47 protein-coding genes and 1 riboswitch (1 of these 48 cut by a window edge) are annotated in these 57,671 nt (G+C 54.6%); of the genes, 12 read left to right on the top strand and 35 right to left on the bottom strand.

What is annotated here, in order from left to right:
- A protein-coding gene (locus ACFSX3_RS09650; RefSeq protein WP_209986481.1) for an FUSC family protein crosses the window boundary here: on the top strand, nt 1–25 show its 3' end. The gene continues 1,079 nt to the left of window position 1, outside the view; only the last 25 of its 1,104 coding nucleotides appear in the window; its start codon lies beyond the left edge, outside the window; the stop codon is at nt 23–25.
- Nucleotides 26–328: 303 nt separating this feature from the next.
- Here the strand turns inward: ACFSX3_RS09650 and atzF are convergent, their stop codons facing one another.
- From atzF to biuH, 8 genes are read right to left on the bottom strand one after another with little or no spacing between them, the layout of a single operon-like run.
- Nucleotides 329–2,173: an allophanate hydrolase gene (atzF, locus tag ACFSX3_RS09645; RefSeq protein WP_209986483.1), complete on the bottom strand. Its 1,845-nt coding sequence runs from the start codon at nt 2,171–2,173 to the stop codon at nt 329–331.
- A gap of 6 nt (nt 2,174–2,179) precedes the next feature.
- Nucleotides 2,180–3,817 carry a PucR family transcriptional regulator gene (locus ACFSX3_RS09640; RefSeq protein ID WP_209986486.1) on the bottom strand — a complete coding sequence of 546 codons (1,638 nt, stop codon included), beginning with the start codon at nt 3,815–3,817 and terminating at the stop codon, nt 2,180–2,182.
- 16 nt (nt 3,818–3,833) lie between these two features.
- A complete protein-coding gene (locus ACFSX3_RS09635; protein WP_209986489.1) occupies nt 3,834–4,262 on the bottom strand; it encodes a cupin domain-containing protein in 429 nt (142 codons plus the stop codon).
- Nucleotides 4,263–4,309: 47 nt separating this feature from the next.
- Nucleotides 4,310–5,380, bottom strand: a complete 1,071-nt coding sequence (gene atzD, locus ACFSX3_RS09630; protein ID WP_209986492.1) for a cyanuric acid amidohydrolase — start codon at nt 5,378–5,380, stop codon at nt 4,310–4,312.
- Nucleotides 5,377–6,129 carry an ABC transporter permease gene (locus ACFSX3_RS09625; protein ID WP_209986493.1) on the bottom strand — a complete coding sequence of 251 codons (753 nt, stop codon included), beginning with the start codon at nt 6,127–6,129 and terminating at the stop codon, nt 5,377–5,379. Before ACFSX3_RS09625 ends, atzD begins: the two co-directional genes overlap by 4 nt.
- Complete coding sequence (locus tag ACFSX3_RS09620; RefSeq protein ID WP_209986496.1) at nt 6,126–6,935, bottom strand: ABC transporter ATP-binding protein; 810 nt, start codon at nt 6,933–6,935, stop codon at nt 6,126–6,128. The genes ACFSX3_RS09625 and ACFSX3_RS09620 overlap by 4 nt, the downstream gene beginning before the upstream one ends.
- Nucleotides 6,936–6,949: 14 nt before the next feature.
- Nucleotides 6,950–7,963, bottom strand: coding sequence for an ABC transporter substrate-binding protein (locus ACFSX3_RS09615; RefSeq protein ID WP_209986499.1), 1,014 nt, complete (start codon nt 7,961–7,963; stop codon nt 6,950–6,952).
- Nucleotides 7,964–7,988: 25 nt separating this feature from the next.
- The gene (gene biuH, locus ACFSX3_RS09610) at nt 7,989–8,672 is read right to left on the bottom strand and encodes a biuret amidohydrolase (RefSeq protein WP_209986502.1); all 684 of its coding nucleotides are present in this window, start codon (nt 8,670–8,672) and stop codon (nt 7,989–7,991) included.
- Between the two features lie 517 nt (nt 8,673–9,189).
- A riboswitch (cyclic di-GMP riboswitch) is annotated at nt 9,190–9,282 on the top strand.
- A gap of 105 nt (nt 9,283–9,387) precedes the next feature.
- On the opposite strand from biuH, the gene ACFSX3_RS09605 reads away from it, so the two are divergent.
- Complete coding sequence (locus tag ACFSX3_RS09605) at nt 9,388–11,007, top strand: flagellar assembly protein A (protein ID WP_379254511.1); 1,620 nt, start codon at nt 9,388–9,390, stop codon at nt 11,005–11,007.
- Nucleotides 11,008–11,037: 30 nt separating this feature from the next.
- Nucleotides 11,038–12,012, top strand: a complete 975-nt coding sequence (locus ACFSX3_RS09600) for an aldo/keto reductase (protein WP_209986508.1) — start codon at nt 11,038–11,040, stop codon at nt 12,010–12,012.
- 89 nt (nt 12,013–12,101) lie between these two features.
- On the opposite strand, the gene hcp is transcribed toward ACFSX3_RS09600, so the two are convergent.
- Nucleotides 12,102–13,754, bottom strand: a complete 1,653-nt coding sequence (gene hcp / locus ACFSX3_RS09595) for a hydroxylamine reductase (protein WP_209986511.1) — start codon at nt 13,752–13,754, stop codon at nt 12,102–12,104.
- Between the two features lie 131 nt (nt 13,755–13,885).
- On the opposite strand from hcp, the gene ACFSX3_RS09590 reads away from it, so the two are divergent.
- Together ACFSX3_RS09590 and ACFSX3_RS09585 are read left to right on the top strand one after the other, a co-directional pair.
- Nucleotides 13,886–14,590 carry a Crp/Fnr family transcriptional regulator gene (locus ACFSX3_RS09590; protein ID WP_209986515.1) on the top strand — a complete coding sequence of 235 codons (705 nt, stop codon included), beginning with the start codon at nt 13,886–13,888 and terminating at the stop codon, nt 14,588–14,590.
- Between the two features lie 30 nt (nt 14,591–14,620).
- Nucleotides 14,621–16,012, top strand: coding sequence for an aldehyde dehydrogenase (locus ACFSX3_RS09585; RefSeq protein WP_209986519.1), 1,392 nt, complete (start codon nt 14,621–14,623; stop codon nt 16,010–16,012).
- 471 nt (nt 16,013–16,483) lie between these two features.
- On the opposite strand, the gene ACFSX3_RS09580 is transcribed toward ACFSX3_RS09585, so the two are convergent.
- The 3 genes from ACFSX3_RS09580 to ACFSX3_RS09570 form a co-directional block, all read right to left on the bottom strand.
- A complete protein-coding gene (locus ACFSX3_RS09580; protein WP_379258539.1) occupies nt 16,484–16,831 on the bottom strand; it encodes a DUF6713 family protein in 348 nt (115 codons plus the stop codon).
- A 193-nt stretch (nt 16,832–17,024) separates the two neighbouring features.
- Entirely contained in the window at nt 17,025–19,979 is a 2,955-nt protein-coding gene (locus ACFSX3_RS09575; protein WP_209986522.1) for an ABC transporter substrate binding protein, read from the bottom strand.
- 208 nt (nt 19,980–20,187) lie between these two features.
- A complete protein-coding gene (locus ACFSX3_RS09570; RefSeq protein WP_209986525.1) occupies nt 20,188–21,189 on the bottom strand; it encodes an ABC transporter substrate-binding protein in 1,002 nt (333 codons plus the stop codon).
- Nucleotides 21,190–21,393: 204 nt separating this feature from the next.
- Between ACFSX3_RS09570 and ACFSX3_RS09565 the strand changes: the two genes are divergently transcribed.
- Complete coding sequence (locus ACFSX3_RS09565) at nt 21,394–22,974, top strand: helix-turn-helix domain-containing protein (RefSeq protein ID WP_209986527.1); 1,581 nt, start codon at nt 21,394–21,396, stop codon at nt 22,972–22,974.
- Between the two features lie 170 nt (nt 22,975–23,144).
- Here the strand turns inward: ACFSX3_RS09565 and ACFSX3_RS09560 are convergent, their stop codons facing one another.
- The 6 genes from ACFSX3_RS09560 to ACFSX3_RS09535 form a co-directional block, all read right to left on the bottom strand.
- Complete coding sequence (locus tag ACFSX3_RS09560; RefSeq protein WP_209986544.1) at nt 23,145–24,203, bottom strand: NAD(P)/FAD-dependent oxidoreductase; 1,059 nt, start codon at nt 24,201–24,203, stop codon at nt 23,145–23,147.
- A gap of 738 nt (nt 24,204–24,941) precedes the next feature.
- Nucleotides 24,942–27,977: a beta-phosphoglucomutase gene (gene pgmB, locus ACFSX3_RS09555; RefSeq protein ID WP_209986546.1), complete on the bottom strand. Its 3,036-nt coding sequence runs from the start codon at nt 27,975–27,977 to the stop codon at nt 24,942–24,944.
- Between the two features lie 19 nt (nt 27,978–27,996).
- Nucleotides 27,997–29,088 carry a carbohydrate ABC transporter permease gene (locus tag ACFSX3_RS09550; RefSeq protein WP_209986551.1) on the bottom strand — a complete coding sequence of 364 codons (1,092 nt, stop codon included), beginning with the start codon at nt 29,086–29,088 and terminating at the stop codon, nt 27,997–27,999.
- Nucleotides 29,088–30,203 carry a carbohydrate ABC transporter permease gene (locus tag ACFSX3_RS09545; protein ID WP_209986553.1) on the bottom strand — a complete coding sequence of 372 codons (1,116 nt, stop codon included), beginning with the start codon at nt 30,201–30,203 and terminating at the stop codon, nt 29,088–29,090. The genes ACFSX3_RS09550 and ACFSX3_RS09545 overlap by 1 nt, the downstream gene beginning before the upstream one ends.
- A 137-nt stretch (nt 30,204–30,340) precedes the next feature.
- A complete protein-coding gene (locus tag ACFSX3_RS09540; protein WP_209986555.1) occupies nt 30,341–31,774 on the bottom strand; it encodes an ABC transporter substrate-binding protein in 1,434 nt (477 codons plus the stop codon).
- A 356-nt stretch (nt 31,775–32,130) separates the two neighbouring features.
- Nucleotides 32,131–33,135 carry a LacI family DNA-binding transcriptional regulator gene (locus tag ACFSX3_RS09535; RefSeq protein ID WP_209986559.1) on the bottom strand — a complete coding sequence of 335 codons (1,005 nt, stop codon included), beginning with the start codon at nt 33,133–33,135 and terminating at the stop codon, nt 32,131–32,133.
- A gap of 380 nt (nt 33,136–33,515) precedes the next feature.
- Between ACFSX3_RS09535 and ACFSX3_RS09530 the strand changes: the two genes are divergently transcribed.
- From ACFSX3_RS09530 to pepT, 4 genes are all read left to right on the top strand, one after another.
- Entirely contained in the window at nt 33,516–34,526 is a 1,011-nt protein-coding gene (locus ACFSX3_RS09530) for an LLM class flavin-dependent oxidoreductase (RefSeq protein ID WP_209986561.1), read from the top strand.
- 520 nt (nt 34,527–35,046) lie between these two features.
- Complete coding sequence (locus tag ACFSX3_RS09525; RefSeq protein ID WP_209986564.1) at nt 35,047–36,015, top strand: hypothetical protein; 969 nt, start codon at nt 35,047–35,049, stop codon at nt 36,013–36,015.
- 28 nt (nt 36,016–36,043) lie between these two features.
- Nucleotides 36,044–36,703 (top strand): sortase, encoded by a 660-nt coding sequence (locus ACFSX3_RS09520; protein ID WP_209986567.1) that lies wholly within the window; start codon nt 36,044–36,046, stop codon nt 36,701–36,703.
- Nucleotides 36,704–36,827: 124 nt separating this feature from the next.
- Nucleotides 36,828–38,060 (top strand): peptidase T, encoded by a 1,233-nt coding sequence (gene pepT, locus ACFSX3_RS09515; RefSeq protein ID WP_209986570.1) that lies wholly within the window; start codon nt 36,828–36,830, stop codon nt 38,058–38,060.
- 103 nt (nt 38,061–38,163) lie between these two features.
- On the opposite strand, the gene ACFSX3_RS09510 is transcribed toward pepT, so the two are convergent.
- The 4 genes from ACFSX3_RS09510 to hxlA form a co-directional block, all read right to left on the bottom strand.
- The gene (locus tag ACFSX3_RS09510; protein WP_209986573.1) at nt 38,164–39,300 is read right to left on the bottom strand and encodes an NADH-dependent flavin oxidoreductase; all 1,137 of its coding nucleotides are present in this window, start codon (nt 39,298–39,300) and stop codon (nt 38,164–38,166) included.
- Nucleotides 39,301–39,392: 92 nt separating this feature from the next.
- Nucleotides 39,393–39,767, bottom strand: a complete 375-nt coding sequence (locus ACFSX3_RS09505) for a winged helix-turn-helix transcriptional regulator (RefSeq protein ID WP_209986577.1) — start codon at nt 39,765–39,767, stop codon at nt 39,393–39,395.
- Nucleotides 39,768–39,910: 143 nt separating this feature from the next.
- A complete protein-coding gene (gene hxlB / locus ACFSX3_RS09500; protein ID WP_209986580.1) occupies nt 39,911–40,468 on the bottom strand; it encodes a 6-phospho-3-hexuloisomerase in 558 nt (185 codons plus the stop codon).
- Nucleotides 40,469–40,474: 6 nt separating this feature from the next.
- Nucleotides 40,475–41,107 carry a 3-hexulose-6-phosphate synthase gene (hxlA, locus tag ACFSX3_RS09495; RefSeq protein WP_209986584.1) on the bottom strand — a complete coding sequence of 211 codons (633 nt, stop codon included), beginning with the start codon at nt 41,105–41,107 and terminating at the stop codon, nt 40,475–40,477.
- Nucleotides 41,108–41,352: 245 nt separating this feature from the next.
- Between hxlA and ACFSX3_RS09490 the strand changes: the two genes are divergently transcribed.
- Complete coding sequence (locus ACFSX3_RS09490; protein WP_209987478.1) at nt 41,353–42,741, top strand: MATE family efflux transporter; 1,389 nt, start codon at nt 41,353–41,355, stop codon at nt 42,739–42,741.
- 94 nt (nt 42,742–42,835) lie between these two features.
- Here the strand turns inward: ACFSX3_RS09490 and ACFSX3_RS09485 are convergent, their stop codons facing one another.
- The 10 genes from ACFSX3_RS09485 to ACFSX3_RS09440 form a co-directional block, all read right to left on the bottom strand.
- Entirely contained in the window at nt 42,836–44,161 is a 1,326-nt protein-coding gene (locus ACFSX3_RS09485) for an extracellular solute-binding protein (protein ID WP_209986587.1), read from the bottom strand.
- A 123-nt stretch (nt 44,162–44,284) separates the two neighbouring features.
- A complete protein-coding gene (locus ACFSX3_RS09480; RefSeq protein WP_209986590.1) occupies nt 44,285–45,085 on the bottom strand; it encodes a response regulator transcription factor in 801 nt (266 codons plus the stop codon).
- Entirely contained in the window at nt 45,048–46,844 is a 1,797-nt protein-coding gene (locus ACFSX3_RS09475) for a cache domain-containing sensor histidine kinase (protein WP_209986592.1), read from the bottom strand. Before ACFSX3_RS09475 ends, ACFSX3_RS09480 begins: the two co-directional genes overlap by 38 nt.
- 191 nt (nt 46,845–47,035) lie before the next feature.
- Nucleotides 47,036–47,278 carry a hypothetical protein gene (locus tag ACFSX3_RS09470; protein ID WP_209986596.1) on the bottom strand — a complete coding sequence of 81 codons (243 nt, stop codon included), beginning with the start codon at nt 47,276–47,278 and terminating at the stop codon, nt 47,036–47,038.
- 160 nt (nt 47,279–47,438) lie between these two features.
- Entirely contained in the window at nt 47,439–47,669 is a 231-nt protein-coding gene (locus tag ACFSX3_RS09465) for a cold-shock protein (RefSeq protein WP_209986599.1), read from the bottom strand.
- Between the two features lie 130 nt (nt 47,670–47,799).
- Nucleotides 47,800–48,000, bottom strand: coding sequence for a cold-shock protein (locus ACFSX3_RS09460; RefSeq protein WP_019914790.1), 201 nt, complete (start codon nt 47,998–48,000; stop codon nt 47,800–47,802).
- 282 nt (nt 48,001–48,282) lie between these two features.
- Nucleotides 48,283–48,561 carry a hypothetical protein gene (locus ACFSX3_RS09455; protein WP_209986602.1) on the bottom strand — a complete coding sequence of 93 codons (279 nt, stop codon included), beginning with the start codon at nt 48,559–48,561 and terminating at the stop codon, nt 48,283–48,285.
- A gap of 69 nt (nt 48,562–48,630) precedes the next feature.
- Entirely contained in the window at nt 48,631–49,737 is a 1,107-nt protein-coding gene (locus tag ACFSX3_RS09450) for an MBL fold metallo-hydrolase (RefSeq protein ID WP_209986604.1), read from the bottom strand.
- A gap of 35 nt (nt 49,738–49,772) precedes the next feature.
- Nucleotides 49,773–51,086 (bottom strand): DUF3999 family protein, encoded by a 1,314-nt coding sequence (locus tag ACFSX3_RS09445; RefSeq protein WP_209986606.1) that lies wholly within the window; start codon nt 51,084–51,086, stop codon nt 49,773–49,775.
- Nucleotides 51,052–53,622, bottom strand: coding sequence for a DUF2339 domain-containing protein (locus ACFSX3_RS09440; protein WP_209986610.1), 2,571 nt, complete (start codon nt 53,620–53,622; stop codon nt 51,052–51,054). Before ACFSX3_RS09440 ends, ACFSX3_RS09445 begins: the two co-directional genes overlap by 35 nt.
- Before the next feature lie 183 nt (nt 53,623–53,805).
- On the opposite strand from ACFSX3_RS09440, the gene ACFSX3_RS09435 reads away from it, so the two are divergent.
- Nucleotides 53,806–54,996, top strand: coding sequence for a polysaccharide deacetylase family protein (locus ACFSX3_RS09435; RefSeq protein WP_209986612.1), 1,191 nt, complete (start codon nt 53,806–53,808; stop codon nt 54,994–54,996).
- 82 nt (nt 54,997–55,078) lie between these two features.
- Here ACFSX3_RS09435 and ACFSX3_RS09430 read toward each other — a convergent pair whose 3' ends face one another.
- The 3 genes from ACFSX3_RS09430 to ACFSX3_RS09420 all read right to left on the bottom strand — a co-directional run.
- Nucleotides 55,079–56,653, bottom strand: a complete 1,575-nt coding sequence (locus tag ACFSX3_RS09430; RefSeq protein ID WP_209986614.1) for a sensor domain-containing diguanylate cyclase — start codon at nt 56,651–56,653, stop codon at nt 55,079–55,081.
- Between the two features lie 153 nt (nt 56,654–56,806).
- Nucleotides 56,807–57,055 (bottom strand): type B 50S ribosomal protein L31, encoded by a 249-nt coding sequence (locus tag ACFSX3_RS09425; protein WP_209986617.1) that lies wholly within the window; start codon nt 57,053–57,055, stop codon nt 56,807–56,809.
- Between the two features lie 164 nt (nt 57,056–57,219).
- Nucleotides 57,220–57,671, bottom strand: a 452-nt coding sequence (locus ACFSX3_RS09420; protein WP_379312820.1) for an SDR family oxidoreductase, incomplete at its 5' end; no start/stop codon positions are given.

Here is a 57,671-nt window from a genome sequence, read left to right as displayed (position 1 = left end):
AAAAGGACTCTTCCACAAGCTATAAGCTTGGGAGGGTCCTTTTTTGTATTCTATCAAGGTCAGTCACTCCGCACCCATCCGACTCTCAAGCTCCCCACAGAAGCGGTTGGATAAAGTACATCTAATCCGCCGAATTCTATGGAATCCCTTAAAAGCGAGCAAAATAAGTGTTGTTTATCCATCTGCTCTTCCCATAGGAGGTATTCCACCAGCAGCAAATGGAGAAAATCCAACTAATTACTACATGTATCCCGGTGACGCAAAATGGGATATCCAAATCTCACCTGCGTACATTGCCGCACTCAGAGCTAAATGCCTAAAACGGTAGTTAATCTGCGGGCAGATATCTCCAGCCCCCGTAAGCCGTAACGTTCTCGGCTCCGGCGGCGGCATAGCCTTCGCAGATGAAGCCGGTCACTTCCCGGCCGTCCGCAAGTATCACCCGCCCCAGGCCCAGCGGGGCAGGAATGAGCGACGCGAACGACCCCAGCGATGCCAACGGCATCTGCCACAGCTCCAGCTTAATACTGCTTCCCCCTGCCGCCTGTCTCAGCAGGCCCGGCTTAGCCGGCACGGTAGGGAGCTTAACCAGCTCATAGCATGCAGCAGTCCGCGCTTCCTGCCAAAAGCGCGCGCCATGCTCCAGCATCTGCTTCTCCAGCGGGAAGCCGCGCATGTGCAGCCCGCAGACCGCCAGGGTAACCATGCTGGACGCTGGTAGTTCGGCACCAGCAGCAGCACCAGTACCTCCAGCCTCACCAGCTTCAGCCCCAGCAGAACTCCCCGCACTCTCACCAAGACCATCCTCCCGCCCCGGAGAATCCCCCTCCGCCAGAAGCTCCCCGGCTCCGGCAAGCAGATGCTCACTGTCCGCCAGAGCGAACAGCGTAATGCCGAATGGCAGGTTCCCCGCCGCTTCCCCGGCAGGGATCGCTACCGCCGACAGATCGAGCAGGTTGCAGTGATTGGTGTAGCGGCCCATTTCGGAGTTGGCCCCTACCGGGTTCGCCGCCACCTGCTCCCGGGTCCAGGTTCCGCCGCAGGTCGGCAGGACCAGCACCGCGTCCCGCAGCAGCAGCTCCGCTGCCCGCTTATACTGCTGCAAGCGGTGCATGGCCTGGAACAGGCTCGAAGCGGTGTGGCGCTCCGCTGCCCCGGAGGAGAGAATCGACTCCGTCACCGGCAGCACAGCTTCACGGTGACTCTCTACGAATCCGGCCAGATCCGCCCAGCGCTCGGCTACCCAGGGACCGTCGTACAGGATGGCTGCCGCTTCGGAGAACAACGTACAGTCCACCCGTTCAACCGGCAGCCCCAGCCCCTGTACGACGGCTTCGGCCCGTTCCCAGGACCGGCGGTATTCGTCCGCATGGGGTCCATAGAAGTCCAGCGGCGCTTCCGGCAGCAGCAGCTTCCCGGGCAGAGCGGTAGCCTCCCGCTTCACGGAACGCGACCACGGATCGGCTGCATCGAAGCCGCGTGCTGCGCGGTCTACCGTAAGTGCATCCTCCAGATTGTGCGCGAATACAGTGACACAATCTAGGCTGGCACACGCCGGCACTACGCCGCGCACCGGCCAGGCGCCTAGGCTGGGCTTGTAGCCGACCAGCCCGTTCAGCGCAGCCGGCACACGGCCCGAGCCTGCGGTATCGGTGCCCAGGCTGAACACCGCCTGGCCCCGGGCTACGGCAACCGCCGAACCGGCGCTGGAGCCGCCGCTGATGTATTCGGGACGCAGGGCATTATGCGTCTCGCCGTAAGGGCTGCGCACACCGACGAGTCCGGTGGCGAACTGGTCCAGATTGCTTTTGCCGACAGGGATCGCCCCCGCAGCCACCAATCTCGCCACAACTGCTGCATCCGCGTCCGGCTGATAAGCGAATTCAGGACATGCCGCCGTCGTGGGCAGCCCCTTCACATCGATGTTATCCTTCACCGCGAACGGAATGCCCCACAAGGGATGCTCCTGCGGATTCAGCTCTTTGAGCGCTGCCAGGAAGGGAGCGATCTGCGCCGCGGCGGGCGGTTCAATCCAGATGTTCATCTCCTTGTCCCGCTCAGCACGGCGGATGATCTCCCGGATGACCTCCTCCGGGTCCAGCGTGCCGTTCAAATACTGCCCCCGCAGCCAACCGGCAGTCAGCTTGGCGGGCCATTCTGTTGTTGCTGTCATCAGGCTTCATCTCCTTCTCTGCGTATCGGTGCCGGACCTGCGGCCCTTGCCCATCTCATGCAGCTTCAGCGCGAGCTGCAGCTCCAGCATATCGTCACCGTCATCCTGGCTTAATCCCAGCAGCTCACAGGCCCGGTCGATCCGGTAGGTGACCGTATTATAATGAGTGAACAGCTCGCCGGAGGTCCGCTTCACGTTGCGGTTGCACTTGAAGTACAGCTGGAGCGTCTGGAGCAGCGAAGCGTTATGCTTGCGGTCATACTCCAGCAGCGGGGCAATATACTGATCCCTGTACTCGCTGATTTCCTCCAGCTCAGGCAGATGGTACAGCAGCCGGAAGACACCCAGCTTCCGGTAATCGACATAAGACCCGCTGTAACCGCTGATTTGGCGGATACGGGCGATTTTGCGGGAGGATTCATAGCTGAACCGCACCTGATCGGGGCCATCCGCAAGATCGCCAATACAGAAGGCGCAAGTCTCACTGACAAACACCCGGTTCATCTCGGCCAGCAAACGCCCCAGCGTCTCCTCCAGCGGAAGCTCCGGCTGCTCCGGCACGGTCAGGACCAACTCCCCTTCAAGGATGGTGAGCTTCACATGCTGAAGGTCTGCCCGGGCACGTACCCGCTTCACTACCTGCTGCAGCTGCTTAAGCTCCGGCTTATCCTCCAGCCACCCTGCGGTTACAGCACGCAGCGGGCGCTCCGGGAGCGGACAGCCGCAGGCCGCGCCGCGCAGCTTCAGATCCTCGGCAGCAGCAATCCGGCCGCTGATCCAGTCCTGCAGGAACTGGTCCACATACTTCAGCTCCACCTCGCGGCGGGCCCCTGCGTTGATCATCTCCAGCCCGACCAGCACACCAACCCGGTCAATCGTTAACTGATCCACTACCGACAGCTCGCTGTTCCACTCCAGCAGCACCAGCAGACATTGGTCTGCTCCCTTGTCATTGACAGCCGAGACATAAGCCCGGATACGCCGTTCTCCAACTGTGAGGAATGTAATGCCGAGACTGCCTTCCTGGCGAAGCTGTATCCAGGCCGGAAGCTGCTCTTCTAACTTCAGCGCTTCCGCCTGCGGAGAACAGAAGACCTGATCGGTATCATCCAGCAGGACGACCGGATTATGCAGCATCCCGTCCAGGGTCAGCAGGAAATCCTCAATCCCGTCGCCATGGAGCAGCTGCTTCGACAGCTTCTGGAACCGGCTCTGGAGCTGCGATAGCTCCCGCGCCTCCTGCACCAGCACCCGCTCCATAATGTCGCGGACCACATCGGAGAAGGAGGTGGAGGCGGGCAGCTCGAAGATCGGGAAGCCCAGCTGATCCGCGAGTTCCAGCGCCCTCGGCGGAATCTCATCGATATAACGTTTGGTTTTGATCCCGAGCGCGGACACCCCCTTCTGGTTCAGCTGGGGAATAATCTCCGCGATCAGCTCCGGCCGGTTATGAAAGGGGAAGCCGCTCGTAATCAGGAACTCCCCCGGACGCACCCAGTCAATGACATCGGGAACCTCCATTACATTGACCCGGTTAATATAACGCCCAAGGCCGCCGGCTCCGGCCAGCAGGACCGCTTCCTTCAGGTCGGGAATCAGCAGAATATCGCTGCAGGTCAAACCGGTAATTACATTGCTGCCCATGGCTCCGCCGCCTTTACTATAGCTTGGAAGAATAGATATCCTCGATTAGTGTAGTGCCGAAGAAGCTGTTGGACGGCACCTCCGCCTCCGCCGGTACAAAAATACTGATCTGCTCCGAAGGAGAATCCCCTGTATTCCTGACAGAATGGACTACGCCCGCAGGCACATGGAACGTATCTCCGGCCCGATAGCTGTGCCACTCCCCGTCACATAGCAGCTTGACCTCTCCTACGGTAATATGAATGATTTCGACTACATCATGATAATGCGGCAAGACTTGGCCACCGATCCCCAGCTTCTCCCACAGAATCGAGCTCATCCGGATACCCAGGCGGTCCGCTTCCTTTGCCGAGACAATCTCCCGGTGATACAGCTCTATGTGATTCGGCATAAGCTCCCATGTCATATCTGCTGCTGCCAGCACTTTCGTTTCCTGTGTATGCATATTCGATTCCCCCATGATGGATAAAATGTAGTTGTATCCCAACTCTGCTACTTACGGCGGAACACAGCCGCCACCGGCCCTCCGCCCTTTGGCCCCTGATGCTCGCCTCCGCCGGAGACGTAGATCATCGGGTCGCCGCCGACATAGGCCAGCACACCCCCGACTACAGCCCGCGCATGGCGGGTATGATTGATATCCGAGTCATCCAGCATGATATGGCGGCGTCCGCGGATGACACCATCGGGATCGGCTTCTGCCTTGGCCAGCACCTGCACCAGCTCTTCACCGGGATAACGGTCCAGCAGGCCCTGAAGCGCAGCGCCATCCACAGCATCCTGCATGACGGCATGGTCGATGTGGTACGGGCCGTCCGCAGACAACGAATTCCCGAACACAATCACTTCGCAGCAGGACAACTCACTGCCCGCCGAAGTGGAGGCTACCGCGCTGAATTGAGTCCAGTCCGTGCAGATCTCTTCTTCCTGCAAGGCCGCACGGTCCACCTCACCCAGCGCTACCCCGGCACCAAGTGCAGAGGCCCCTCTGGAATATCCCATCGATTTATAAGTATCCTCTGTGATGAGCGATACCTCACGGCTATGCGCGTCATAGATCTGCTCAGCGGTAAGCAGCGGACACTTGATTTGTACAAAATGTACATCTCCTGGTGAGGTAATGCCCGCCTCCATAACCGCACGGGCTACAGCATCCGCCACGGCGTCTACCTGAGGGAGCCGTCCCAGCTCCTCCGGCCGGAAGCTCCGGGTTCTTGCCACACCAATGGCGAGCGACTTCAGGCCATCAGCAACCACCCCCGGCTCCCCCCGTCCGCTGCGGCTGATGACCGTGAAGTGCGGGCTGAGCACCCCTTCCGTACCGCCGGACATCACATAAGAGATGCCGGCAGCTCCTCCTTTTGCCGCTTCAGCAAAGAATCCTTTCAGCGCCATAACCGCATAACCCCGCGTAAAATCATTCACACAGCCGTTGCCCTCCGTCTTCCCCAGCACCGCGACCACTTCCTCCGGCCGGAACAGGCCTGCTTCCACCGCTGCGCTTAATCCCGACATATCATGCGGCGCGCCTGCCGGGATGCGGATTACCGAGCAGTTCATCATAGATCATCGCTCCTTGTCCAGAAAATAACCCGTTTCTCCAGCAGCCCGATACCCCAGAACAACAGCAGGCCGCACAGCGCCGAAGCAATAATGGCCGAGAACATCACCGGCGTATCCATATGATAGGAAGAGACCAGCACTACATAACCGAGTCCCTTATTGGCACCGACGAATTCGCCGACGATGGCTCCGACAATGGCAAGCGAGGTGGATATTTTGAGGGCAGAGAAGATATAAGGCAGACTTGTCGGCAGCCGCAGCTTCCAGAAGATTTCGCTCTTCGTCCCTTTATAGGTCGAGAACAGCTCCCAGGCTTCGTATTCAATGGCCTTAAGACCTTTAACACTGTTCACCAGAATCGGGAAAAAGCAGATCAGCATCGAAGCGATTACCTTCGAGGTATACCCGGTTCCCAGCCAAACGACCAGCAGCGGGGCCAGCGCCACCAGCGGCGTAGTCTTAAGGGCGATGGCAAGCGGGAACATTCCCTTCTCAATCGGTTTGGAATGTACGAAAATCACTGCGGTAGCCAGGCCGAGGATATTGGCGAGAATGAACCCGGTCAGGGCTTCGCCCAGCGTAACCAGCGTATGCGACCAGAGCGAGCCATTAATAGCCGAGACTACCTGCGTAGGCGCAGGCAGCAGATACATAGGAACCGACAGGAGACGTACAGCCAGCTCCCATAGCAGCAGGAAGCCGAGCGCAAACGTGACCGGGTACAGGGTGTCTTTGATTTTGACCGTCATAGATGCTTCACCCGCTTTCTCAGTTCCTTGACAATCCGGTGGAATTCCGGCAATTCTTCCATACCTGCCTCACGCGGGGAAGGCAGCGTCACCGGAATGATATCCGTCACACCGGCGGGCCGGGGAGACATCATCACGACCCGGTCTGACAGCAGCGCGGATTCATGGATCGAATGGGTGACCATCACAATGCTGCTTAGACTGGTCTCCGGGCTCTCCCACAGCCGCAGCAGCTCAAAATTCAGCTTCTCGCGTGTCAGCTCATCCAGCGCGCCGAACGGTTCGTCCATCAGCAGCACCGTCGGATCGGCCGCCAGAGCCCGGGCAATCGCTGCCCGCTGCTGCATCCCGCCACTGAGCTGATGCGGGAAGTGGTTCAGATAATCCTGAAGGCCGACCAGGCGCAGGGCACTTTCCGCTTTTTCGCGTGCCTCGGATTTGCTGAATTTCTTCTTCTCGCCCAGTTCAAGCGGCAGCATTACATTCTGCAGCGCACTGAGCCACGGCATCAGGACCGGCTTCTGAAAGACCATGCCCAGGGACAGATCCGGGGAAGCATACGCCACCTCTCCACCGGCTTCCGGGCTTAACAGCCGCAGCATCAGCCGGAGTGTTGTGGATTTCCCGCAGCCGCTCGGTCCGAGAATCGAAATGAACTCATTGCGGTATACATCAAGGCTGACCTGATCCAGCACAGGCACGTTGCCGAAGGAAAGAGAGCAATTGCGCAGGGAGAGCATGGTTTCCCGGGTACCGGGATGCTGCGCGGCGGCAGAATCCAGCTGTTCTTTGATCGCTGTTGTCATTATCGGGTCCCTCCTTATTTCAAAAACTCGTTGGTGAACAATCCGCCTAGGTCCTGTTCCTTTTTCACAAAGCCCAGCTCGACCAGATTCTTCTGCAGCGTCTCCCAGGACGCCTCGTCCATCGATCCCAGCGGGAGCTTCTCCGGATCAAGCAGCGGAATGCTGGCCTTCATCATATTGACCTCATGCTTCAGATCCAGCTTCTCGCCATATTTCAGACCGAATTCCGCCGCCTCCTCCGGATGCTTGACCGCATAATCCCAGCCCTGCATAGAGGCCTGCACGAAGCTTGCGACCATCTCCGGGTCCTTCTTGATGACAGACTCCGTAGTGAACAAAGTATCGGCATAGAAATTGATGCCATAGTCGTTCGGGTCGATAATATTCACTTCCTTGCCCTGCTCCTCTACAGCCAGCACTTCATTAATAACATATCCGGGCCAGGCCTTAACCTGACCGGTTAACAGCGGACTCAGATCATATTTGACCGGCATTTCTTCGATTCGCGAAGGGTCGATGCCCGCGCTTTTCTCCATGGCCCGGAAGGTCAGCTCTTCGTTGCCGCCCAGCTTTATGCCCACCTTTTGCCCGGCCAGATCCTCCATCGTCTTAATCCCGGACTCTTTGAGCGTGAACATGACGAACGGGGTTTTGCGGTAGATTGCGGACAACGCTTTGACCGGGACGCCTTTCTCTCTGGCGATAACGACCTGGTCGGCACCGGTAACTCCGAACTCCTCACTGCCGGAAGCTACCATCTGCACAGCCGGGAAATCCGAACCCCCCGGACGGATCTCAACATCCAGCCCCGCTTCTTTATAGAAGCCTTTTTCCACTGCGGTATAAAAGCCGGCAAACTGCGCCTGGTGAATCCACTTCAGCCGGAGCACCACCTTTTTCAGCTCGCCTGAGCCTTCCGCTCCCTGGCCTTCGGCCTTCCCGGCTTCCGTATGGTTACCGCAGGCAGTCAGGAGCAGCATTAGCGAGGTTAACAGCATCAGCGCTTTCGTTCTGGACTTGTTCCACATGGTTATTCCCCCGTTTATGAATGATTTAGTATTGCTCCAGCGCACGCAGCACCGCTTGTGAATCACTTACACTGCCGAACACCCCGCCCTGCATTTGAACCATACTCAGCGCCGCCAGGTGATTCGCTTCATCCGTTGCTCCCGTGCAATCCGCAAGGATCAGACACTCGTACCCGCGGTCATTGGCCTCCCGCATCGTGGTGTGTACACAGACATCGGTAGTAATACCGGTCAGAATCAGATGGGTAATTCCTTTATTCTTCAGGATCAGGTCCAGGTCCGTTGCATAAAAGCTGCCTTTGCCCGGCTTGTCTATAATGTACTCTCCGCGGGCAGGCGCCAGCTCCTCAATGATCTGCCAGCCGCGCTCCCCCCGCACGAGGATTCGTCCCGCCGGTCCTTCGGAGCCGATCTCGGCCCCGATCTGGCGGCTGCGCCACCTTTTGTTCGCCGGCAGATCCGACAGATCCGGCTTATGCCCCTCGCGGGTATGGATCACGGTGAACCCTTCGATGTCCCGGATACGTGCCAGCAGCCGCTGAATGGGCTGAATCGCTCTTGCCGTTAATGAGAGGTCATAACCCATTCTCTCGACGTAACCGCCCTTGCCGCAAAAATCCGTCTGCATGTCGATAATCATCAGCGCTGTCTTCGCCGGGTCAACTGCCCCGTCATAAGGCCAGATGTAAGGTGTTGCTGCAATCTGCATGATTTATGCTCCTCTCCTGATGTCGCTATCTCCATTAATGTTATTTTAGTTAACATTAATTCGCGTTTCCTTGGTATGAGTTAGATTATATTACAATGAATTTGGGATGTCTTCGGTTTTATTACGAAATAATATACTGAATGTTTGTGTTTATTTACATATCTAACATATACATTACACAAAAACACAAAGCTTGGTCGTCGCTGCCGTAAACATTTGGCCGTCCGCTGCTTTTTTCTTTTTCCACCTGCCGGGCGCAGAGGACAGTTCCCCCTTTTCTTGTTCTCATGGCTTCCATAAGATGTAAGCGCTGGGAAACCAGTTTTTTTGTCGAAATAGAGCTGCATATTTCGAGTTTTTTGATAAATAGGCATAATATAGTTGAAAAATAGCTCTTTAAGTACTAGAATTAAGCTTGTTTGCAGAAGTTAATGCCACGCAAGAACTATTTATGACTCTTTTTGTCGATTACAGTCGACTACAAATAACCACCTCTACAGGATGTATATCATTGATCTATTTCTAAAGGCAAACTTCCCGAAAGGGCAGGACGCAAAGCCATGGGCCTAAGAACGCCAAATCCCGCGTTTAAGGTCGCCAGGCTGCCAATAGAGACCACTTAAGCCGGCTGTTCACGGGAAGTCCTCCCGGGCTTGATGATGTTCTTTTTCTGTACGAATTGCCATTGATCATACGAAAAAGTGAGGTTACAACCATGCCGCAGCATTATATCGAACCAAGCCGATATGAATTCGTAGAGTCCCTGATGCTCGAACGTAAAGGGCTCCTGGATTCATTCTCTGTGGAGGGCCGAGCTTCTGACGGGACACATGGAGATAAGAATGGAATTATCCTCGTGCAGGACAACCAGATATTCATTACGCCTCCGCTGCCCGGAGGCGCTCCCGCCCGGATTTCTGCGATCCACCCTGTTGTCCTGAAGATCAACTGGAAGACCGTTACAGAACCAACCGAGGTGACGAAGGCGGATTATATCACCTGGGAGATCTGCGAGAAGCCGCAATACGAAATTACCGTATCGCCTGACAAGCTCAAGGTCCACTTCACTCTATACCGTGCAGAGAAGTACGCCTGGAATCTGGTCAACTGTCCCGCTGCTTTCGAGGCGGTCGTCCGTGCCCAGCCCAACCCGGCGATGCTGCTGTCCACGCTCACTATAGAACAGATTATCGCCTCACTGGACAACCGTTTTATTCTGCGCAACCTGAACATTCCCGCCCTGTACGCGGAGCTGGAGAACCCTACATATCTTCCCGTATGCATCGCTGAAGGAAGAGCCCCGCTGCCCGGCAAGGAAGCACGGCTGGAATTCCTGCTGCCTGAGCATACACTAGAGGGGAACCGGATGTTTCAGGGACAGGGAGCCCCGGGTCAGAAGCCTGCGGAACCCTTGGAGTATCTCCGTTTCCCGGGAGCCCCCTTTACCTTCGCAGGCGAAGTCTTCGCCCGCAAACTGCCGCCGGAAGAGGGCATTCCCGGCTTCGACACAGACGGCAGAGTCCTGCCCCCTCCCCCTCCGCAGGATGTCTACTTCGCTGCCGGTAACCATGCCAAGCTCCTCCCCTGTGGTAATATCGTGGCCCGGCATACCGGCAGACCCCGCATCTGCGGAGGAAACGGCAGCGTCCGGATATGTGATTTCCCTCCGGTCCGTCTGCTGACCAGGGAGACGGCGGATACTGCGGGCGATGTTATGTTTGCAGGCGACGTCATTGTACCGGGAGATCTGGAAGGACCTGTACGTATCGAAGCCCTGGGTAATGTGTACGTCTATGGAGATATACGCCAATCCACAATTATAGCTACCGGCAGTATTTATGTTAGCGGCCAGGTCACCGGCAGCGGCCTGTACGCCGGACACGCGGGGGTACAGCAGCATCGTCTGCACAGCCTCGCAAGCCTGCTGCGGACTGAGGCGGACGGACTGCGTGAGGCAGCGCGCCAGCTGGCCAAGAACGTGGAATCTCGCCAGCAATCCGTGAAATACGGCCTGGTGGTCATGCTGCTGCTGGAGGGTAAATACAGCCACCTCGAAAGCCTGATCCGCGATCTCCAGGCTGCGCTGAGCCGTATGAACGGGGCGTTCGGCTCCGGCACGGACCAGCTCTGGCAGATGCTTGAGGTATTCGCCCATCCGGGACAATTCACCGGGTACATCACAGACAGTGTCCTAAGCCTCTTCTCCAGGCTGCTCCTCAAGCTGGGCGAGGAGATTGAGCTGCTCCAGGAGGAGCATGCGGTGATTAATCTTGCCCGGTCGCAGGAGAGCCGCCTGGAGTCTGGCGGCAAGCTGCTTGTGCGTGATTCCTGCTAAGACTACTACTATATAAGGAGAAGTGAGAGCGTGCGATATAACCGTCTGGGCAATAGCGGCCTGCAGGTATCTGCTCTGGGTCTTGGAACCAATTCATTCGGCAAACGCGCAGATCAGGAGACCTCGGTCCGCATTCTGCACACCGCTATGGATCAGGGCATCAATTTCATCGATACCGCCAATATCTATGCCGGCTCTGAATCGGAGCGGATCATCGGCCTTGCGCTTGAAGGCAGACGCCAGAGCGCAGTGCTGGCGACCAAAGCCGGATTGCCGAAGCATGAGGGACCCGGCGGCAGCGGCTCTTCGCGCCATCATCTGATGCAGGAGCTGGAGGGCAGCCTGCGCCGCCTGAAGACAGACTATGTGGATCTGTATCAGATCCACACCTTCGACCCCTACACACCGCTGGAGGAAACACTGCGCACGCTGGATGATCTGATCTCCGCAGGCAAGGTGCGGTATATCGGAGCCTCCAATTATGCCGCCTGGGAGCTGATGAAAGCGCTCGGGATCAGTGAAGCCCGTAACTGGGCGAAATACATCTCCATCCAGTGCAGCTATTCGCTGGCTGACCGCACGCCCGAAGCCGAGCTGCTTCCGCTCTGCCTGGATCAGGGCCTGGGCATCATCCCGTACTTCCCTCTGGCGGGCGGCATCCTTACCGGCAAATATGCCGGAAGCAGCAGCGCCCCTGCCGGCTCCAGAGCAGAGACTGATCCGAACTTCCGCCGCTTCCTTACCCCGGAGCGCATCTCGCTCGGGGAGCAGGTTCAGGCCATTGCGGAGGGGCAGGGCACCTCACCTGCGGCTCTATCCCTGGCCTGGCTGATGAACCGGCCCGCCGTCTCCACGGTGATTGTCGGCGCGACTACAGTAGAGCAGGTAGAGCATAATCTGCAGAGTCTCTCTGCTTCGCCGGATGCGGGGATACTTGAGCAGCTCGACCAGGCCAGCGCCGCCTTCCGCACCGGCGAGCCGTTTGCGGTCTACCGGCTGCCGTAAGCGCTGACGTTCATATCCATATACAAACAAAGCGAGCCTCCGTATACGGAGACTCGCTTTTGTGTATTTTGGCTAATGATGAATTTGTATTATACCGCAGCGATGAACCGTTCCATGTCTTCCTGTACGGTAGTAATGCCGCCGATGCCGAAGGTATCTACCAGTACCTTGGCTACATTAGGCGACAGGAAGGCCGGAAGTGTAGGGCCCAGGTGAATGTTCTTCACGCCCAGATGCAGCAGCGCCAGCAGTACAATCACCGCTTTTTGCTCATACCAGGCAATGTTATAGGAGATCGGAAGATCGTTGATATCCGCAAGACCAAAGACTTCCTTCAGCTTAAGCGCTATAACCACAAGAGAATAGGAGTCATTGCACTGGCCGGCATCAAGCACGCGGGGAATTCCGCCGATATCGCCAAGCGCCAGCTTGTTATATTTGTATTTGGCACAGCCTGCGGTCAGGATCACCGTGTCACTCGGCAGCTCTGCCGCGAAGTCGGTGTAATAATTCCGGCTCTTCATCCGTCCGTCGCAGCCGGCCATGACGAAGAATTGCTTGATGGCGCCGCTCTCTACTGCTCCAACCACCTGATCCGCCAAATTCATTACAGCCGCATGGGCGAAGCCGCCGATGATCTCGCCTGTCTCAATCTCCACTGGAGCGCTGCAGCTCTTAGCCTGCTCGATCAGAGCTGAGAAATTCTTCTCTCCGTCCGCGCCTGCCGCGATATGCTGAATTCCCGGATAACCGGTATTGCCGGTAGTGTACAGCCGGTCCTTGTAGCTGTCCTTCGGCGGCACGATGCAGTTCGTGGTCATCAGAATCGGACCGTTGAAGCTGGCAAACTCCTCATTCTGCTTCCACCATGCATTGCCGTAGTTGCCTACGAAGTGGCTATACTTTTTGAAGGCCGGATAGTAGTGGGCCGGCAGCATCTCACTGTGCGTATACACATCTACTCCGGTACCCTCGGTCTGCTTCAGCAGCGCCTCCATGTCCTTGAGGTCATGACCGCTGATCAGAATACCAGGGTTCGTGCCTACTCCAATATTGACTTTGGTGATCTCCGGATTACCGTAGGCTGCGGTGTTAGCGCGGTCCAGCAGCGCCATCACATCCACGCCGAACTTGCCGCATTCCAGCACCAGAGCCGTCAGCTCACCGCCGCTCAGATTGTTATCCAGCGCAGCTGCCAAGCCTTTTTCCATAAAAGCATGTGCTCCTGCTTCGTAGAAGCCCAGTACCGCGGCATGCTCCATGTAGGCAGCCATTCCCTTCAGGCCATAGGTCAGCAGCTCGCGCAAGGAGCGGATATCCTCATGCTCCGTAGCAAGCACCCCCACCGTGGCCGCCTTGTCCATCAGCTCTTCATCCGTCACTGCATTCCAGATCGCCGCGTCATGCTCCGACAAATAGGCCATCACTCCGGCATCAGCCACTCTGCTGCGCCACAGATCCCGCAGGGCCAGCCCTTCCCGGATCTTCGCAGTAAAGTATTCCGGCACAAAGTTGGCATTGGTAATCGTAGCGAACAAGCTCTCTATGATAAATTTCTCCGACACCGCATCAGTAATCCCCAGCTCACGCCCGCTGCGCGCGAAGATGGCAATACCCTTAAGTGTATACACCAACAGATCCTGCAGATTCGCTACCTCACTGGTCTTGCCGCACACCCCCTGAATCGTACAACCCGTCCCCTTAGCTGCCTCCTGACACTGGAAACAAAACATTTCGCTCATTACCTGATCACTCCTTATCATTAATGGAATCGCTCTGTGCCTCGCCTTTACAGTTACCAATAATTGTAGTAGACTTTCGTCTATCAATCGGTAACGAATGTTACCAATCACTACACATCGGGAGGAAAAGTATGAGACCGGAGCCTGCTTCGCTGCAAGCCTGCCTGCTATTTCGCGGAAAATCCGCAGATGAGATCGAACAGCTGCTGCATACATTGGCTTACGCGGTCAGCTCCTACCATAAGAATGCGATTATTCTGGCAGAGGGTGATCGGGCAGAACGGCTTGGAATTCTGCTCTCCGGCCGCATCGAGGTGCAGAAGACACACCCCACCGGCAGCAGTGTGACCATCGCACATCTGAAGGAAGGCCAGACCATCGGGGAAGCCGTATTGTTCCGCAGGAATAACACCGTGCCCGCTACGGTTACAGCCACAGGCCCCTGCAAGGTAATGTTCATCAGCAAGCAGGAGCTGCTGAGATTATTCGCGGCCGACACCGATATCCTCACCCGCTTCATCGAGAATCTGTCCGAACGGCTGGTGCTCGTGAACCGGAAGATTGAGAACCTGTCTGCCGGGCCGCTGCGCCGCCGTATCGTAGACTTCCTGCTGGAGCAGGGAGAGCAGCAGGAATCCGATATCCTGAAGCTCCCGTTCAGCCGGAAGGAATGGGCCGAGCATATGAATACCGCCCGCCCTTCCTTGTCGCGGGAGCTGGGCTTCCTGCGCGATCAGGGCTGGATCGAATTCAAGGGCAATGAAATCACCCTGCTGAACCGGAGCCGGATGCAGGATTACATCCAGACTCTGCCCTCTTCGGCAGGCAACTTATAGAGACCGCAAATGACCAAGGAGGGTACAAGCATGTCACCGTTCACTGCACAACAGATCGACCAGCTGCTGGCTGAGCACAGACAATGGTTCGCCAGCGGAGTCACGAGAACCCCCGGCTTCCGGCTGGAGCAGCTTCAGAAGCTGAAGGAGGCCATCTCACGCAATGAAGCCCGGATTATTACAGCACTGAACCAGGATCTGCACAAAAGCGAGTTCGAGGCTTATGCGACAGAAATCGGATTCACGCTGGACAGCATCGGCTATATGATGAAACATCTAAGGCGCTGGATGAAGCCGGTCAGGGTAGGTTCCCCGCTGCATCTGTTCCCGGCCAGGAGCAGAATTATCGCCGAGCCTTATGGGACGGTGCTAATTATCGGGCCGTTCAACTACCCGTTCCAGCTGCTGATTGAACCGCTGATCGGCGCCATCGCCGCCGGGAACTGCGCCGTACTGAAGCCCTCCGAGAGTACACCGGCTACCTCCGCTGTCATCGAGGATATGATCCGAGAGACCTTTGATCCCGCCTATATCAGGGTAGTACAGGGCGAGAAGGAAACGACGAATCTGCTGATTCATGCCGCGTTCGATTATATTTTTTTCACCGGAAGTGTGCCTGTAGGCAGAATTGTCATGGAAGCGGCGGCGAAGAACCTGGTGCCCGTCACCCTTGAACTGGGCGGCAAAAGCCCCGTAATCGTAGACCGGAGCGCCGACCTGGAGACCGCCGCGAAGCGGATTGTCTGGGGGAAGCTGATCAATGTGGGGCAGACCTGTATTGCGCCTGATTATCTGCTGGTCCACAGCGAGGTGGCAGCGGAGCTGATTGAGCGGATGAAGCGCTGCGTCACCGATTTCTATGGCACCGACATCAGGCATAACACAGACTACGGACGGATCGTGAATGAACGCCAGCTGCGGCGGATCGGGGCTATGCTGGAGCGGGACCGTGAGAAGCTGATTCTCGGCGGGACCGTGATCCCGGAGGAGCTGTATATCGAGCCGTCCCTAATCTATCCGGCGGATTGGAGTGACGCTTCGATGGAGGATGAAATCTTCGGCCCGGTGCTGCCGATTATGGAGTACAACCAGCTTGAAGAGGTCATTCAGAGCATCAATGCCCGTCCGAAGCCGCTCGCCCTCTATCTGTTCACCCGCGATAAGCAGGTGGAGCAGCAAGTGATGACCGAGGTGTCCTTCGGCGGCGGCTGCATTAACGATACCATCTCTCATGTAGCCAGCACCCGGCTGCCTTTCGGCGGTGTCGGGAATTCCGGGATCGGCGGCTACCACGGCAAATACAGCTTCGATCTCTTCTCCCATCACAAAAGCATTGTTAAGCGAAGCACAAGGCTAGATTTCGGAATTGTCTACCCGCCCTATGGCAGCAAGGTCAAGCTGGCGCGGAAGCTGCTGAAGTAGCGCGGAGTGAGACGGATAGCGCCATTGTCACTTGAATTTTCCGCATGAACACATGGCATCTCGGGCTTCAAGTTGCAACAATTACAACACTTTCACTGATGCAGCGTGTATTTAACCAATTAGCAGCGGCTGTGCCGTCCTTTTAAAGGACGGTGCCGTTGGATTTGCTCATTTAGTCCGCGTCCGGGGAATTCAGGTGCACTATTGCTCCTCATTGGCTCATCTAGCCCGCGTCCAGTCAATTCAAGTGCACTAATGCTCCTCATTGGCTCATTTAGCCCGCGTCCGGGGAATTCAGGTGCACTATTGCTCCTCATTGGCCCATCTAGCCCGCGTCCAGGTAATTCAGGTGCACTATTGCTCCTCATCACTCTCCTTCAACCACACTCGGCAGAATCAGAGGTCCCTTTGTTCTGAGCACAACTTCCCTCAAAATAAGAAAGCCACCTAATCAATAGGTGGCTGATGCTGCTACCAATACAGTAACCCAACAAGATGCAACAAACCCAATAAGCCCATTGGATATATAATTAATCTAGAGAATAGGTTCTTAAAATTATTACTTGGATGCTTCTCAAAGAAAAAATGAGCGATCGAGTGAAGAATTAAAAACATATCTATTATTATGAAGGATAACAGATGTTGACTTATCAAGGAAAACAGTAAAAAGGCATACAGCGGCAGATGCAAAATTGTAAATACTTTGAAGGCACGTTCATCTGTCAACTCTCTCAGGAAGATAAACATTCTCCATTCTTTGGCTCGGATTGCATCCATTTCGTGCACAAGCAGGAGAGCAAAATTAATCGAAAAAATCATTAGTAGAATTGATGACAAACCTACACCTCACTTATTGATATACTCAGGAGTTAATCACATCCTAAATAGATAGTTACGTTTCGAGACACGGAAGGGTTCCATGTGAACTACATAATCCCACTTCTTCTCCATGTTGCCGTATTACTCTGCGAGAAAACCCGGACTTATCCGGTTCACAGCTTAACCTCACCCCTCAACCCGCAATTCGCCCCGCCACCCAGCCCGCGACCTCTTTCTCCGGAATAGGCTTGCTGATATAGTAGCCCTGAATCTTGTCACAGCGGGTCCGCTCCAGAAAGGCAAGCTGTTCCAGGGTCTCCACCCCTTCAGCGGTAACGTTCAGTCCCATATCATGGCCGATGGTGACGATGGAGCTGGCCAGCGACATATTGTTCGGGGTATCGATGCTGTCGATGAAGGACTTGTCGATCTTCAGGGTAGTAATCGGGAGCTGCTTCAGATAGCTGAGTGAGGAATAGCCCGTTCCGAAGTCATCCAGCGCAATGCCAATGCCCCTCTTCTTGAGCGCTTCCAGCTTAGAGCTGATCGCCTCGAAGGATTCCATGAAGATCGACTCGGTAATCTCCAGCTCCAGATATTCCGGCGCAAGCCCGGTATCCTCCAGCACGCTCAGCACCATCTCCGTGAAGTCGTCCAGCATCAGCTGAATGACGGAGATATTAACCGAGATATGATAGCCCTCATAGCCCTGATTATGCAGATCCTTGGTGAACCGGCAGGCGGCGCGCAGCACCCACTCACCTATGGGAACGATCAGGCGGCAATCCTCGGCAATTTTGATGAAGGATAAGGGGGAGACGAAGCCGAGCACCGGGTTGTTCCAGCGGATCAGCGCCTCGAAGCCCCATATCTCACCGGAGCCGGTATCCACCAGCGGCTGGTAATGCAGCGACAGCTCATTATTGGATATGGCGCTTCTTAAGTGATTCTCAATAATCATCCGTTCGTCAAAATACTGCTGCATCTCCTGCCCGTAGATCATATAGCTGCCCTTGCCTGCTTCTTTCGCCTTATACATGGCAATGTCGGCATTCTTCAGGAGCTCCTCCGCATTCTTCCCGTTCTCCGGGTATTGGGCAATTCCGATACTGGCCGAGATATGCACCACACTCGCATGAAGCTGGAACGGTTCCTTGAAGCCCTGTACCAGGGAATCCGCATAGCGGAGCACCTCACCCGCCTCAGCTACATCCTTGAACAGAATCACAAACTCATCGCCGCCGAAGCGAAAATGCTTACTGCGGCCGTCAGAGCGGCTAAGCAGCCGTTCACCAACCTGCACCAGCAGCTCATCCCCAAAGGTATGGCCCATGGAATCATTAATGTACTTGAAGTTATCGATATCCAGGAAGAACAGCGCCGCATGGCCGCCGGAATGCTCCTTAATGAATCTTTGTAGTTCTTCGGACAATGACAGCCGGTTCGGCAGACCGCTGAGTACATCGTTATAGGCCAGCAGCCGGTATTTCTCCTCACTGGTCTGCAGCAGCGTCTGATTCTCTACCACCTTGTTGTACTGCTCCAGCAACTCATCCTGCAGGGCAGTCAGCTCCTCATAGGTCGATTCCAGTTCCTGATAGCTCGTCTGCAGCTTGCTCTCATAACCCTTGCGGTCCGTTACATCCACCATCGACCCGGCAAACCGGATATATCCGCCGCCCGCATTACGCAGCACCTTGCCCCGCGCCTGAAACCACTTGTATTCGCCTGCCTTGCTCCGCATCCGGTATTCAGCGTAGTAGTAAGAAGAACGACCCTCCAGATGCTGGATGCGCAGCCGGTTCTCCTGCTCGGCATCCTCCGGATGGAGGATATCCCGCCAGCCGCCGCGGCTCTCATTAATCTCATCCCGGGCATACCCGAGCAGCTCATACCAGCTGTCCGAGAAATAATAGATCATCGTAGACATATCAACGTCCCAGATTACCGCATCCGAGCCGTAGGTTGCCAGGCTGAAGCGTTCATTGCTTTTTTCCAGGTTGCTTCTAATCCTTCTGACCAGCTGCACATAGAATAGCAACACCAGAATGAAGGCTACCAGCACCGCAAAAGCAGCCACGATGCTCAGCACCAGCACCTTATAGGTCTGATAGAACGAGAACGGCTCGTTAATCACTTCGCTGCCCTTCGGCAGCTTATCCGGTGATATCTTGAACCGCTGCAGCTCGTTATAATCGAACACCTTGCGCACATTGCTGTCGGTTACGACCGGGATCTTCCCCGCCTGCTCCCCCTGCAGAATACGCTGCGCCAGATCGGCCGCTGTCTGACCCTGAATTCTACCGCTGATCAGACTGCCCCCGAAGGCGCCATGATTCAATCCAAAATCATAAATATGATACACCGGAACACTGCTGCTCTTGCCCAGTTCACCTGCAAATCTGTCGAACTCGACAATTCGTCCGGTAGAGTCGCTAAAATATGTAGTCATCAGCACAATACTGTCCGGGGACAGCGCCGACGCCGTTGCTTGGATCTGTTCCATGGACAAGCGGTTCATAGGGAACAGCTCAAGTCCCAGCTTCATTGCGTCGATCTGATCCATCACCATCTGGCCGGTTGACAGCCCGCTCTCCGAATTATCATAGACAATATACACCTTCTTCAAGGAAGGGTTGATGTCCATGGCCATTCTGATGGTAGGTGTGGGATCTATTTTTTCGATAACGCCTGTAATGTTGTGGGGATTCGGGATAGCGGCCACTCCCAATTCGTTGATCCCGCTGAAAATGATCGGAGCATCATTCAAAAGCTCGTGGCGGTACTTCATCGCGAAACTCAGCGCCGCATCGTCCGTTGTGATGATCGCATTAATATGGATGTTCTGATACTTGAAGCGAATGGTCTCGTAGAAATTCCCGAGGTTACCCTGCGTGGGGTACCTTTTCCAGTCCATATATTCAGTGTAGATGACGGGGGGATTAGCTGTGCCCTTGAAACGTTCCTCTATTCCGGCACTTTGGTCATCGGTCCAGGCAAAGCCCTTCTGATAGGAATGCAGCACCAGCACATTCTGTGCGGGCAGCTCTTCGGCAGCGGCGTGGGCAGCTCCTGTTGTACACCATAAGATAAACAGAGGCAATAGCAGGGTTCTTAACAACCTGAGATGAATTTGATCTACACGCATTCGCACACTCCCGTTCATCTATCTCAAAGTCGGATTCTGGCAAGTAGAAGGAACACTTCTGGCATGAGGCTTACAAACGAGGACTGCTTGGATACAATTATAGGGGGTAACTGTGTTTTTAGGAACAACAAAAAGCCTAAGCATTCCTTATAGGATCTTAGGCCATTTAATAAATTCAGTATTCAGGTATTTTGCATGGTACACACAGCTACTGCTTCAAAATTTCCGGCAGCACTTCAACCAGCTTCTCTCTCACAAGCGGATCAGTTGATACACCCAGGCTTGCATCAATGAAATACACTTTGCCCGCCTTAACAGCCGGGAGATCTCTCCAGATCGGCTCGGTAATCATTTTTTTGGCCGCTTCGCCTTCTTCTGCATCCATGTAGACGATAAAAATACGGTCACCCGCCAGCTCCGGCAGGATTTCAGAAGAGATATCGACGTAACCGTAGCCTTTCGGATCTTCGATCAGCTTTTGAATCGCTTCTGTCGGTTTAAAGCCGTTCTTATCATATACAAAGCTTGCCAAATAGCTGGTCGTATAGACGCTCAGTCGGTTAGCTTTTAACATATGCTGAAATACCGAGGCTGTTTCGCCCGCTTGTATCGTTCCATCCGCCTTCATCGCCTTCCACATGTCAGCTACCTTCTCTTCATGGTTGCTCAGAAAGGCTTCTGCTTCCTTTTCATGACCGAACCATTCACCAACCCGTTTAATACGCTCTGCCATAGGGTCCCACTCGTTCGTTACGAGAACCGGGGCAATTTTGGACATCACTTCAATTTGTGCGCCATCCGTAACCGAGGTGATAATCACATCCGGCTGAATCCCGATCAGCTTCTCTGCACTAATGGGCCAGCCTACATCAGGGATATCTTTAATTTGCTCTTTATATACGGCATTCTCCAGACCGCCTTGAACCAATCCTACAGGCTGGATGCCCAATAACAAAATATCGCCTACCGTATTATCTGTATATACGACTCGCTCCGGTGAGCTTGGAATCTCCACTTGTCTGCCCGTTGAATCCGTAACGGTTCTCATTGCAGGTGCCGCTTCTTGTGCATGGTCTGTTGCGGCTGGCACTGCCGCTTCCCGGCCCGAACTAGCCTTGTTGCCGCTGCCGCAGGCGCTGATCATCATTGCCATTACAATAAACATAAGGCCTGTCCATAACCATGGTGTCTTCTTCAATAAAGCTTTCATTCTGCACATCCCTCTCGAATTAGCGATAATGATTATCAATATCAATTATTATATCGCTCTGCTCAGCCGCATCACAATGGATAGAACGGCTGTTTTTTTGCACCAATCGGAAGGATCAGCGGGGAAGCGGATGCCTTGTAATGATTGTTCATTTGGTATAGAATCAGTTCCGTTGATAATCATTCTCAAAAGGAGCTGTTTGCTTTGAATTTGAAGATGCTGCATGCTGTCAGCCCGGTAAACTCCCTGTCCTTTCAACTGCATGGCCTGCTGCAAGGCAACTTCTCAGACCCCATAGTCGTACCACAGCAGGAGCTTGCAACATACACGCTAATCTTCACACAACAGGGAGAAGGATGCCTGACTTGGGACAATGAAGCGTTCTCCATAATGTACGGAACCTGCTTTCTGCTGAATCCCCATTGTACGATTGAGATCCGCAATTCAGGCCAATCCCCGCTCTCACTGTGGTTTTTAACCTTTTCTATGCATATGAACCAAAGTCACCCGCCCGCCTTACTAGAGGCCGGAGAATTCACAGTCCCGCACTTCGAGGTGTTGGTCCGGGAGTTACAGGAAATCGCCCAGCATCAGTATACAGCTGACACACTGCAGCAAATGGCGGCACATCACAGCTTCCAGAAGCTCATGGGCAGTCTGCTTCAACATCTGGGACCACACCAAAAAACAGAAAATTCCCGGCAGGCTGTGCTGGAAATCATTGCTTCGCTGAAGGAAAATTACCAGCAAGACGTATCCGTTGAGGAGCTTGCCCGGCAAGCTAAAATCAGTAACCGCCGTTTTACCCATTGGTTCAAGCTGTTGACCGGCACCAATGTGTCGGGCTATATGACCGCTTTACGGATCAATCATGCGAAGGAGCTGCTGCTGGGCGGCGGACGCCTCCAGGAAATTGCGAATACGGTCGGCTATAGGGATGAGTATTATTTTAACCGGCGCTTCAGGCAAACCGTAGGAATATCCCCCGGTCGATTCATTCGCAATCATCACAAGAAGCAGGTGAACATTTGCGCAATGAGCTGTCTCGGCCATTTGCTTGCGCTTGGTATTCGCCCCATTGCTGCCGCCAACAACCTGACGAACAACCTGCATCTGCGCGAGCTAAGCTACGATATTCACAAGGTCAACAGCATCCCGATGCAGCTTGATGAAATAGCAAACCTTCAGCCCGAGCTCATTCTGGCTCCCTGTCAAAATGATTACGACAAGCTGTCGGCCATTGCTCCGACATTATTATTGTCAGGGAACGAACATAACCCGCTGTCCTTGCTTCGGATGCTTGGGGAAACGTTAAATAAGCAGCAGGAGGCCGAGCAGTGGGTTGTGCATTACAACCGGAAAACCCAGCGGCACCGGGCGCGGTTAGCTGCGATCTACTCAAGGGATGAGACGTTCTCCTCTATTGAAATCCGTTCGGATTCGATTTATGTATTCGGCAATTTCTGGTGCAGAGGCGCCTATAATTTGTATGACGGTCTGGAGCTCTCCGCACCAGTCATTATTCAGCAGGAAATGATAAATAAAGAGGCGTATCGTATTATTACTGAGGAGCAGCTCCCGCTTTTTGTAGGTGATCATCTCTTTTTGACGATAGTCGATCCCGGACGGTATAAGCAATTATCTGCGACTGCAAGATGGAAATCACTGCCGGCGGTCAGGAACAACCAAGTCTATCACACACCATTGGAGAAATTCCGGGTAAGCGACCCCATCTCGCTGCATAAACAACTGGACACGCAAATGAAATTGCTGCTTGCACGCTGATCAAGGCAGCTATACGGTGATATTCCCCGGGGATTCAGCAATCATGCCTTAATATGAAATGAACTTAAGAATCCATCTCGCTGCACTAACGCAATCCTTGATGTACAAGGTTGCGTCCGTGAGCTGGTCAGCATTCTTAAGTTCAGCTAATATAACTATTACTTCCGCTATTAGTCTTTCTGCCCGCTCTCTTCATCCTCAATTACGCCTAATGCGCGATTCTTCTCTTTAAACTTCTCATTATGCGAGGATACATAGGCCATCATCGGGGCTTCCGGGTCCAAATATTGCTTGGCGCTATTGAGTGCCATAATGCCATCGGTAAATGTCCCGGCGATCAGCTCCACTTTGCTGCCATATGTCACGAAATCGCCTGCGGCGAACACGCCCGGAAGGTTCGTCGCCATCTGCTCATCAACGGTTACATGCCATAGTCCGAGATCTAGCCCCCAGCCCTCCACCGGCCCGAAATCGCATTTCATCCCGTGATTAACGATAACCGCATCGACTTCCAGCAGCTCACGCCTTCCCGTTTCCAGATGAGCGATGGCGACCTGTTCAATGCTGGTACCATTGCTGCTATGCAGAGCTTCTATGGTATATGGCGTACATATTTTCACTGATGAATTCCTCATATTCGAAACATGCCGCTCATGTCCGCCAAATTGGCTGCGGCGGTGTACAATCGTTACGCTTGCTGCAATCGGCTCCAGTTCATTCGCCCAATCAACCGCCGAATCGCCGCCTCCCGAGATGAGCACATGCTTAGCCCGGAAGACCTCCAGCCCCTGAACGGTGTAATACAAGTTCGTTACTTCGAAACGGTCTGCTCCTTCGATCTCCAGCTTGACCTGCTTGCGGGCACCATAACCGATGGCCAAAATAACGGTTCTTGTATGATGCCGCTCTCCACTCGATGCCGTCAGCATGATCGTGCCATCCTCCTGGCGTTCAAAGCCTGAAATTTGCTGACCCAGTACAATCGTCGGCTCGAAGGTTCTGGCTTGCTCCACTAATTGGGCGATCAATTTCTCTCCGCGGATCGGGGTTACGCCTCCTACATCCCAGATCATTTTTTCAGGATAGGTCAGGATTCGCCCGCCCAGTTCTGGCTGCGACTCGATCAGCTTTGTCTTCAGATCGCGCATGCCGCTATAAAAGGTTGTGTACAATCCGGCTGGACCTCCACCGATTATCGTTACATCATAAAGCTCCATTGGTTTATTCATCGTCTGCCTCCAGCTTCTATAAGTTCGCTGGTAGTGTATATTTATTGCCGATAGCTGACAATGGACACAACTGCGTGCCTTTATCAAATCATCTGTCTTAAAGTACATTACTTTATTTGGAAACCTCAGTTAAACTAAAAGATGATGCGGGATTCAGGAAGTCAGTGGTCTACAACTCTTACATTGTAACTAATGTTATGTACAGTTTTGAAACTAATCCTCCAAGATTCGTCTCATTCTAATGGGGCGGGTCTTTTTCTATCTATTAGCATACGTAAGCGTCAAATAGTTTAATCCAGTTGGCCATCGTCTGCGGGGACAAGGTAACGGATGCCGGGATGTGGAGTGGAGAGGAATTAGTTGGATTTCATACACTTATTGATGAACAAAAGTAGCGTGTAGAAACAACAATTGGATAAACAACACTTAAATTCCCCCATTTTACCCAAAGTAGCCAAAACCAATATAAACAAATGCCCTTTTTCCACTTGCTTCCTTATATTCTTGAGAAATCGAGGAATTAAGATACCTTTTTCCACTTACTTAATCCAGGTTATCTCCAACCGGCTCGCCTTCTTCTTATACTCGGACAAAAAGCCCTGTTCCCCACTCAAATGTGGAGAACAAGGCTAGTTCAATCCCCCTTGCCTGCGGAGCGGGGGACTGTGGAATACTACGCCCCCGCTCCCGCTGCGCGGACGCGGATTCCACTGCACGGCCACAGCCTCCCGGGGGTGGCTAATGCCCGAACAGCTCAAGCAGCTTCCCGGCGTCCAGCGCCGCCGTGGAAGGCAGCACCAGGTCGGCCGCGCCAAGCTGCTCGGCCGCCCCGATGCCCACAGCCTTCATGCCCGCCGCCCGGATCGCGGCCACGCCTGCGGCTGCATCCTCCACGCCGATGCAGTTGCCCGGCGTGACCCCAAGCAGCTCTGCCGCCTGCAGAAAAATCTCCGGATCGGGCTTGCCCTTCCGGAGCTCTGCCGCGTCGGCAATCGCCTGGAACCAATGGGCTGCGCCGAGGCGCTCCAGAATCTGCGGCGCATTCAGGCTGGCCGAGGCCAGCCCCACGGAGATTCCCCGCTCCCGCAGGGAATCCAGCAGCTCAGGAATCCCCGGCAACAGGTCCGCCGGGGTGATCCGGCCGATCATCTGCCGGTAGTGATCGTTCTTCTTCCCCGCCAGCCGGAGCTTCTCGGCCTCGGGCAGCCGCGCTAGCTCGCTGCCCTCCAGCACGATCTCCAGCGATTCCATCCGGCTGACGCCCTTCAGCCGTTCATTCTTCTCGCGGCTGAAGGGAAGGCCCAGCTCATCCGCAAGCGCCTGCCAGGCCAGATAATGGAATTCAGCGGAATCGGTGATCACGCCGTCCAGATCGAAGATGACGGCCTCCAGGCGCTGCGCCAGCGAAATCCGTACCGGCTCCTGCGGAAGCAGCCGCAGCGGCTGCTTCTTATGCCTGATCTCAAGCGCCGTCCCCTCCAGCAGCGTGTACACTACCGCCTCCCGTTCAACGAAGATATCCAGCAGCTGACCGCCCACTGTAACCTTGAAGCGGTAGCTCTCCCACTGCTCCGGCAGGACCGGAGCGAAGCTCAGCTCTCCCTGAGCCAGCCGCATGCCGCCGAAGCCGTTCACAATCGACATCCAGGACCCGGCCATCGCCGCCATATGCAGCCCGTCCTTGGCATTGTGGTTGATATCGTCCAGATCCATCCGCACCGTGCGGCTGAAATAACTGTATGCCCCGGCCAGATCGCCGATCTCCGCAGACATAATACTGTGGATGCAAGGAGACAGCGAGGAGTCATGCGTCGTTAATGGCTCATAATAATGATAGTTGCGGAGCTTATCCGCCAGGCTGAACTTGTCCCCGAGCAGGAACAGAGCCATGACCAGATCGGCCTGCTTCAGCACCTGATGCCGGTAGATGACCAGCGGGTGATAATGGAGCAGCAGCGGATACTGATCCGCAGGCGTGTGCTCGAAATCCCATTTTTGCTTACTCAGAAAGGTGTCATCCTGGGCATAAATGCCGAGCGGTTCGTCGAATGGAATGAACATCACTGCGGCGGCAGCTCTCCAGCCCTCCACCTCTTCGGGAGTTAACCCGATCGCCTGCCGCAGCCGTTCGTAATCCGCAGGATACTCCCGCTGAAGCAGCAGAGCCGTCTCATACGCATACTGGAGTTGATCCTGCACCATGAGATTAGTATAAGCATTGTTGTTCACAATCGCCGTGTATTCATCCGGTCCTGTTACTGCATCTATACAAAAGGCGCCTCCGCGCGCGGGGTTATAGTGGCCCAGATCGGCCCAGAACCTTGAGGTCTCGAACAGCATCTCCGCCCCCCGGCTGACCAGAAAGTCCATGTCGCCCGTTGCCTGGACATATTGCTTCAGGCCGTAGGCAATATCGGCATTGATATGCGCCTGGGCAGTGCCTGCGGGGAAGTAGGCGGAGTTCTCCTCGCCGTCAATGGTCCGCCACGGGTACAGCGCCCCCTTCTGCGACATGACCGCTGCCCGCTCTCTGGCCTTGCCGAGCGTAGCATAACGGAATTCCAGCAGCGCACGGGCGATCTCCGGCTGCGTGAAGGTGAAGAACGGCAGCATGTACATCTCTGTATCCCAGAAATAATGCCCTTCGTAGCCTTCCCCCGTTAAGCCCTTGGCTCCGATATTCGTCACACCGTCCCGGCCCACGGATTGCAGCAGCTGATAAGCATTGAAGCGGATGCCCTGCTGGAGTGCAGGATCACCGCTAATCTCCACATCCGCATGGGCCCAGAAGCTGTCCAGATACGCCTGCTGCTCCCCGGCCAGACCGGCGAAGCCCAGCTCATTGGCCAGCGCCAAGACTTCAGCACTCCGGCCGGGCAGCTCCTCCTCCCCGTAATCTTTGGAGGTATGATACGTTATATATTTGGTAAGTGTCACCGTCTCTCCGCTGCGGACAGCAGCGGCGTAACAGACGGAGATGCGCTGCCCGATTAATTGGTGGCTCATCTCGCGCCCGGACTTCGCCTGCAGTGCATGGCTGACAGCGGTCAGCAGCGCAAATCGCGTGTGGCGGGTGCGCTGCATCATCCACAGCTTCCGGGCGGCAGCGTCATATCCGGTATCCTCCAGCAGCAGGCGGGACTCGCCGCCGCCCGCCCCCAGCCTCGGGTCACCGGTAACCTCAGGCCGGGCAATCTCGCTGTCCACCGCTGAATCGAACTTCAGCGTGCCGGAGAAATTCAGCGCCGTCACCGCATAGTCGATAACAGCCAGATGCTTATGCGTCAAGGCAACCATCCGGCTGATCACCAGCAGTACCCGGTGCCCGGCGGGAGATTCCCACTCCAGCTCCCGGTGCAGCATGCCGCTCCGCATATCCAGCCGGCGCTTATACCGGTACAGCTTCCCCTGATCCAGCCGGAACTCATGGCCTTCGATGCTGAGCCGGATGATACGGGCATCGCTCACATTCAGCATGGCCTGGTTGCGGGAGGGGTACCCGAAGGCCCCCTCAGGATAGACAACCGGCTCAGAATCAAAGAAGCCGTTCAGATAATTTCCGGCTACCGAAGCCCCCGCCTTGCCGTGATAGCCTTCCTCGAAATTGCCGCGCATGCCGATATAGCCGTTGCCGAGTGCAAAGACACTCTCGCTCCGCTGATTGTATTCATCCTCGTAGTGTTCCTCTTCAATACTCCACTCCCTGTATGGATATAATGCCGGAGGCTGTTCACAGGACTTCATCTTCATCTTTATTTTCATCTCCGTACTCATCTCTATATTCTCCTCCTGATCAGCCTTTGACTGAACCGCCCATCAGACCCCGGACGAAATACTTTTGCAGCAGGAAGAAGATCGCCAGCGGCATCAGCATCGAGATAAAAGCTGCCGAGGTCAGCAGATGCCAGTCATTGCCGCGCGAGCCGACCAGATCGGCGATCTTCATCGACATGACCTGCACCGACGGCTGGTTCCCGATGAAGATCAGCGACACCAGATAATCATTCCATACCCAGAGGAACTGGAAGATCCCGATGGAAGCGAGCGCGGGTACGGATAGCGGCAGAATCAGTCTGCTGAAAATAGTAAAGTGGCTGGCGCCGTCAATAAAAGCCGATTCAAACAGATCCTTCGGCAGCTGGCTGATGAAGTTGTACATAAAATACGTAACCAGCGGCAGCCCGAAGGCCGTATGTGCCAGCCAGATGCCAAGATAACTGCCGTTCAGCCCAAGCGCCGTGTAATCCTTGAGTACCGGAATTAGCGCAACCTGAATCGGAATGACCAGCATCGCAATAATGATGACGAACAGCGTCTTCCGTCCCGGAAACCGTAGCCAGGCGAAGGCATATGCGGCAAAAGAGGCGATCAGCACCGGAATCACCGTCGCCGGAACAGCAATCGTCAGTGTGTTCCAGAACGCCTGCGATAATCCGCTCCCCTTCTGTACCGTTTCACTGCCGTCTGCTTCCTTGAGTGTGTACTCCTTGCCGGACAGCACATTCTTGTAGTTGTCGAGCGTGAGGTCAGGCACCGCCTGCCAGCCCTGTTCCTGCATATTAACCGTGCGTGCCCTGCGGTTCTCCCACATCAGGCGGCTGCCATCCGCCTTCACGCCAGCCTTCAGCTGTTCATCCGTATAGGTCTTGCCATTCACCTCAATCGGCTCCCGCAGATCCACCTCCTTGGAGAGCTGCACCGTCTCGCCCGCTTTCCATTCCTGATGGGGGAACACCTTCCACCAGCCCGTCTGCAAAATATCCGCTGCGGGACGGAAGGAGGAGGCGAAGAGTCCGAACGTCGGCAGAATCCAGAGGAAGCAGATGACGCCCAGAATCAGATTGACGGCCGTTTTGCTGCCCTTTTTTTTCTTGGTGCCCACCATTAGAATCCCCCCTGCTTGCGGAATTGCCGCAGATTAATAAGGATAACAGGCAATACCGCGATCAGGAGCACGATAGCCAGCGTAGAGCCGTAGCCGAAGTTGCGGTACATGAAGAACTGCCGGTAGAACTGCGTCGCTACAACTTCTGTATCGTATTGACCTCCTGTCATCACCATGACAACGTCAAATATTTTCAGCGTAAAGACAATAATCGTGGTGGTCACCGTCAGAATCGTCGTGGAGATGTAAGGAATCATGATGCCAAAAAAGATCTTCACCTCACTAGCGCCATCCACCCGCGCAGCCTCCATAATATCCTCAGGCACTCCTTTGATGGCCGCTGAGAAAATAACCATCGCAAACCCCGTCTGCATCCAGATCAGAATGATAATAAGGAAGAAGTTGTTCCAAGGCTGCAGCATACTCGTCCAGGCCTGCGGTTCACCGCCGAAATAGGTCACAATCGCATTCAGCAATCCAATCTGCTCATCGCCCGGCTGATAATAATAGACGAACTTCCAGATGACCCCGGCGGCAACAAAGGAAATGGCCATCGGCATGAAAATAATAGATTTAGCGATTCGCTCATAGCTGCTCCGGTCGGCAAGAATGGCAATCAGCAGCCCGAAGCAGACACAGGCCAGCGTGCCCACGAACACCCAGAGCAGATTGTTACGCAGGGCTGTTGCCATCAGACGGTCGCTGAAGATGGCGGCATAATTGCTGAGTCCGACGAACTTCTCGGAGGACGCGTTGAAAAAGCTTAAGTACAGCGTCCGCAGGGCAGGCAGAATCAGCAGCCAACCGAGAATAAGGACCGCCGGTCCGACAAAAACATAAGGCAGCACCTTGCTGCGGACATGGTCCGGGTACTGCTCCACTGCCCAGGTCAAGGTGTAATAGATCAGATATACGCCCAGCACGCCCCACAACACGGCAAGCACCGCAGTAAGCAGCGGATGAAGCGTTGAATCGCGGAAAAACAGGAAAATCAGCCCGTTGACCACGATATTCGCAAGCAAAACGCCCAGTGATAGCAGGACTGCCCTGCCGCTGATTCTCTGCCTGGCCCGTGCCCCGGCGGCACCCGGCTCCGGCCTTATTTGTACATCCATATCGGTTCCCCCTATGGGCTCTGTTAGAGCAGAGCCCTCTTCATAAGCACCCGTTAACACCAGCCGAAGGGCAGGCTTGACTGCTCAAGACCGCCCCCTTCAACCTCTTGGCGCCTAAGTCCCGTGCTTCCTGGTCCTTAGTTCTTCCAGCCTGACTGAATCTGCTCCAGGGCCTGATCCAGCGTAGCAGTTCCGCTCACATAGTCAGTCATGCCTTTCCAGAAGGTACCTGCACCCACCTTGCCCGGCATCAGGTCCGAGCCATCGAAGCGCAGAGTCGAGGCATCCTGTACCAGCTTCGCCATCCGGCGGTCGGATTCGGACTGGTACCAGTCCAGGGAAGCATCATTCATCGGGGCAATGACACCGCCGGATTGCACCCAGCTTTTGATCGATTCGCCAGTAGTGAAGAATTCCATTACAGCGCGTACCTCCGGGCGGTCATTGAACATGGAGTAGATATCGCCTGCCACCAGGACCGGCTTGCCGTACTGCTCATCAATCGGCGGGAGATAGAACCAGTCATAGTCTGTATCCACCTTGGCCGTTTCCGGGAAGAAGCTGGTAATGAAGTTCCCCATCAGGTTGAACCAGGCCTTCGGCGGATTGTCGAACATCGGCTTCGGGGCATCACCGAACGCAGTAGTGACAATCGATTTAGCACCGCCGTAGACATAATCCTTGTTCAGCCAGATCTTGGACATCACTTCCACAGCGTTCTTCACTTCCGGCGAAGTGAACGGCAGCTCACCGCTTACCCACTTGTCGTAATTCTCAGGCGTCGTGGTCCGCAGCATGATGTTCTCGACCCAGTCTGTTGCCGCCCACCCGGTTGCCGCGCCGCTCTCGATACCAATCGCCCAGGCTGGATCACCGTCTTTGGCGATTTGCTCCGTCAGGGCCATCATTTCATCCCAAGTCTGGGGAACCGTATAGCCCGCTTCGTCAAATTGCTTCTTCGGATACCAGACCAGGCTCTTCACGTTACTGCGGTTCCAGATCCCGGCCATAATCTTGCCATCCTTGCCGTCCATGGTGGACATATCCAGCCAGCTCTTATTGTAATTAGCCGTCAGCTTAGCCTGATCCAGCACCCCGGTCAGATCGATGACCTTGCCGGTCTTGGCAATGGAGGCCAGAAGCCCCGGCTGCGGGAAGTCCGCGATATCCGGCGCATTGCCGCCATCGACCCGGATATTAATCGTAGCTTCGAACTCCTTGGAGCCTTCGTATTGAATATCAATGCCGGTTTTCTCTTCAAAATCCTTAATGCTGCTCTCAAACTTCACCTGGTCCGCATCGACAAACGGGCCGAACATCGTGACCTTCGTGCCCTTATATTCACCCTTCATCGCCAAGTCCAACGGACTTCCGGCCGTTGCTGGGTCTGGAGCATTCGTCGATGTTCCGTTGTTATCTGCCGAAGGTGCCGGTGTTGCCGCTTCTTTTGCTGCCGGAGCTTCCGTCGGCGCAGCAGCGTTATTATTCCCGCCGCATCCGCTGAGCATCATGGTGAAGGATAGACACAGCACCATCGCGAGTGACAGTTTACGTGCTGGAGCTTTCTTCATTGTTTCATACATCCCCTTTAATTGTTTTTAGAGACTGCATCAAGCCAGCTTCATTACCGGAACCCTTCCGGCAGCGCAGCAACTCACCTCCTCAACCTAATTCACGGACAACAGGCACCTTCAACACCGTTAATTCACCCGCGCACTTTCCCGTATCACCCTTAATGTATGCGCTTCCAACAGTCTGTTAGTACCTTCTGCTGTGGGAACGTTTCCTGAAACAGTTCCTTAAACGGTTTCGGAAACGATTCACTCACCTTCCTCTAACTCGGCATTCTGAAAAGCTTTTCAGAACAGTGTAAAGAAACCGTGCTGCCCTATCAGGCAGCCGTGCTTCAGCCCGCCGGATCTACATCTCATTTCTCACGCGAGGATTCTCTTACGATTAGCTTATGCTCCATCTTCTCTTTCATGACAGCCACCTTGCCTGTGGTCAACAATTCATGCAGCTTCTCCGCCGCCCGGTATCCCAGCTGATAGATGGGCTGTGCGATTGTTGTCAGCTTCGGAATGAACATCCCCGACATCCGCAGATTATCGAAGCCAATGACCGACACCTGACCCGGAACCAGAATATTACGGTCCTTCAAGTAAGAGATCGTTCCCATGGCGAACTCATCTGCTACACAGAATACAGCGGTTAGTTCCGGATATTCAGTGAACAGCTCATGCGTTGCCTGATAGGCGTGCTCAAAGCGGTGGTTCGCGTACTTGATTTTCCCGATGTTATGCTCCAGCCCCGATTCGCTCAAGGCTCTCACGAACCCTGCCATCCGCGGTGGCCCGGACACTGAATTATCATGATTGAAGCCAATCATCCCAATCTCTTGGTGACCCAGCTCAATCAGGAATTTCACAGCATCATACGCCGCCTTCTCATCATCCACCTCCACCGACGCTACCTCGTACTCATCGGAATGGGAGGAGACCAGCACGAATGGAATTCGGCAGCCTACCAGCTTCTCATAATACTCAGGGTGCAGAATATCACTGGCGAACACAACACCATCCACCTGCTTCTCATGAAAAGTATCCATATAGGACAGTGTCCGCTCCTTGTCACGGTCTGTATTACAGATCATCAGACTGTAACCGAGCTTAATGCAGGCATCCTGCATTCCCCGGATCACCCCTGCGAAATACAGGTTCTCAATATCGGGAATGAGTAGCCCAAGGGTGAATGACTTCCTGTAAATTAGGCCCCGTGCAAATGCATTAGGCTGATACTTGAGCGCTTCTATCGCTTCAATGACCCGGCTTCGCTTACTCTCCACGACCGTATCCGGTGCATTCATTACACGGGACACAGTGCTGATGGATACTCCGGCCATCTTGGCGACATCTCTGATTGTTGGCTTCATATGTCTGACTTCCTTTGTGATCTTTTGGCTCGAAACGTATGCCCTCCTTATCAGGATTGGCCTAGCCGCTTAAGTTAGAAAAGCTTTTCAAAGCGATTATAGCAAGGCTCCCTTAAATTGGCAAGCAAATTGTTATGCGCTTACATTTTTACCTGTGGAGCCCTGGCTGTACGGTTGTTACAGTTCAAAGTCAGTTCAACTCACTCCAAATTCACTCCACAAGTTAATGTACTTTTCCCCCTGTAAGTCCCCTCCCTTCCATGACGCTTACTTAAAGTGTGTAAATTATATTATTTCATGTTATAATTGTCGGGTATATTGATTTATGGCTGCAAATACTGTTACTGATGCTGTAGGCATCTACTATAGGAGGGATTCATGTGAAGCAATTGCACGACATACCATTCTCCGTACTGGATTTAGCCCCTATCCGGGAGGGCGGAACGGCGGCGGATTCTTTTCATAACACCCTTGATTTGGCCCGTCATGCTGAGAAATGGGGGTATAACCGTTACTGGCTGGCAGAGCATCATAATATGACCGGCATTGCCAGCTCCGCTACCTCCGTTGTTATCGGACATGTGGCAGCCGGAACTAACACCATCCGCGTAGGTTCAGGCGGCATCATGCTCTCCAACCATGCCCCGCTGATGATTGCCGAGCAATTCGGCACACTGGAGTCCCTGTATCCGGGACGGATTGATCTGGGTCTGGGCAGAGCCCCCGGCTCGGATCAGGCAGCCGCCAGAGCACTGCGCCGCGGCCTGGGCAGCGATGGCAGTGAATTCCCCGAGCAGCTAAGTGAGCTGCGGGCTTATTTCGACCCTGAAGGATCAGCCTCCCGGCCGGCCGGTGTCCGCGCTGTACCCGGTGAAGGACTGAACATCCCGATCTGGCTGCTTGGCTCCAGCGGCTTCAGCGCCCAGCTTGCGGGCCAGCTGGGTCTGCCTTTTGCTTTTGCCAGCCACTTTGCACCGGATTATCTGCTGCCGGCCCTGCATCTGTACCGCACCAGCTTCAAGCCTTCGGCTGTACTCGACAAGCCTTATGTTATGGTGGGCTTGGGAATTACGGCAGCGGATACGGTAGAAGAAGCGCGCAGACTTGCCACTTCCCAGCAGCAGCAATTCCTGAACATTATCCGTGGCCGCACCGGCAAGCTCCAGCCGCCTGTAGACAGCCTGGACGGAATCTGGACTTCGCAGGAGAAGGCGCTGCTCATGAGCAAACAGCAATACTCCATCGCGGGCGACCAGGCCCTAATCGAAGAACGGCTACTGCAGATTCTCGAAGAGACCGGTGCAGATGAGTGGATTATCGCTTCACAGATCTATGATCACCCTGCGCGCCTGCATTCTTATGAGCTTGTGGCCGACCTGTTGAAGAAGTAATAAGGCCATTAATCTGATTATAGGCCAGTCTATATATTTAGCCCATTTAACTACCTGTGGAGAACTCCATTAGGGTAGCTAAATGGGCTATTTTAGCATTGCCTTTCCAGACCCAATCGTTCTTTATAAAATACAAAATTAAGTAATATACAGAGAAATAATGAGCTAACAGCAGTAAACATTAAATAAATGCAGTTTATTTAGATCAAATGCCCGAATTCATTTACTTAAAGTATCTATTTCTGTTTTTCTTTATGCTTAATTTTGATTATACTGTAATTATCATTCGTTATAACGAACAAGTGGATTGTTTTTCTCTTTCAGGTCCACTCAGGCTAGCTCAGGCTCGTCCACGCCCATTCGGGAATCGTCCTAAATCGTTCTAATTAGTACTATCGCTGTAATTAGTAGTAGTTCTTCAAGAAACTACTTTATTCGACAAACTATGATTCAAATGCGCGAACCGGGGCGGATTGTGGCTGGAGGCTCCTGAAGGTCTGCAAAGAAAGGGGCTTAGAGAGTGAAGAAGAGACATAGATCCATAATAGGCGCGTATATTCTGGCCGTTCTGGCAGGTGTAATCTGGCATGCCGGAGGGGTCAGCGCTGAGGATACGATCAAGCTCACTGTGAACTCGCATACGACCAGTACGGCAACCATGAACAACATGCAGCCGGGAGATACGATGGCTTCGGATTATACGATTATCAATGACGGAAAAGATCCGTTCGATTATTCAGTTGCCTTCCAGTTCCGCTCCGGGGACGCAGATCTGTACAATATCCTGCAAATGACCCTGCAAAAAGAGGGAGTAATCCTCTATTCAGGGGTAATGAGCGAGGCCCCGGGCGTGGTGACCATCGGCTCCCTTGACGGAGGCGCAGCGGAAGCAATCGAAATGAAGGTGTTGTTCCCGCCGGAGGCAGGCAACGAGTTCCAGGAGAAGAAGGTAAGTGTGGCCTTTGAATTCACAGCCACAGCGGAGCCTGCGCCTACAGCCGGGCCAACCTCCACACCGCAACCGACGACCGAACCGGCAGCTTCAGCCACACCTTCACCTGCGTCAACACCGGACACTACGGGCAGTCCCGGCAGTACACCGGCAGCAACAACCGTCCCTACGGATTCAACAGCCGGTACATTCTCTCCTGGCAGTACACCATCGCCATCACCAGCAGCGTCGGCAACACCGCCTGCGGGTGGAGTAACTGTAAGTGAAGATCCTGTTCCGCTGGGCGGAGGGGAAGAAGACGGCGGCAACCGCCCGTCTGCGACGCCGGATTCCGGAGCCGCTGCACTTGGCAGCACGCCAGCTCCTTCACCAGGGGAGGAGGTCAACCTCACCGGTGACGCGCTTCCGCTGGGCGGACCAGAGGAAGACGGCAGGCTGCCAGACACGGCCAGTCCTTGGTACAATCTGATTGCCGCCAGCCTCGTTGTCGCCATGATCAGCGTACTTGTGCTCCGCAGGCTGGGCCAGAAGAAGTAACTATACGTATTTGTAAGGAGGAGAGAGCATGAAGATGCGCAGCGGGTTTATCTTAGCCGTGAAGCTGATCTTCCTGCTCTCTGTGTGCGTTATGGTGTATTCCGCCTTCCAGATCCTCAAAGCGCCCGCCGAAGCCCGCGAAGCCCTGAGAATCTGGGACAAAAAGAGGGAGGAAGCTCAGCTTCCCGTAAGTCCCGAAGAAGAAATGCCGCTGCCTGAAGGTATGCTCAGCAGCGCGGAAGCACCGGCAGGCGACACACCTGCTTATATAGCAGGCGAGGTAATTGGAGAGATCTATTTTCCGAAGCTTAAGAAGCGGGTTGCCATTCTGGAGGGAACCGGACGGGCGGAGCTTAAGCAGGGTGCCGGACACGATGAAGCAAGCGCTGCCCCGGGTACCTCCGGGAACAGCGTGCTGGCCGGACACCGCGATACCGTCTTCCGCAGCCTCGGTGAGCTGGAGACCGGAGACCGGCTTGAGCTTGCGACAGCGGATGGAACTTTTACCTATGAAGTGACCGGCAGCCGGATTGTTGATGGAGATACACGGGGAGCGATTAAGCCCAGCAGAGACCCCATACTCACCTTGATTACCTGTTACCCGTTCTCTTATGTAGGCTCAGCGCCCGACCGCTACCTGCTCTCGGCCAAGCTCGTCTCCAGCCAGCCTCGGGGGCAGCAGCCCTAACCCGCTTTCCCGTCTCCTCCCAGCCCGCCGTCCCCTTTCACTTCACACCATCCGCCTAAAGTATGAGACCCGGGCCGGATCGTGATAATATAGACATACGAAGCTGAAGAGGAGATGACCCGCATTGAAGGAAGAGTTAATTAGACGTTTTGTATCGTATGCTGAAATGGATACCCAATCCAGCGAGGACAGCGAGACCTGCCCGTCCACTCCAGGCCAAATGGTACTGGCGCATAAGCTGGCAGAGGAGCTGCAGGAGCTCGGACTGACGGAGATTACGGTGGACGAGCATGCCTATGTCATGGCCTCCCTGCCCGCCAACACGGATAAAGAGGTTCCGGTGATCGGCTTCCTGGCCCATCTGGATACCGCTACGGATTTCACCGGCACGAATGTGAAGCCGCAGATTGTAGAGAACTATGACGGGCAGGATCTGGTGCTGAATGAAGCCCAGAATATTATCATGTCCACGAAGAGCTTCCCGGAGCTGACCGGTTACAAGGGGCATACCCTGATTACGACTGACGGCACCACCCTGCTGGGGGCGGACAACAAGGCGGGTATCGCTGAGATCATGACGGCTATGGCCCATCTGCTGGCGCATCCGGAGATTAAGCATGGCAAGATCCGGGTCGCTTTTACCCCCGATGAAGAAATCGGACGCGGCCCGCATAAGTTCGACGTTGCCGCCTTCGGCGCTTCCTATGCCTACACCGTGGACGGAGGCCCGCTCGGGGAGCTGGAATATGAGAGCTTCAATGCCGCAGCCGCCAAAATCAGCTTCCACGGAGTCAATGTTCATCCCGGTACAGCCAAGGGCAAGATGATCCATTCGTCCAAAATCGCCATGGCCTTCCATCTCCGACTGCCCGCCGGTGAAGCCCCTGAATTCACAGACGGCTATGAGGGGTTCTACCACCTGATCTCTATGCAAGGCAGTGCCGAGCACAGCAAGCTGCATTATATTATCCGTGACTTCGACCGTGAGCAGTTCGAGCACCGCAAATCGAATATTGCCGCAATTGTGGAGGAATTCAAATCTACGTACGGGGCGGACAACATCGTGCTGGAGATGAATGACCAATACTATAATATGCGCGAGAAAATCGAGCCCGTCCGGCATATCGTCGATATCGCCCGGGAAGCGATGGAGGGCCTCGGAATCACACCGGTTATCCGTCCAATCCGCGGAGGGACTGACGGCTCACAGCTCTCTTATATGGGGCTGCCTACACCGAATATTTTCACCGGGGGCGAGAATTTCCACGGCAAATTTGAATACGCCTCTGTAGACGTCATGCTGCAGGCTGTACAGGTTATCGTTGAGATAGCCCGTCTGGCGGAACACAAAGCGTAAATAAGATTATATTAAAAACAGCAAAAACCCCGTGCCGCCCTGGAACAAAGGGCGCACGGGGTTCTTAACATGCTATGGGTTCAGACGTCATCCGTCTGTTGCTTTATTTCTTAACCGGCAGCCAGCCCGGTGTATGGATCAGTGCTCTCCAGAGCGGGTCCGGAATCACAAGCTCCGCCTGGGCGTTCGGATCAAGCTCAGTCTTAATCTGATCGGCACGGCCCCCGGCCAGCTTCTGTACCCAATCCGGTTCAATCAGAAGCGGACGGCCCAGGGCCACTAGGCTGATCCCGCTGTCCAGACTCTTCAGGGCATCGGCGGCAGAGTAGAGCGAGCCTACGCCAATTACCGGAGCCTTGCCTCCTGCCCGGTCTACGATCTGCTCAATGCGCGGGCGGGTGTCCTCCGTTCCCCGGTGCGGCAGCGACCACAGCTCCATGAGGGACGCATGCAGGTAATCCAGCCCCTCTGCTGTCAGCGCATCGATTAAGGCAAAGGTCTCAGCCATCGTAATCCCCGGCGTCTCCGGTTCTTCAGGCGAGAAGCGGTAGCCTACAAGGAATGCACCTTGTGCATGCTGCTTCACCGCAGCCTTGACACTGCGCAGAACGGCCAGCGGGAAGGCGAGCCGCTTCTGCAGATCTCCGCCCCAGCGGTCTTCGCGTCTGTTGGAATGCGGCGAGAAGAACTGCTGCAGCAAGTACCCGTTCGCACCGTGAATCTCAACGCCATCGAAGCCGGCCTCAATTGCCCTGCGTGTCGCTTCTCCAAAATCAGCGATAATTCCGGTAATCTCTTCGTCTGTCAGCGGGCGCGGAGCCTTACCCTGTCCGCCGCCAGGCAGCTCAGCCGGCACATCGCTTGCACTGACAGGCTGTCCGTCAACCAGCTGCTCAGGCGGGCATTGGCGTCCGCCATGGAAGATCTGGAGCACGGCCTTCGCTCCTTCGCCCTTGATGGCCTTCGCCAGCTCACGCAGGCTTGGAATCAGCCCGTCATGGTCAGCTCCGAATTCGCCCGCGAAGCCCTTCCCGCCACGTGAGACATAGACACACGCGGTAATGACCATCCCCGCCCCGCCCGAACGGCGGATATAATAATCCAGCTCGGGCCGGGAGACGGTTCCATCCTCATTGGAGGAGAAATTAGTCATCGGCGCCATAACCACACGGTTCTTCAGTTCAATCCCGTTCTTGAATTCGAACGTCTCCAGCAGCGGACTATATTCTGTCTTCAGCATACCTACCAGCCTCCATTTATATAAATCTTCATAAATGTTAGTATACAACTTAATTTTGCACAATACAAATTTAATTCCTTTGTTTTCAGATGCTATTTATCACAGGGAGGTGCATCTTTCCAGATGACCTTTTCCCCGTAATTCTTGCCCCAATCATACATCATGCGAAGTACAGGCATCAGCGTATGTCCATACTCTGTCAGGGAGTACTCTACCCGCGGAGGAACCTCCGCATATACCTGCCTGAATACCAGCTGATCCTCCTCCAGCTCTCGGAGCTGGTTGGTCAGCATTTTCTGGGTGATATGGGGGATCAGCTTCTTCAATTCGCTGAACCGCTTGGTTCCTTCCAGACCCAGGTGCCACAGTATAATCAGCTTCCACTTGCCGCCGATCACAGCGAGTGTGAGTTCCTTCTCGCAGTTGATCTCCTTCAGGTTGATACGGTCTTTAATTTCAGTCGCCAATATTCAGCCCCCTTCCGGCTATAATCATATTACAAATCCATCATGGGCCGCACATAGGCAGCAAAGGATGCCCTCCCGTCAAGGAAAGCATCCGTGTGATAGCTTCATTATATTCCAAGCTCTATTCTATTCCAAATCGCATGCTATTCCAAATTGGCATGCTTGCCGAACATCCGGCCGGAGGTCTGCCCCGTCTGCTCCATGATCCGCAGAATGACTGCATCATAGAATACAAGCAGCGTCTGTTCAAACAAGGAGGCCATCGGCTGCAGCGTAGTATAGCCGCCGTCCGGCCGTTCCTTGGGAGCGCCAGGCAGCTTGACTGTATAATCTGCGAGACGTCCAAGCGTCGAGTCCGGCTGGATGGTTACCAGGACTACAGCCGCGCCGATTACCTTGGCTTTCTCAGCCATGGAGACCAGTCCCTTCGTCTCGCCTGAGCCGGAACCCAGTACAAGCACATCGCCGGGGCCGATGCCCGGCGTTACCGTCTCTCCGACCACATAAGCTGTCCGTCCAGCCTGCATCAGCCGCATGGCGAAGGCCCGGCCCATCAGGCCGGAACGCCCGGCACCGGCCACGAAGATCTGACCTGCGCGCAGCAGCAGCTCCGTCAGCGCCTCGCCCTCTCCCGCATTCAGCCCGGAGACGGAGCCTTCCAGCTCCTTCACAATTTCCTGTGCGTAATGCTGCGTGTCCATGGCTGCTTAAGCCTGACTTACAAGGCGCTTCATCTCAGCCGCAGCCGCCTTCATGTCTGCTTCGCCCGTAATGCCCCCGCCCACGATTACCAGATCAGGCTGCGCAGCAATCACTTCAGGCAGCGTACTTAGCTTAATACCGCCAGCGATTGCAGTTTTAGCCCGGGTAACCACGCTCTTAATATCTCTTAGGTCCGCGAAGGAATTCTTGCCTTCGGCCTGATGGTCATAGCCGGAATGCACGCAGACATAATCCACACCCAGCGCATCCACTTCAGCGGCTCTGGCCTTGAGATCCTTTACATTGATCAGATCGACCAGGATCTCAGCGCCTGTCTTCTTCGCTTCCTCCACCGCACCGCGGATCGTCGAATCATCGGACACGCCCAGCACAGTCACGATGCCCGCGCCTGCTTCCACTGCCTTCATAACCTCGTATCCGCCCGCATCCATGATTTTGAGATCGGCCAGCACGGTAAGTGCCGGAAAAGCGTCCTTGATCGCTTTTACCGCGTGCAGCCCCTCATTAATTACCACCGGTGTTCCAATCTCAACGATATCTATATATTCGGCAACTTCCGCAACAACCGCCTTGGCACCAGAAATATCCACCAGATCGAGCGCTAACTGTAATTTCATAGGGGTAAGGTCTCCTCATCGATAAACTATTAGTAAGTACTGTTTCTCAGTTTAGGGATATACTGCCGAAAAGGGAAGTAGGCACTTTTTCGTGATGTAGTTACCTGGAGGATACTATTGGGCGAAACCGGGGGATTTTTAGGTAACATGTCTGAAATCCTACTGCATTTTCACAAAAGCTGTGCTACCATACATTTGATTCAAATATTCACAGCCGTAAGGAATCCTAATTAAGAAGGTGTATGATGGAAACAAGCAAGCCCAAAACATTCAATTTAATGAAGTTGACCTGGCCGATCTTCCTGGAGCTGTTCCTGTTCATGCTCATGGGCAGTATGGATACCTTCATGATCAGCTCCGTGTCCGATGATGCAGTCTCCGGTGTCGGAGCGGCCAATCAGATTATTGCCATAGCCATTCTGGCGCTCAGTGTCATCGGGAACGGCGCGGCGATCGTCGTGTCGCAATACCTCGGCTCCAAGCAGCCTAAGGAAGCCGCCAGAGTCATCGGCAATGCGGTTACCCTGAATCTTGCGGTAGGGATTATCCTGAGTACGGTCATGCTGCTGCTGGGAAGCCATCTATTGCAGGCGCTGAACGTGAAGGGTGACATTCTCGATTATGCCCGCTCGTATATCAACATTGTCGGAGGTGCCATCTTCCTGCAGGCACTAATCAACGCGCTGGCCGCCACCATCCGCACCCACGGCTTCACCAAGCAGACAATGGCGGTATCGCTGCTGATGAACGTCATCCATGTCGGCGGTAACTATCTGCTGATCTTCGGGCATTTCGGATTGCCTGCGCTTGGTGTAGAGGGTGCGGCCATTTCAACCGTAATCAGCCGTTCGATCGCTCTGCTGATCTTCTTCCTGCTGCTCTACCGGATTATGGAGGTACGCGTGAAATGGAGCTATTACATTCACCTCTCCAGGAAATACGTGCTGCAGATTCTCAAAATCGGTATTCCATCCGCCTTCGAATCGGTAATGTACCAGTGCTGCCAGCTCGTCTTCACCCTGTACATCACCTATTTGGGGGCCGAGGCCATGGCTACCCGCCAGTATGCAGTCAATATCTCCAACTACATCTTCCTGTTCAGCGTAGCAGTGGCGATGGGGACCTCGATTATTGTCGGGCACCTTGTAGGCGCAAAACGGACGCAAGAGGCTTACTCACGGGTATTCACCAGTGTGAAATGGGCACTGCTGGTCACGGTCATCATGGATCTGATCGTCATTCTGTTCCGGAAGCCGCTGCTGGGCCTGTTCACAGATAATGAGCTAATTATCGCCATGGGTGCCCAGGTCATCCTGCTCAGCTTCTTCCTGGAGACCGGACGAACCTGCAATCTGGTCATTATCAACTCGCTCCGCGCATCGGGCGATGCCAAGTTCCCGGTCTACATGGGCCTGATCTCCATGGTGTGTATGAGTCTGCCGCTGGGGTACTTCCTGGTGTTCACACTTGACCTCGGTCTGGCCGGGGTATGGCTGGCTACTGCGTTCGACGAATGGGTGCGGGCCGTCATTATGTACTTCCGCTGGAAAAGCAGAGCCTGGGAGAAGCATGGCCTGATCCAGCACGAACCGCCAGAACCGCCGGGGGCAGCTCCGGTAGCCCCGGCGCACTAATTCTGCGGCAGCTCTCCGCACAAATAAGGGATGCTAATCAGCCACCGGAAAATACGGCTGATTAGCATCCCTTTGTCGTAAGCTTGTCCCGTGCTCAGTTCCCTTTGGCTACTGCAACCTTATGTCTGGCTGCGAACTGCTCCGGCGTGACCGCTTTGCCGAACAGCGCCTGGATCATATCCAGATGGACCTGGGCAGCATGCGGCTTCATCTGCACATCCGCGAACAGGGTAATACTGCTGGCATTGTTCAGTTCATTCAGCAGATCCACATACAGCTGCGGCAGCTCCTCATTCGTGGTATCGACCTTGGTCGCCGGAATCACCCCCGCACTCGTTACCGAAGCCTCGCCCCATTTGAAAACGAAGTATTCGACAAAAGCCTTGGCCTCCTCCTTCACCCTTGACGATTCCGCTACGAACAGCCCGACACCCGGACCGCCTACCCAGTCGCCCGAATTCCCCTTCCCGCCTTCCACCGTAGGGAATTTGAAGAAGCCGACCTTGTCCTTGAAGGCCTGCGGAATCTCCGGGTTGGTCGTGAAATTGGGCAGCTCCCAGGTACCGGTCAGGTACATGGCTGCCTTTTCTTCCATGAATTCCGATTTGCCCTCATCATACGACAAGCCGTTGAAACCGTTGTTAAAGGCATTCATATCAACGAGGTTCTGTACTTCCGCCGCAGCCTCCACCAGTCCGGGATCATCGAAATAGCCCATCCCCTTCGTTGCCCGCTTGAGCGTCTCACTTCCGGCAATGCGGTCCGCCAGATACATATACCACAGCGAGCCTGTCCAGCGGTCCTTATTGCCCAGCCCCACCGGAGGCACACCATGACTGGAGAGCGCTCTCACAACGGCCTTGAATTCCTCATACGTTGAAGGCACTTGAAGATTATATTGGGCGAAGATCTCTTTATTATAAAAGATCGGCGAGATGTTCATCTCCAGAGGCAGCGCATAGGTCTTGTTATCGACAACATAAGACTCCGTAGTGCTCTTCACGAACTTATCCTTAAGCTGCCCGCCGTTCAGGATGTCATCCAGCGGAGCGAATAATCCCCCTCTTACATAAGGCTCCATGAAGCCGGCCGCCCAGGTTATACCCACATCGGGAAGGTCATTGGAGGCGGAGAGCACCTTGAGCTTGCTTTTATACTGCTCATTCTCCAGCACATCCTGCCTGATAATGATACCCGGATGCTCCTTCTCATATTCTGCGATAATCTGGCTGACCAGCTTATACTGCTGCGCGGAGAGTCCGGCGGGCCAGATGTGCATCATATGAATGGTTATTTTGGGGGAAGAGGCACCGTTAGCTGCCAGCGCACTATTATTGTCTCCCGCAGAGCTACAGCCTGCCAGAACAAGCACCCAGACGCACGCCAGGAGCAGACCCTTGGTTATGTGGTTCCTTCGCATTGCCATTGCCTCCCAATCTCACATTGCAAAAGGCCGCTATCATCCATGTAATCGCTATCAATAAAATTCTAGCATCGTAACCTGAGGCAGATAAGGGCACACTTATTGGCTAAAATACCACTTTTATTGGATTTCCTGCGTCCCGCCCTTCATCTGTTGCCGGTAACGGCTCGGGCTTATGGCCTCCAAGGACTTGAATACCTTGATGAAATATTTATCCGTGCGATACCCCACACGCTCTCCGATCTCCCCGACCGGCAGCGCAGTCTGGAGAAGTAACTCCTTCGCCCGCTGAATCCGCAGACGGGACAGATATTCAGTGAAGGAGACCCCGGCCTGCTCCTTAAACAGCACGCTGAAATAGCTGGCATTCAGGTGAATCAATCCCGCTACCTCAGCCATCGTCAGCTGTTCGTGCAGATGCTGCTCCACATAGGCAATCGCCTCCTTAACCGGCTGCCCCATCCCGGCCTGCTCCGGGTCAATCTCCAGCAGCTTGTGATCCACCAGCTTCTCCAGCTTCACGTGGCGCTGCTGCTCCTCTTCCCGCTTCAGCGCATCCTCGACCACTGTCAGCAGCTCGGACTTGTCCAGCGGCTTCAGCAGATAATTGACCGCTCCCAGCCGCATCGCCTGCTGCACATAATCGAATTCCGCATAGCCGGAGATGACAATGATCACCGGCTTCCGGGGAGAATCCTGCAGCGAATGGATCAGATCCAGCCCGCTTACCTCAGGCATACGCACATCTGTAATCAGCAGATGAACGCGCTCATGCCGCAGCCGCTCGCGCGCTTCCACCCCATTGTCACAGGTCTCCACGATATACCGGCCTGCCGCCCATAGTTCCAGTGTCTGCTTGATCCCCTGACGCGTTCTTGGTTCATCATCTACGATTAGAATCGTCCTGTTGCCCAGGCTCATAGGTATACCCTCCAGTACTTGGAATTTCAAACCTTATTATGGTCCCTACGGATACCTCGCTCTCCACGATCAGGCCTTCCGTGTTCATGCCTGCTTCCGCGTAGTACAGCTTCAGCCGCCGCTGCACATTCACCAGCCCCACGCCGCCGCCCTTGGCAGAGACCGGCGGCCCGCCATCCAGTGCATGGCGCAGCGCCAGCAGCGTGCTCTCATTCATGCCAGGGCCATTGTCGGACACCTTCACCGCGGTCCACCCCTTGCGGGAGGACGGGGTGATTACCACTTCAATAATGCCGTTGCCGATGCGACTCTCCACGCCATGGAGAATCGCATTCTCGACAATCGGCTGAATCAGCAGCTTGGGCACGGGCACAGCAGCCTCATGCGGGTCCAGCCTGATGTCCCAGGACAGGCGTTCTCCCATCCGCATCTCCATAATTCGCAGATACCGCCTGATCTGCTCCACCTCTTCACTCAGCGTCACCCATTCATCCTTGTTATGAGGGCTGCCAATAATATAGCGGAACAGCCTGGACATAATCACGACTAATCCGGCCAGCTCCTCCTCCCCCTTCTCCTCCAGCGACCAGTTGAAGGCCTCCAGCGTATTGAACAGGAAATGGGGATTGATCTGCGCCTGCAAGGCCTTCAGCTCGGTCCGGCTCTGCAGGACCTCCTTCTCATAGACCACCCTGATCAAATCATTAATATTAGCCACCATACCGTTGTAGGTATTATTCAGCTCCCGCAGCTCTATGGTTGATACCTTTTGCGAATTGGGGGTCAGCACCCCCATGCGGGATTTGCGCATCGCCCGGATCAGGTGAATGATCGGCCGGGTAATCATCGTAGACAACAGGAAGGACATAATCAGGAACAGCAGCGTTCCAATCCCGCCCGACAGCAGCAGTACCGTCCGCAGCACGGACAATCCCTTGGTGACATAGCTGACAGGCGTCAGTACCAGCAGCGTCCAGGACGTCTTGTCTGAGCGCAGCTTGACCTGCACATACTCCTTGCCCCTGAAGTTCACCGTCTGATCCCCGCTCTCCAGCAGCGGCAGCAGATCCTCCTGCGGCGTTCCGCTGCTGCCGAGGAGCTGGCCTTCATCATTCACGAGCAGTACAGACTCCCCGCTGTCACTGCCGGAGAATGGATCGTCGAGCTGGAAGTAGCTGCGCTGGATGCGGGCCATCAGGTAGCCCCCCCGCGAGAACCAGCGATCCATCAGGCTGACCTGGCGAATCGCCAGCAGGCTCTGGTCATCATGCGGGTCAACGCCAATCCAGACCAGCCGCCCCTTCTCGGCATTAGCCTCACTGATATGCAGCTCGTTAATTCTGCTCTCCAGGCTGCCTTCCTTAATCGGGAACAGCAGCCTGTAATCGGCGGTATATAGCTCCAGCGAGCCTACACTCGGCATGTAGGCCTGATAGCTGGAGATAATCTGCAGCAGCGACTGGCGCTGATTGAAGGACACCTCATTGCCCTCCAGCTCCTCCAGCAGCAGCTGTTGAACGGTAGGATGATTGGCCACCTGCTCCATCAGGCCGTCGATCTGGCCGGTCAGCGCGTCCAGCCGCCCGTTGGCCTGAACCGCCGTCTGCTGGATATGCCGCTCGGCATTATTTTTGAGCAGAATAGAGACACGGTCATACACAAATGCCCCGGAAACCAGAATAATAATGAGCATCACCAGCAAAAAACCAATGAATATCTGATTGCGCAGTGTGTTGAGCTCTCTGAACCTCTGAAGCATCAGAATTCCCTCTTTCGTTGGCAGCGTTTCCAACTCTATTCTCCAAACCCCGGGAGTTTTGTCAAGAGAAATCATTGTCCGCAGGCAAGAGACAGCCTTGAATTCCCGAGCATCTACCAACAACAAAGAGCCCTTTTAGCACAGCTCTCCCGGTTCAAGGAGCTGCCCTAAGGGCTTACTCAGAAGACTACTTAGATGAACATTAACGGAGTGATCCATTCGAAATGCAGGGCCACCCACAGCAGTGCCAGCAATACTGCGCCGATGCAGTAACTCATGACTTTGCGGCGGGTCGGCTCCAGATAAATATCCAGCGGAATCAATATTATAATCATACCGATTGCGATGATGTTCAGCATAGGCTTATGATAAAAAATCCCCGCTGCATTCAAGGCAATCACAAGGAACGTCAGAAGCAAAAAGTATTTTCTCATAGCTACATCATCCCTGTATTTACCAGTATTGTCAACCCCGATGATCACCCGGCACGCAGAAAAGAAACAAAAAAAATAGCCCATTGCGGGCAAGGAACGAACTGCTGTATTATGGGTTGCTATTCTCTAATTCTGTATGATCCGATTAGAGAGCGGCAGCCTAATGAATAGTAACACTCTTCTTAATGGCCTTCGCGTCCAAATTCTTATTAACGAGCGTAGGCAGCATCTTCATGCTTCGGGTCATTGGCGAATTGCATTGCCAGCAGGTAGGCACATGTTGAAAGGCAAAGTTGTCGCGTATCCACCCGGTGCATTCTTCCTTGGTGCAGAACCAGACGGCCGTTTCTTCCTGCGGGAGATCTACCAGCGCTTTTTTACGAAAATACATAAGTACCCCTCCTAATAGCTTGGTTAGTGCGTCCTATGGACTGTTGTGGCAGAACGGATGCTTGTTCTCTCTTACCCGGTTATAAAAAAAACTACCCTCAACGGATGTTAAGGGTAGCTTATTTGTGATATTACAGTTTTACAACGTTCTCAGCCTGTGGACCACGAGCGCCTTGAGTTACGTTGAACTCAACGCGTTGGCCTTCGTCCAAAGATTTGAAGCCGTCGCCAGTGATTGCGGAGAAGTGTACGAATACGTCGCTTCCGCCTTCAACCTCGATAAAACCGAAACCTTTGTCTGCGTTGAACCATTTTACTGTACCTGTTTGCATGATATTACCTCCAAAGTTTATTTAACACATGTCCTTTTATTCCTACGTATTGTACGAACAAATAAAAATTCACACATTGGAAAAGGATTCAAAACACAAATTGATAACCTTTTACAATATGTGAATTAAGGCGTTAAATTTATGATTGACTTCATTGTAGCACACTAATTTTCCAAATGCAAAGGTTTCTTGCCAATCACACAAAATAAATTTTAAATTTTAGAGAAAACTTGCCGGGCGCACGGCTTCTTGGGATCAGCCATGCGCCGCCGGCAATAGGATTCAGTCGATATATCCGGCCAGTCCCTTGTCCATCAGGTAATCCATTTCTGCGTCCAGAAGGGTCTCCACCGTTAACTCGTCCAGCTTCACATCGCGCTGCGCAGTCACATAGTCGACCAGATCATCATTATCGATATCAATCTCGCCTTTGGCGTTGGCCTTAGCCTTATTGATGAACGCCTGCTCATGCTTCAGCACCAGCCGGATGACCTCCGGGGCCACCTTCGTCTGTGCAGATAATACCTCCACCAGTTCCTGCTCATTCACTTCATTACTCATCTTCGTTCGTCAGCTCCTTGGCATGTATGAACCCTGATTGTACCACAGGTCCCCTTCAGGCGTGCAGCCCTATCTCCACCACGGAAGAACCGGATACCCGGCAGACCCTGCAATTACAGTCTCCCCGATTCTTGGTGTCACCAGCCGTACCCCTCTCAGCGCCGCAGCAGCCGAGATACGCTCCACCGGATCGGTCCAGTCATGCATCGACAGGGTGAATGCGCCCCAATGAATGGGGATCAGCAGACCTCCCTGCACATCAATGTGCGCTTCTACAGTCTGTTCCGGCAGCATATGGATATCCGCCCAGCGCGGATCATATTGGCCGCATTCCATCAGCGTGAGGTCGAAGGGTCCATGCGTACGTCCGATCTCAGCAAAATGTGGACCATACCCGCTGTCCCCGCTGAAGAAGACCTTGGACTTCTCCCCTTGAATAATCCAGGAGCACCACAGCGTGGTGTTGCGGTCCAGCAGACTCCGCCCGGAGAAATGCCGCGCCGGAGCGCAGGTGAAGGCGATCCCCGCGTAGGTGAGTGTATCGCCCCAGTCCTGCTCACGGATCTTCTCTGCGGCCACCCCCCAGCGGCGCAGATGAGTGCCGACACCCAGCGGTACAATGAACAATCCCACCTTATCCTTCAGCTGGCGGATGGTTCCATAGTCCAGATGATCATAATGATCATGGGAGAGCAGAACCGCATCCATCTGCGGCAGAAGGGAGACCTCCAGCGGAAGCTGCTTGCTGTAGCGGCGGCCGCCAATGAACGGGAACGGCGACGGTGCACGGCCCAGCATAGGGTCCAGGAACAGGGTCACGCCATCCATCTCCAGCAGCACCGCCGAATGCCCGAACCAGGTAACCCGGGTGTCGCGGCCCTCTCCAATGGATGACGGCAATAGCGGCTGCGGCTGAAGAGGCTCAGGGGGTCTGGAGCGGGGGTTGCCCTTAATGAAGTCTCGCAGAATAGAGAGTCCGCTGCTTCTGGCCTTCTCCCCGCTCAGGTCTGCAGTCTGCGGATAAGCGAATTTGCCTTTGCTGTATTGAGCGGAACGGAGGTTACGGGTCTTCTCCTGCTTCCCGGCCCTCCGCCCGAACGCCGGATAGACCGTCATTAGAAGATAGGCAGCCGCAACAAGCACGAGCAGTACTGCGCAAACGATGATCAGGGTCATGCAGTAATCCTTCTTTCTGTGGGTTCGTGTCGCATCTACTCTTTCGTCCGGCCCAGCTTGCGGGCAACGATGAGAATAAGCAGCAGCGAGACCGCAATAATAATGGCATTGAAGCCCCAGCGTCCCTGAAGCCACCAGCTTGTGCCGGGCGGATCTCCTGCCGTTACCGGTACAGGTGTCTCTGCACCCAGCGCGGCCTGCACAAGCTTTTCCCCGCTGATCCGGTCTTTGAAATTAATAATATCATACTGCGGAGCGGTTGCCAGCGTGTTGCCATAGAGCAAGGAATAAGGCGTCTTCTCCCCGCCCGCGAATACAAGCCGGTCCACCAGATATTCGATCTTAAGGTCCGTGATGGAGATGGGGGCATCGTCCAGATTATAGATGACCACCCGCAGGGAATCAGAAGCGGCTGGCACCACCGGCTGAATCTCCGTCCGGGAGATCCGGGTATCCTTGAAGTCCAGCCGGTACAGCTCCCCGCTCCCGGTGACCGGGAGCTTGATCCCGGCACTGTCATACAGTTCATAGCGCCGCAGGAAATTCCCGGTGCTGCCGAGCATCACCTTCCCAATCTTCAGCCGGTCCGTGTTGCTGATCATGATCTCGGTACGGTTCTCCACCTGCTTAATCTCTGTCTGCGGCGTCTTCTGCCGCATGAATGCAGCCGTGCTCCACTCCCTGCTGCTGTCCACCAGCGTCAGGCCGGGGAACTCCAGCCCTTCCGGGTTGTTCTTCACCACAAGCCGGTAATAGCCGAACTTGTAGCTGCGCTCCAGCGTAATGCTGTCCGCACTTAACCCGTTTGTGGCATACAGATCCCCTGTGCCGAGCAGCTCCCAGGCCTGCCCGTCATAGCCGCCCCACACCTCCACATGCTTCAGGAAGGAATCCGCGGGCAATTCGAACACCAGTCGGTTCCCCTGAATATCGACATGCTCGGCAAGCGGCTTAATCTGATAATCCAGCAGGGTATCTGTCCCTTTCACTGCCTTGTGGGTCAGGGCTGAGGAGTAGACAGCACTATGCTCCTCCACCGTCTCCGCTCCACTCTCCATATAATAGGGAACCGGAGCGCCGGTGCTGTCCTGTATGCGCAGATCGCGCAAGTCCTCTGCTGCCGAGCGGTACACCGCTTCATCCAGATACAATTCATAGTACGGAGCCGCCTCCGGGACGGAGATTTCACGCGAGAGCTTCCATTGCCCGCCGCCCGTCTTCTCCGCTCCGCCGGATGCCGCTGCCGCACTGTGCGCCGGAGAAGCGCCGGGACCCAGTATGAGTCCGCCCAATACAGCGAGCAGCACAGCTGCTCTAGCTCTCCGGCCTGTCTTGCTCAGCAAGCGCATAAGCTTCCTCCATTCTGACTGTTATCCGCTGATAGAGGTAGGATATCCCCAGCAGGCAGAGTCCGAAGCTGAAGTACGCGATGATCTTGCTGCCGGTGTTCAGCAGGGTCAAGTCATAGAGCAGCAGCTTGCCGGTTGCCAGCAGGGACAGCGCCAGGCCGAAGCGGCGGATATACAGATATCTTTTCCAGAAGCCATACATAATGAACAACACCGCCAGCAGCAGATAGAGCAGACTGAAGGCCAGTCCGCCATCACGCACCTGCATCTGCACCGCCAGGAACGCCGTAACCATAACCAGCAGATAGATACCCATAGCTACCGGGTACAGCTCTATATTCTTGTAATCGCGCAGCAGCGTTGTCCGCAGCAGCCTGGCACTGTTGAACCACACGAACACATTGAACAAAATAAGCAGACCCAGCGCCACAAGATCTGCGGCAGTGCTGCCGGACCAGCCTTCCGGGAGACTGGGCAGACCCAGCGTAATGCCGATACAGATCGCATAGGCGATCCCATGCAGCCCCAGGACCATAATGCCGACCACCCTGTCATACAGAACGTTCACCTTCGGCAGCGCATAAGCGAGTCCAGAGGTAAGCAGACCTGCCAGCAGCAGCTTGTAAAAGGCATTGTGCGCCAGATCCTCCGGCACCATCCAGTCGTACAGGCGCAAGGCTTCATACACCACATACCCGTAGAAATTGACGATAGCCGCATATTTGAACCAGACGGTAGCCCGCACCTCCGCAGGCGTGCTGCGGAGCAGCGTCTCCTGATTCGAATAACGGACGGCATACAATAAGGCTACAATCATCATTCCCGCCGTAATAAACGTATATTTCAGATCGAAATAGGAGTTCGTGTAGTAGATTACTGCGTTATACTCCGAGAGCTGCAGCAGAACGTCGAATCCGAAGAAGGTCAACAGACAGAGGGAAAGAATGCCCCAGCCTGCGCGTTCCACCATTTTGAAGCGGTACAGATGTCCGTAGACCGTAAGCGCCACGCCTTCCACCAGCCAGCCGATCGACCACCAGGCCGCCCCAAGCTGGAACGGAATCATCAGAATGGCGAAGGTCAGTGAGGTGACATAGAACAGCAGACGGCTCTCGCGTTCCTGCGGCATCTGCTTCTCCAGCAGCACGCCAAGCCCCAGATACATGAGGCAGAAGGCCAGCGCCAGCGCGCCTTTGAAGTCATCCAGCCCGGCATTCAGGAACAGAACATACAGCGTCATGCAGCTAACGAGCGTGTTACAGCCCAGCAGGCAGAAGTCCAGCCAGTTAAGCTTCGTCTTGAACTTGAACGGGTACCAGAGCGTAATGCCCAGATACATGACGAAGGTCAGCACAGCGCAGAGAATGCCCGCAGCATAGCTATCCGCCAGATAAATCAGCAGCAGGATAGACGGCGTGTTGAACAGGAAGCTGATATAATTGACCACCACCCAGCGCTTGCGCAGAGAGATCAGCAGAATCAGCAGGTTCAGCACGAACAGATACCCCATCGCCGCATACACCGCACTGCCCTCCAGCCCGAAGGCTCCAATATAAGAGAAGAGCGGCAGATAGCCCCCTACAAGCCCCATGGAACAGATCGTCCGTGACTCATAGCGCAGCGACAGCAGCACAGCGGACAGCGTGACCAGCACCGACAGGCCGATCCCGGCCCATAACCCGATAATCTCCAGCAGAAAATAACTGTAAAATATCGAGCCGTACAGCACCGACACCCCGCCGCCAATCAGCCCCAGAGCGAAGGCCCCCCGCCCCTTGCGGAACAGCCACTCCCCGCCCGCCAGCATGACTGCCCCCAGCAGGAAGAAGGCGCTGCCCTTCATATAATCATTGAACCAGGTGGAGTAGGTGTATCTGAACCCGGCCCCTACCGCCAGGATCAGCAGCAGAATTCCCAGACGGTTGATCCAGTTCAGGCCGATCTTCATTTCGATCCGGTTCTGCTTGCGGCGGCGCAGCAGGGTCTCCTCGTCAACCCCTTCCGCAGCCAAATCATCCAGACCGCTGTCCATCGTCCCCCTGAGCGAACGCTCTGTCTCCCGCTGCCATTGTCTGCGCAGCAGAATACTCTCCTTCAGCTTCGCCTGCACCTCATCCAGAATATAAGTGATCTGGTTCTTCTCCTGGCCCAGCTCGCGGGTCCCGATACTGTACATCTCCTCTATCCGCCGCTTGGCGTCCTGCTCGAAGGATGTCAGCCGGTCGAGATAAGCATGGTCCCGCGAGGCAAAATAAGTCTGCAGCTTCTGCCGCGAGACCCGCAGAATGCCCAGCTTCTCATCCAGAATCTGCTCGGCCAGCGCGGTCCGCAGCTCCGAGTTGTCGCGTTCCAGCCTCGCAGCCTGAGCCTTCAGCTCCGCCAGGCTCTGCCTGTTTGCCCCATTTTCCTGCCTCAGCACTTCATTCTCGCGGACGAGATCACTGCTCTCGTATTCTTCTATCAAAGACTGGTATGCCTTCAAAAGCCCGTCCTGCTGCTGCTGCACAGCCCTCATCCGATCTCGGAAATCCTCCATAGCCGCCCCCCAGTATCTGCTAATCGGCAAATTGTTAATATATTGATATTACTATAGTTCTAATTACCACCACAGACCTAACAAAAATCACATCACTTAGTTAAGATCCTGTCACATTTTTGTCTTGGCAGACGTTATAGGTTTATTATTGTTGTATATTCGGGAGATGGGGAGAATCGGACATTGAAACTGAACCTGCACCAACCGCACAAACGTTATATCCTCATCCTGCTGCTACTGGTGGTGGTCTTCCTGCCTGTGCCTTTCAGACATAAAGGGATGACCAAGCTGAATATTACCGGCCTTGATGGAGCCAAAATCACGACAGATGCCTATGCACTGACAGCGGATCATAAGCTGATGGTGGATAAAGATATCGCTGAACGGATTCTGGATGCGCGCATCGGCTGGGAGAAGGAGGCTCCGCTCCCCAAGGGTGTGTACTACAAGGATCATGTGGCGGTACTCATGTATCACCATCTGACGGAAACCCCGTTAATGCTCTATCCTGGCGTATTACCCGCCGTACAATTTGATGAACAGATGCAGCTGCTGAAGCAGGAGGGCTTCCATGTCATTACGATGAAGCAGTACCGGGAATTCATGCTGGACCGCGCACCGGTTCCCGATAATGCGGTTCTATTGACGTTCGATGACGGCTATGAGAGCTTTTATAAGCTGGCTTTTCCCATTCTGCAAAAGTACGGCTACACCGCAGTGAACTTCATCATTGTCTCCGATGTGGACAACACTAATAAGCATCAGGTGCCCAAGCTGACCTGGGAGCAGATGCGGGAGATGAAGCGCGCCGGAATGGGCTTTTATAATCATACGTATAATCTGCATTATTATGGAGTAGTCGATGCAGAGGGCGGCACCCGCCCGGCAGCGAGCTCCCTGCTGTACATTCATGATGAGAACCGGAATGAACTGAATGAAGAATACTACAGAAGAGTAACCGGGGACCTGGCCCATGCAGAGCGCAGGCTGAAAGAAGAATTGGGCAATACGGATTCGGCTATCGCTTTCCCTTACGGCTCCTATAACGACAAGCTGCTGGAAATCTGCGATTCACTCGGCATCCATCTGAAATTCAATATCGGGCTGGGCCTGAGCTCCAGAACCACGCTGAACGCTCCACGAATCAATGAAGGGAACCGGACACTTACCCCGGCGCTGTCCATCCAGCAGCTGAAGCAATTCGAGCCGCCGATGATTCTGACCGTGAATGCAAGGAAGGTTCTCCTTACCGGAACTCCGCCGGAGCTGCGGAACGGGAAAGTCATGATCCCGCTGGATGCGCTATGCTCCGAGCTAGGCGTAGCGATGCATTACGACCGCAGCAGCGCGGTCCTGAAGCTGACGCGTCTTTAGCCAGAACAAGGCCGGTTGAGGCCGCGCCTATCGCTTCGCACCGGATTCGGGGAGGAGCGCATCCGCCTCGGTTCCCGCCTCCCTACCCCTTAGCCGCCTGACGCACCAGAGGTTCGCGGCCCAAAGTTACCCGGTTCTTCCCCGTGGCCTTGGACAGGTAGAGCGCCTCGTCCGCCTCGCGGTACAGGTCCTCGAAGGTCACATCTGCTTGATCCGTAAAAGCAATGCCGATGCTCACCGTAAGCTGGATGTGATGCCCCCCGTCCAGCTCAACGATGTGCTCACTCATAGCGGTGCGGAAGCTCTCCGCCTCCTCCAAGGCCTCAGCTTCGCTGCCGGCGAAGAAGCAGACGGCGAACTCTTCGCCGCCTACGCGCCCGGCAATCCCTTGGTTATGGTATACCTGCATAATCTTGCCCGACAAATCCACCAGTGCCTGATCACCGGCCATATGCCCGTATGTATCATTAATTAATTTGAAATCATCGATGTCGAACAACAGCAAGGCCATTCCCGCACCCATCTGCGCCGAATAATTCTGCACCAGCCTCATGAAATGTCTGCGGTTGTACAGCCCTGTCAGATCGTCTACCGTGGCCTGATGCAGCAGCTCCCGCTCAACCCTCTTCTTCTCGCTAAGATCACTGAAGACCAGCAGCATCCCCGTACCCTTCGCCCGGACCTGCTCTATGGCAATGAGTGCAACCCCGTAACAGGACCCGCTCCGGCCGGGAGGCTCGATTTCGAACTGCCCCTCTCGCCGCTCCGCATAACAGGCCGATAGCTGCCCGTGCTGCCTAAGCAGCGGCTGAATGCTAGCGCCCATCCAGGTCTCCGGCTTCTCCTCCAGCAGCTCGGAGAGCATGGCGTCCGCAGCCTCATTCACATCCATGATGTAATCGTAGCGGTCCGTCAGGACGATGCCGTCCTTCATATTCTCGAAGATTTTATTCTTAGCCAACGGGTATAAGGACAATCTGGGATCGCGGAACAAGGTGAGGTAGGCGGCCACGATGGGCGGCAGGTAGGTGAAAGCCGTGAAGCCTGTAATCGTAATCTGCAGCAGCGGAAGCAGGAACACCGACAGGACCGGAACCAGCAGACTGAATAACAGCAGCGCATTATGGCGGAAATAATATTTAGGCCCGTTGAGGAGGGAAATGGCCAGCAGATACACCGCATACAGTCCGAATAACTGATCGTACGCAATGAAGATCATGCTGAGTACCGTGGGCTTCAGGGCGATTCCGGTAACACCCGCCACCGTAGCCAGTCCGACCTCACTGCGCATCAGATGGTGGTAGGAGTCGGTGAAGATCAGCAGTACATCCACTGCCACGGGGATACAAAAATAAATAAGCCTCTTGGACAAACCCTCAGAGGAGCGGGACACATACTCTTTAATAACCGCATAGGTGAAGATCGCACTCAAAAAAAGAGGGCCCTGCTGCACATTCTTCCACCATAACTTAGCCTCGAAGGAACCGGGCAGAATCTCTCCGGCCGTAGCCGCGAAGATCATGCTGACCAGCAGCATTAATATCCATAAATAGCATCTTCCTGGTGTATGGCGGTGCTTGTAAGAACCGATGCCCATGTAGAGACTTAGAACGCTGCCCATTACCAAGTAGAACGGATAACCCTGCATCCACGGCATGTCATATTTCTCCTATTTTCGAGATAACTTTGCCTTATTATATCCTACTCTTTCGTACAAATGAATCATTATGCCAAAAGTAAGCACACAAAACAAAGAGGATACTCCTTCACCATCTGCATGGATGCGGGAATACCCTCTATAGCAATACCATTATTTCTTCTGAGCGAGACGTTGTTTGAACTTGTCAACGCGGCCGCCAGTTTCGGTATCTCTTTGTTTACCTGTGTAGAACGGGTGGGATGCAGAGCTGGAGTCTACACGGATCACTGGGTAAGTGTTGCCGTCTTCCCATTCCATTGTTTCACCGGATGATTTCGTGGATGAGCTCAGGAATTTGAAGCCTACGCTAGCATCGAAGAAAATAACCTGGTTGAACTTAGGGTGTATGCCTTGTTTCATTGTAGTAACCTCCTTTCCGTACTGATACAACTTATGAAAGATGTTGAAGCCATCTCTTGGTCTATTTGAACAATCCGGTTAGACGAAGGGAGATGCGTAAATCTTCCGATTTTTACACGCCATACTATCATAAGTGAAATGAGCCGCTGAGTCAAGAGCCTGTCCTAGAGCGATTTCACCATTCCGCCGTCGATCAGCAGGGACTGTCCGGTAATATAAGTATTGGCAAAAGAACCGAGGAATACCGCCGCCTTGCCGAACTCCTCCGGCGTGCCCGTTCTTCCCAGCGGAATCGCCTTCAGGGCTTCCTCCTGAATCTGCGCAAGCGTGATGCCCTGCGCGTCCGCCCGCTTGCCGTCAAGCTGGAGTATCCGGTCTGTGCCGATCCGTCCGGGGGCCAGACTGTTGATCAGGATGCCCTCCGGAGCAAGCTCCGTAGCCAGGCTCTTGTTCAGCGCGCTCACGCCTGCGCGGAACACATTCGAGAGAATCAGCCCCGCGATGGGCTGCTTGATCGAGACCGAGCTGATGCTGACGATCCGCCCTCCCCCTGCGCTGCGCATATGCGGCAGCGCCTCGCGGATCAGGCGGACCGCGCTCATCAGCGTAAGCTCGA

This window comes from Paenibacillus rhizoplanae, from assembly GCF_042684125.1.
GTDB classification, from domain to species: domain Bacteria; phylum Bacillota; class Bacilli; order Paenibacillales; family Paenibacillaceae; genus Paenibacillus_AQ; species Paenibacillus_AQ rhizoplanae.
Note: the sequence above shows the minus strand (reverse complement) of the source record. Positions and strands in the feature narration are given on the sequence as shown.

What these genes read in the sequence shown, in the direction of transcription:
- atzF (WP_209986483.1), bottom strand. Translation starts at nt 2,173, where the DNA reads ATGACAGCAACAACAGAATGGCCCGCCAAGCTGACTGCCGGTTGGCTG.
- ACFSX3_RS09640 (WP_209986486.1), bottom strand. Translation starts at nt 3,817, where the DNA reads ATGGGCAGCAATGTAATTACCGGTTTGACCTGCAGCGATATTCTGCTG.
- ACFSX3_RS09635 (WP_209986489.1), bottom strand. Translation starts at nt 4,262, where the DNA reads ATGCATACACAGGAAACGAAAGTGCTGGCAGCAGCAGATATGACATGG.
- atzD (WP_209986492.1), bottom strand. Translation starts at nt 5,380, where the DNA reads ATGATGAACTGCTCGGTAATCCGCATCCCGGCAGGCGCGCCGCATGAT.
- ACFSX3_RS09625 (WP_209986493.1), bottom strand. Translation starts at nt 6,129, where the DNA reads ATGACGGTCAAAATCAAAGACACCCTGTACCCGGTCACGTTTGCGCTC.
- ACFSX3_RS09620 (WP_209986496.1), bottom strand. Translation starts at nt 6,935, where the DNA reads ATGACAACAGCGATCAAAGAACAGCTGGATTCTGCCGCCGCGCAGCAT.
- ACFSX3_RS09615 (WP_209986499.1), bottom strand. Translation starts at nt 7,963, where the DNA reads ATGTGGAACAAGTCCAGAACGAAAGCGCTGATGCTGTTAACCTCGCTA.
- biuH (WP_209986502.1), bottom strand. Translation starts at nt 8,672, where the DNA reads ATGCAGATTGCAGCAACACCTTACATCTGGCCTTATGACGGGGCAGTT.
- ACFSX3_RS09605 (WP_379254511.1), top strand. Translation starts at nt 9,388, where the DNA reads ATGCCGCAGCATTATATCGAACCAAGCCGATATGAATTCGTAGAGTCC.
- hcp (WP_209986511.1), bottom strand. Translation starts at nt 13,754, where the DNA reads ATGAGCGAAATGTTTTGTTTCCAGTGTCAGGAGGCAGCTAAGGGGACG.
- ACFSX3_RS09590 (WP_209986515.1), top strand. Translation starts at nt 13,886, where the DNA reads ATGAGACCGGAGCCTGCTTCGCTGCAAGCCTGCCTGCTATTTCGCGGA.
- ACFSX3_RS09585 (WP_209986519.1), top strand. Translation starts at nt 14,621, where the DNA reads ATGTCACCGTTCACTGCACAACAGATCGACCAGCTGCTGGCTGAGCAC.
- ACFSX3_RS09580 (WP_379258539.1), bottom strand. Translation starts at nt 16,831, where the DNA reads ATGATTTTTTCGATTAATTTTGCTCTCCTGCTTGTGCACGAAATGGAT.
- ACFSX3_RS09575 (WP_209986522.1), bottom strand. Translation starts at nt 19,979, where the DNA reads ATGCGTGTAGATCAAATTCATCTCAGGTTGTTAAGAACCCTGCTATTG.
- ACFSX3_RS09570 (WP_209986525.1), bottom strand. Translation starts at nt 21,189, where the DNA reads ATGAAAGCTTTATTGAAGAAGACACCATGGTTATGGACAGGCCTTATG.
- ACFSX3_RS09560 (WP_209986544.1), bottom strand. Translation starts at nt 24,203, where the DNA reads ATGAATAAACCAATGGAGCTTTATGATGTAACGATAATCGGTGGAGGT.
- pgmB (WP_209986546.1), bottom strand. Translation starts at nt 27,977, where the DNA reads ATGAGTACGGAGATGAAAATAAAGATGAAGATGAAGTCCTGTGAACAG.
- ACFSX3_RS09550 (WP_209986551.1), bottom strand. Translation starts at nt 29,088, where the DNA reads ATGGTGGGCACCAAGAAAAAAAAGGGCAGCAAAACGGCCGTCAATCTG.
- ACFSX3_RS09545 (WP_209986553.1), bottom strand. Translation starts at nt 30,203, where the DNA reads ATGGATGTACAAATAAGGCCGGAGCCGGGTGCCGCCGGGGCACGGGCC.
- ACFSX3_RS09540 (WP_209986555.1), bottom strand. Translation starts at nt 31,774, where the DNA reads ATGAAGAAAGCTCCAGCACGTAAACTGTCACTCGCGATGGTGCTGTGT.
- ACFSX3_RS09535 (WP_209986559.1), bottom strand. Translation starts at nt 33,135, where the DNA reads ATGAAGCCAACAATCAGAGATGTCGCCAAGATGGCCGGAGTATCCATC.
- ACFSX3_RS09520 (WP_209986567.1), top strand. Translation starts at nt 36,044, where the DNA reads ATGAAGATGCGCAGCGGGTTTATCTTAGCCGTGAAGCTGATCTTCCTG.
- ACFSX3_RS09510 (WP_209986573.1), bottom strand. Translation starts at nt 39,300, where the DNA reads ATGCTGAAGACAGAATATAGTCCGCTGCTGGAGACGTTCGAATTCAAG.
- hxlB (WP_209986580.1), bottom strand. Translation starts at nt 40,468, where the DNA reads ATGGACACGCAGCATTACGCACAGGAAATTGTGAAGGAGCTGGAAGGC.
- hxlA (WP_209986584.1), bottom strand. Translation starts at nt 41,107, where the DNA reads ATGAAATTACAGTTAGCGCTCGATCTGGTGGATATTTCTGGTGCCAAG.
- ACFSX3_RS09490 (WP_209987478.1), top strand. Translation starts at nt 41,353, where the DNA reads ATGGAAACAAGCAAGCCCAAAACATTCAATTTAATGAAGTTGACCTGG.
- ACFSX3_RS09485 (WP_209986587.1), bottom strand. Translation starts at nt 44,161, where the DNA reads ATGCGAAGGAACCACATAACCAAGGGTCTGCTCCTGGCGTGCGTCTGG.
- ACFSX3_RS09480 (WP_209986590.1), bottom strand. Translation starts at nt 45,085, where the DNA reads ATGAGCCTGGGCAACAGGACGATTCTAATCGTAGATGATGAACCAAGA.
- ACFSX3_RS09475 (WP_209986592.1), bottom strand. Translation starts at nt 46,844, where the DNA reads ATGCTTCAGAGGTTCAGAGAGCTCAACACACTGCGCAATCAGATATTC.
- ACFSX3_RS09470 (WP_209986596.1), bottom strand. Translation starts at nt 47,278, where the DNA reads ATGAGAAAATACTTTTTGCTTCTGACGTTCCTTGTGATTGCCTTGAAT.
- ACFSX3_RS09465 (WP_209986599.1), bottom strand. Translation starts at nt 47,669, where the DNA reads ATGTATTTTCGTAAAAAAGCGCTGGTAGATCTCCCGCAGGAAGAAACG.
- ACFSX3_RS09460 (WP_019914790.1), bottom strand. Translation starts at nt 48,000, where the DNA reads ATGCAAACAGGTACAGTAAAATGGTTCAACGCAGACAAAGGTTTCGGT.
- ACFSX3_RS09455 (WP_209986602.1), bottom strand. Translation starts at nt 48,561, where the DNA reads ATGAGTAATGAAGTGAATGAGCAGGAACTGGTGGAGGTATTATCTGCA.
- ACFSX3_RS09450 (WP_209986604.1), bottom strand. Translation starts at nt 49,737, where the DNA reads ATGACCCTGATCATCGTTTGCGCAGTACTGCTCGTGCTTGTTGCGGCT.
- ACFSX3_RS09445 (WP_209986606.1), bottom strand. Translation starts at nt 51,086, where the DNA reads ATGCGCTTGCTGAGCAAGACAGGCCGGAGAGCTAGAGCAGCTGTGCTG.
- ACFSX3_RS09440 (WP_209986610.1), bottom strand. Translation starts at nt 53,622, where the DNA reads ATGGAGGATTTCCGAGATCGGATGAGGGCTGTGCAGCAGCAGCAGGAC.
- ACFSX3_RS09430 (WP_209986614.1), bottom strand. Translation starts at nt 56,653, where the DNA reads ATGCCGTGGATGCAGGGTTATCCGTTCTACTTGGTAATGGGCAGCGTT.
- ACFSX3_RS09425 (WP_209986617.1), bottom strand. Translation starts at nt 57,055, where the DNA reads ATGAAACAAGGCATACACCCTAAGTTCAACCAGGTTATTTTCTTCGAT.